The sequence below is a fragment of the Pseudomonas sp. GW456-12-1-14-TSB6 genome (assembly GCF_059424205.1).
In genome coordinates this window covers 228,229-282,377 of sequence record NZ_JBWKZE010000002.1, presented here as the reverse complement: position 1 = coordinate 282,377, position 54,149 = coordinate 228,229, and the positions used below count along the sequence as shown (strand labels likewise).

The 54,149-nt window shown below is 62.7% G+C and carries 58 protein-coding genes (2 of these 58 only partly in view); 27 read left to right on the top strand and 31 right to left on the bottom strand.

The genetic code is table 11. The features are described 5' to 3' along the window. The 3 genes in view from AC07Y2_RS02840 to AC07Y2_RS02830 are tightly spaced (at most 42 nt apart) and all read right to left on the bottom strand, a layout consistent with a single transcriptional unit that may run on beyond the window. On the bottom strand, window positions 1–864 hold the 5' portion of the coding sequence (locus tag AC07Y2_RS02840; protein WP_103385333.1) for a GMC family oxidoreductase. 732 nt of this gene lie to the left of the window's left edge; 864 of the gene's 1,596 nt are visible here — the first part of the coding sequence; its start codon is at window positions 862–864; its stop codon lies beyond the left edge, outside the window. Window positions 865–906: 42 nt separating this feature from the next. Beyond that, window positions 907–1,452 (bottom strand): twin-arginine translocation pathway signal protein, encoded by a 546-nt coding sequence (locus AC07Y2_RS02835; RefSeq protein ID WP_103385334.1) that lies wholly within the window; start codon window positions 1,450–1,452, stop codon window positions 907–909. A gap of 24 nt (window positions 1,453–1,476) precedes the next feature. Then, window positions 1,477–2,907 (bottom strand): coniferyl aldehyde dehydrogenase, encoded by a 1,431-nt coding sequence (locus AC07Y2_RS02830; RefSeq protein ID WP_103385335.1) that lies wholly within the window; start codon window positions 2,905–2,907, stop codon window positions 1,477–1,479. A 146-nt stretch (window positions 2,908–3,053) separates the two neighbouring features. On the opposite strand from AC07Y2_RS02830, the gene AC07Y2_RS02825 reads away from it, so the two are divergent. Continuing rightward, window positions 3,054–3,725 (top strand): TetR/AcrR family transcriptional regulator, encoded by a 672-nt coding sequence (locus AC07Y2_RS02825; RefSeq protein ID WP_039767914.1) that lies wholly within the window; start codon window positions 3,054–3,056, stop codon window positions 3,723–3,725. 28 nt (window positions 3,726–3,753) lie between these two features. Next, the gene (locus AC07Y2_RS02820; RefSeq protein ID WP_103385336.1) at window positions 3,754–4,608 is read left to right on the top strand and encodes a sulfurtransferase; all 855 of its coding nucleotides are present in this window, start codon (window positions 3,754–3,756) and stop codon (window positions 4,606–4,608) included. Window positions 4,609–4,612: 4 nt separating this feature from the next. Here the strand turns inward: AC07Y2_RS02820 and AC07Y2_RS02815 are convergent, their stop codons facing one another. The 8 genes from AC07Y2_RS02815 to AC07Y2_RS02780 form a co-directional block, all read right to left on the bottom strand. Further along, window positions 4,613–5,443, bottom strand: coding sequence for an AraC family transcriptional regulator (locus tag AC07Y2_RS02815; protein ID WP_011336391.1), 831 nt, complete (start codon window positions 5,441–5,443; stop codon window positions 4,613–4,615). A 4-nt stretch (window positions 5,444–5,447) separates the two neighbouring features. Beyond that, window positions 5,448–6,485, bottom strand: coding sequence for a hydrolase (locus AC07Y2_RS02810; protein ID WP_052266540.1), 1,038 nt, complete (start codon window positions 6,483–6,485; stop codon window positions 5,448–5,450). 45 nt (window positions 6,486–6,530) lie between these two features. After that, window positions 6,531–8,024, bottom strand: coding sequence for a M16 family metallopeptidase (locus AC07Y2_RS02805; RefSeq protein WP_256586955.1), 1,494 nt, complete (start codon window positions 8,022–8,024; stop codon window positions 6,531–6,533). Further along, window positions 8,017–9,360, bottom strand: coding sequence for a M16 family metallopeptidase (locus tag AC07Y2_RS02800; RefSeq protein WP_039767918.1), 1,344 nt, complete (start codon window positions 9,358–9,360; stop codon window positions 8,017–8,019). Before AC07Y2_RS02800 ends, AC07Y2_RS02805 begins: the two co-directional genes overlap by 8 nt. A gap of 116 nt (window positions 9,361–9,476) precedes the next feature. Beyond that, window positions 9,477–10,082: a 16S rRNA (guanine(966)-N(2))-methyltransferase RsmD gene (rsmD, locus tag AC07Y2_RS02795; RefSeq protein ID WP_039767919.1), complete on the bottom strand. Its 606-nt coding sequence runs from the start codon at window positions 10,080–10,082 to the stop codon at window positions 9,477–9,479. Next, window positions 10,082–11,569: a M16 family metallopeptidase gene (locus AC07Y2_RS02790; RefSeq protein ID WP_103385338.1), complete on the bottom strand. Its 1,488-nt coding sequence runs from the start codon at window positions 11,567–11,569 to the stop codon at window positions 10,082–10,084. Before AC07Y2_RS02790 ends, rsmD begins: the two co-directional genes overlap by 1 nt. Further along, window positions 11,562–12,917: a M16 family metallopeptidase gene (locus AC07Y2_RS02785; RefSeq protein ID WP_085605895.1), complete on the bottom strand. Its 1,356-nt coding sequence runs from the start codon at window positions 12,915–12,917 to the stop codon at window positions 11,562–11,564. Before AC07Y2_RS02785 ends, AC07Y2_RS02790 begins: the two co-directional genes overlap by 8 nt. Before the next feature lie 151 nt (window positions 12,918–13,068). Further along, window positions 13,069–13,263: a hypothetical protein gene (locus AC07Y2_RS02780; RefSeq protein ID WP_039767922.1), complete on the bottom strand. Its 195-nt coding sequence runs from the start codon at window positions 13,261–13,263 to the stop codon at window positions 13,069–13,071. Between AC07Y2_RS02780 and ftsY the strand changes: the two genes are divergently transcribed. From ftsY to rpoH, 4 genes are all read left to right on the top strand, one after another. Further along, window positions 13,262–14,767: a signal recognition particle-docking protein FtsY gene (gene ftsY, locus AC07Y2_RS02775; protein WP_103385339.1), complete on the top strand. Its 1,506-nt coding sequence runs from the start codon at window positions 13,262–13,264 to the stop codon at window positions 14,765–14,767. The genes AC07Y2_RS02780 and ftsY overlap by 2 nt on opposite strands. Beyond that, window positions 14,764–15,435, top strand: a complete 672-nt coding sequence (gene ftsE, locus AC07Y2_RS02770) for a cell division ATP-binding protein FtsE (protein ID WP_007953396.1) — start codon at window positions 14,764–14,766, stop codon at window positions 15,433–15,435. The genes ftsY and ftsE overlap by 4 nt, the downstream gene beginning before the upstream one ends. Then, window positions 15,432–16,457 carry a permease-like cell division protein FtsX gene (gene ftsX, locus AC07Y2_RS02765; protein ID WP_007953395.1) on the top strand — a complete coding sequence of 342 codons (1,026 nt, stop codon included), beginning with the start codon at window positions 15,432–15,434 and terminating at the stop codon, window positions 16,455–16,457. Before ftsE ends, ftsX begins: the two co-directional genes overlap by 4 nt. A gap of 115 nt (window positions 16,458–16,572) precedes the next feature. Further along, window positions 16,573–17,427 (top strand): RNA polymerase sigma factor RpoH, encoded by an 855-nt coding sequence (gene rpoH, locus AC07Y2_RS02760; RefSeq protein ID WP_007953393.1) that lies wholly within the window; start codon window positions 16,573–16,575, stop codon window positions 17,425–17,427. A gap of 71 nt (window positions 17,428–17,498) precedes the next feature. Here rpoH and mtgA read toward each other — a convergent pair whose 3' ends face one another. After that, the gene (gene mtgA, locus AC07Y2_RS02755; RefSeq protein WP_103385340.1) at window positions 17,499–18,221 is read right to left on the bottom strand and encodes a monofunctional biosynthetic peptidoglycan transglycosylase; all 723 of its coding nucleotides are present in this window, start codon (window positions 18,219–18,221) and stop codon (window positions 17,499–17,501) included. Between the two features lie 74 nt (window positions 18,222–18,295). Here mtgA and AC07Y2_RS02750 point away from each other — a divergent pair, with 74 nt between their 5' ends. The 4 genes from AC07Y2_RS02750 (at window position 18,296) to trmB (ending at window position 20,539) form a co-directional block, all read left to right on the top strand. Next, on the top strand, window positions 18,296–18,676 hold the full coding sequence (locus AC07Y2_RS02750) for a DUF423 domain-containing protein (protein ID WP_103385341.1): 381 nt from the start codon (window positions 18,296–18,298) through the stop codon (window positions 18,674–18,676). Window positions 18,677–18,748: 72 nt separating this feature from the next. Beyond that, window positions 18,749–18,949, top strand: coding sequence for a sulfur carrier protein ThiS (thiS, locus tag AC07Y2_RS02745; protein WP_007953386.1), 201 nt, complete (start codon window positions 18,749–18,751; stop codon window positions 18,947–18,949). Window positions 18,950–19,009: 60 nt separating this feature from the next. Further along, entirely contained in the window at window positions 19,010–19,804 is a 795-nt protein-coding gene (locus tag AC07Y2_RS02740) for a thiazole synthase (protein WP_103385342.1), read from the top strand. A 9-nt stretch (window positions 19,805–19,813) separates the two neighbouring features. Beyond that, window positions 19,814–20,539, top strand: a complete 726-nt coding sequence (trmB, locus tag AC07Y2_RS02735) for a tRNA (guanosine(46)-N7)-methyltransferase TrmB (protein WP_103385343.1) — start codon at window positions 19,814–19,816, stop codon at window positions 20,537–20,539. 144 nt (window positions 20,540–20,683) lie between these two features. Here the strand turns inward: trmB and AC07Y2_RS02730 are convergent, their stop codons facing one another. The 10 genes from AC07Y2_RS02730 to AC07Y2_RS02685 form a co-directional block, all read right to left on the bottom strand. Beyond that, a complete protein-coding gene (locus AC07Y2_RS02730) occupies window positions 20,684–21,007 on the bottom strand; it encodes a DUF3392 domain-containing protein (protein ID WP_074690154.1) in 324 nt (107 codons plus the stop codon). A gap of 19 nt (window positions 21,008–21,026) precedes the next feature. Further along, window positions 21,027–22,232, bottom strand: a complete 1,206-nt coding sequence (gene hemW, locus AC07Y2_RS02725) for a radical SAM family heme chaperone HemW (RefSeq protein ID WP_103385344.1) — start codon at window positions 22,230–22,232, stop codon at window positions 21,027–21,029. Continuing rightward, window positions 22,229–22,825, bottom strand: a complete 597-nt coding sequence (gene rdgB / locus AC07Y2_RS02720) for an RdgB/HAM1 family non-canonical purine NTP pyrophosphatase (RefSeq protein ID WP_103385345.1) — start codon at window positions 22,823–22,825, stop codon at window positions 22,229–22,231. The genes hemW and rdgB overlap by 4 nt, the downstream gene beginning before the upstream one ends. Continuing rightward, on the bottom strand, window positions 22,822–23,256 hold the full coding sequence (locus AC07Y2_RS02715) for a DUF4426 domain-containing protein (RefSeq protein ID WP_011336378.1): 435 nt from the start codon (window positions 23,254–23,256) through the stop codon (window positions 22,822–22,824). Before AC07Y2_RS02715 ends, rdgB begins: the two co-directional genes overlap by 4 nt. A 26-nt stretch (window positions 23,257–23,282) precedes the next feature. Continuing rightward, window positions 23,283–23,903: a methionine biosynthesis protein MetW gene (metW, locus tag AC07Y2_RS02710; protein WP_011336377.1), complete on the bottom strand. Its 621-nt coding sequence runs from the start codon at window positions 23,901–23,903 to the stop codon at window positions 23,283–23,285. 7 nt (window positions 23,904–23,910) lie between these two features. Continuing rightward, complete coding sequence (gene metX, locus AC07Y2_RS02705; RefSeq protein WP_103385346.1) at window positions 23,911–25,050, bottom strand: homoserine O-succinyltransferase MetX; 1,140 nt, start codon at window positions 25,048–25,050, stop codon at window positions 23,911–23,913. Between the two features lie 194 nt (window positions 25,051–25,244). Then, window positions 25,245–25,532 carry a DUF167 domain-containing protein gene (locus AC07Y2_RS02700; RefSeq protein WP_039767931.1) on the bottom strand — a complete coding sequence of 96 codons (288 nt, stop codon included), beginning with the start codon at window positions 25,530–25,532 and terminating at the stop codon, window positions 25,245–25,247. After that, the gene (locus AC07Y2_RS02695) at window positions 25,529–26,119 is read right to left on the bottom strand and encodes a YggT family protein (protein ID WP_011336374.1); all 591 of its coding nucleotides are present in this window, start codon (window positions 26,117–26,119) and stop codon (window positions 25,529–25,531) included. Before AC07Y2_RS02695 ends, AC07Y2_RS02700 begins: the two co-directional genes overlap by 4 nt. A 10-nt stretch (window positions 26,120–26,129) precedes the next feature. Beyond that, a complete protein-coding gene (gene proC / locus AC07Y2_RS02690; protein ID WP_103385347.1) occupies window positions 26,130–26,948 on the bottom strand; it encodes a pyrroline-5-carboxylate reductase in 819 nt (272 codons plus the stop codon). 23 nt (window positions 26,949–26,971) lie between these two features. Continuing rightward, on the bottom strand, window positions 26,972–27,658 hold the full coding sequence (locus tag AC07Y2_RS02685) for a YggS family pyridoxal phosphate-dependent enzyme (protein ID WP_103385348.1): 687 nt from the start codon (window positions 27,656–27,658) through the stop codon (window positions 26,972–26,974). A gap of 56 nt (window positions 27,659–27,714) precedes the next feature. On the opposite strand from AC07Y2_RS02685, the gene AC07Y2_RS02680 reads away from it, so the two are divergent. Next, window positions 27,715–28,749: a type IV pilus twitching motility protein PilT gene (locus AC07Y2_RS02680; RefSeq protein WP_039767934.1), complete on the top strand. Its 1,035-nt coding sequence runs from the start codon at window positions 27,715–27,717 to the stop codon at window positions 28,747–28,749. A 125-nt stretch (window positions 28,750–28,874) separates the two neighbouring features. Here AC07Y2_RS02680 and AC07Y2_RS02675 read toward each other — a convergent pair whose 3' ends face one another. Then, on the bottom strand, window positions 28,875–29,492 hold the full coding sequence (locus AC07Y2_RS02675; protein ID WP_039767935.1) for a C40 family peptidase: 618 nt from the start codon (window positions 29,490–29,492) through the stop codon (window positions 28,875–28,877). Window positions 29,493–29,741: 249 nt separating this feature from the next. Between AC07Y2_RS02675 and AC07Y2_RS02670 the strand changes: the two genes are divergently transcribed. Then, on the top strand, window positions 29,742–30,176 hold the full coding sequence (locus AC07Y2_RS02670) for an NINE protein (protein ID WP_007953343.1): 435 nt from the start codon (window positions 29,742–29,744) through the stop codon (window positions 30,174–30,176). Window positions 30,177–30,211: 35 nt separating this feature from the next. Here AC07Y2_RS02670 and AC07Y2_RS02665 read toward each other — a convergent pair whose 3' ends face one another. From AC07Y2_RS02665 to gshB, 7 genes are all read right to left on the bottom strand, one after another. Then, window positions 30,212–31,483, bottom strand: coding sequence for a dihydroorotase (locus AC07Y2_RS02665; protein WP_085646970.1), 1,272 nt, complete (start codon window positions 31,481–31,483; stop codon window positions 30,212–30,214). Continuing rightward, on the bottom strand, window positions 31,480–32,484 hold the full coding sequence (locus AC07Y2_RS02660) for an aspartate carbamoyltransferase catalytic subunit (protein WP_007913665.1): 1,005 nt from the start codon (window positions 32,482–32,484) through the stop codon (window positions 31,480–31,482). Before AC07Y2_RS02660 ends, AC07Y2_RS02665 begins: the two co-directional genes overlap by 4 nt. Window positions 32,485–32,511: 27 nt before the next feature. After that, on the bottom strand, window positions 32,512–33,015 hold the full coding sequence (pyrR, locus tag AC07Y2_RS02655; RefSeq protein ID WP_039767937.1) for a bifunctional pyr operon transcriptional regulator/uracil phosphoribosyltransferase PyrR: 504 nt from the start codon (window positions 33,013–33,015) through the stop codon (window positions 32,512–32,514). A gap of 81 nt (window positions 33,016–33,096) precedes the next feature. Next, a complete protein-coding gene (gene ruvX / locus AC07Y2_RS02650) occupies window positions 33,097–33,534 on the bottom strand; it encodes a Holliday junction resolvase RuvX (RefSeq protein ID WP_007953334.1) in 438 nt (145 codons plus the stop codon). Beyond that, entirely contained in the window at window positions 33,534–34,106 is a 573-nt protein-coding gene (locus tag AC07Y2_RS02645; protein WP_039767938.1) for a YqgE/AlgH family protein, read from the bottom strand. The genes ruvX and AC07Y2_RS02645 overlap by 1 nt, the downstream gene beginning before the upstream one ends. 59 nt (window positions 34,107–34,165) lie before the next feature. Next, a complete protein-coding gene (locus AC07Y2_RS02640; RefSeq protein ID WP_039767939.1) occupies window positions 34,166–35,065 on the bottom strand; it encodes an energy transducer TonB in 900 nt (299 codons plus the stop codon). A 106-nt stretch (window positions 35,066–35,171) separates the two neighbouring features. Further along, a complete protein-coding gene (gene gshB, locus AC07Y2_RS02635) occupies window positions 35,172–36,143 on the bottom strand; it encodes a glutathione synthase (protein WP_103385349.1) in 972 nt (323 codons plus the stop codon). Window positions 36,144–36,367: 224 nt separating this feature from the next. Between gshB and pilG the strand changes: the two genes are divergently transcribed. The 15 genes from pilG to madM all read left to right on the top strand — a co-directional run bounded on the left by pilG (window position 36,368) and on the right by madM (window position 53,688). Continuing rightward, window positions 36,368–36,772: a twitching motility response regulator PilG gene (gene pilG, locus AC07Y2_RS02630; RefSeq protein WP_007953330.1), complete on the top strand. Its 405-nt coding sequence runs from the start codon at window positions 36,368–36,370 to the stop codon at window positions 36,770–36,772. 60 nt (window positions 36,773–36,832) lie between these two features. After that, on the top strand, window positions 36,833–37,198 hold the full coding sequence (pilH, locus tag AC07Y2_RS02625) for a twitching motility response regulator PilH (RefSeq protein WP_011336365.1): 366 nt from the start codon (window positions 36,833–36,835) through the stop codon (window positions 37,196–37,198). 10 nt (window positions 37,199–37,208) lie between these two features. Beyond that, window positions 37,209–37,748 (top strand): chemotaxis protein CheW, encoded by a 540-nt coding sequence (locus AC07Y2_RS02620; protein WP_039767942.1) that lies wholly within the window; start codon window positions 37,209–37,211, stop codon window positions 37,746–37,748. Between the two features lie 13 nt (window positions 37,749–37,761). Continuing rightward, the gene (locus AC07Y2_RS02615; protein WP_103385350.1) at window positions 37,762–39,822 is read left to right on the top strand and encodes a methyl-accepting chemotaxis protein; all 2,061 of its coding nucleotides are present in this window, start codon (window positions 37,762–37,764) and stop codon (window positions 39,820–39,822) included. A gap of 35 nt (window positions 39,823–39,857) precedes the next feature. Further along, window positions 39,858–45,773 carry an Hpt domain-containing protein gene (locus AC07Y2_RS02610; RefSeq protein WP_103385351.1) on the top strand — a complete coding sequence of 1,972 codons (5,916 nt, stop codon included), beginning with the start codon at window positions 39,858–39,860 and terminating at the stop codon, window positions 45,771–45,773. Further along, complete coding sequence (locus AC07Y2_RS02605) at window positions 45,766–46,236, top strand: chemotaxis protein CheW (protein WP_103385352.1); 471 nt, start codon at window positions 45,766–45,768, stop codon at window positions 46,234–46,236. The genes AC07Y2_RS02610 and AC07Y2_RS02605 overlap by 8 nt, the downstream gene beginning before the upstream one ends. Before the next feature lie 206 nt (window positions 46,237–46,442). Continuing rightward, window positions 46,443–48,113: a malonate decarboxylase subunit alpha gene (gene mdcA, locus AC07Y2_RS02600; RefSeq protein WP_103385353.1), complete on the top strand. Its 1,671-nt coding sequence runs from the start codon at window positions 46,443–46,445 to the stop codon at window positions 48,111–48,113. After that, window positions 48,113–48,985 (top strand): triphosphoribosyl-dephospho-CoA synthase, encoded by an 873-nt coding sequence (locus tag AC07Y2_RS02595; protein ID WP_103385354.1) that lies wholly within the window; start codon window positions 48,113–48,115, stop codon window positions 48,983–48,985. The genes mdcA and AC07Y2_RS02595 overlap by 1 nt, the downstream gene beginning before the upstream one ends. Further along, on the top strand, window positions 48,985–49,284 hold the full coding sequence (locus AC07Y2_RS02590) for a malonate decarboxylase subunit delta (RefSeq protein WP_039767948.1): 300 nt from the start codon (window positions 48,985–48,987) through the stop codon (window positions 49,282–49,284). Before AC07Y2_RS02595 ends, AC07Y2_RS02590 begins: the two co-directional genes overlap by 1 nt. Next, on the top strand, window positions 49,277–50,128 hold the full coding sequence (locus AC07Y2_RS02585) for a biotin-independent malonate decarboxylase subunit beta (RefSeq protein WP_074690176.1): 852 nt from the start codon (window positions 49,277–49,279) through the stop codon (window positions 50,126–50,128). Before AC07Y2_RS02590 ends, AC07Y2_RS02585 begins: the two co-directional genes overlap by 8 nt. Then, window positions 50,125–50,910, top strand: coding sequence for a biotin-independent malonate decarboxylase subunit gamma (gene mdcE, locus AC07Y2_RS02580; protein ID WP_103385355.1), 786 nt, complete (start codon window positions 50,125–50,127; stop codon window positions 50,908–50,910). The genes AC07Y2_RS02585 and mdcE overlap by 4 nt, the downstream gene beginning before the upstream one ends. Further along, window positions 50,904–51,524 carry a malonate decarboxylase holo-ACP synthase gene (locus AC07Y2_RS02575; protein ID WP_103385356.1) on the top strand — a complete coding sequence of 207 codons (621 nt, stop codon included), beginning with the start codon at window positions 50,904–50,906 and terminating at the stop codon, window positions 51,522–51,524. Before mdcE ends, AC07Y2_RS02575 begins: the two co-directional genes overlap by 7 nt. Then, complete coding sequence (gene mdcH, locus AC07Y2_RS02570) at window positions 51,521–52,441, top strand: malonate decarboxylase subunit epsilon (RefSeq protein ID WP_103385357.1); 921 nt, start codon at window positions 51,521–51,523, stop codon at window positions 52,439–52,441. The genes AC07Y2_RS02575 and mdcH overlap by 4 nt, the downstream gene beginning before the upstream one ends. 64 nt (window positions 52,442–52,505) lie before the next feature. Further along, window positions 52,506–52,922 (top strand): malonate transporter subunit MadL, encoded by a 417-nt coding sequence (madL, locus tag AC07Y2_RS02565; RefSeq protein WP_008063455.1) that lies wholly within the window; start codon window positions 52,506–52,508, stop codon window positions 52,920–52,922. Window position 52,923: 1 nt separating this feature from the next. Next, the gene (madM, locus tag AC07Y2_RS02560; RefSeq protein ID WP_007953314.1) at window positions 52,924–53,688 is read left to right on the top strand and encodes a malonate transporter subunit MadM; all 765 of its coding nucleotides are present in this window, start codon (window positions 52,924–52,926) and stop codon (window positions 53,686–53,688) included. Window positions 53,689–53,828: 140 nt separating this feature from the next. On the opposite strand, the gene AC07Y2_RS02555 is transcribed toward madM, so the two are convergent. Next, window positions 53,829–54,149 carry the end of a LysR family transcriptional regulator gene (locus AC07Y2_RS02555; RefSeq protein ID WP_074690186.1) on the bottom strand. 597 nt of this gene lie beyond the right edge of the window, so the window shows 321 of its 918 coding nt (coding positions 598–918); its start codon lies beyond the right edge, outside the window; its stop codon occupies window positions 53,829–53,831.

The following is a 54,149-nucleotide window of genomic DNA, read 5'->3' as shown; positions in this document are numbered from 1 at the left end:
CAGCCGTTGGTGCGGATCCGGTGCATCCGAGCGCATCAGCAGCGCCGGGCTGTTGATCCCGCCGCCGGCCAGGACGTAATGCCGCGCCTTGACGGTAATGTTGCGTCCAGTCGGCTCGACGCAGCGTTCGTCCATCGCCACGCATTGCAGGCCGGTGACCTTGTCGCCACTGATCAAAAGCTTTTCGGCCCGGGCCAGATAGAGCAGTTCGCCACCCTTTTCCAAAGTCGCCGGAATGGTCGTGACCATCATCGATTGCTTGGCGTTGGTCGGGCAGCCCATACCGCAGTAGCCGAGGTTCCAGCAGCCACGCACGTTGCGCGGGATCACGTGCCAGCTGTAGCCGAGTTGTTCGCAGCCTTTGCGGATCACGTCGTTGTTGGCGTTGGGCGGCACCATCCACGGGGCGACGCCGAGACGTTGCTCCATTTTTTCGAACCACGGCGCCATGTCGGCGGGGCTGTGGCCTTTGACGTCGTGTTCCCTGGCCCAGTGTTCGAGGGTCGGTTCGGGGGTGCGAAAACTCGATGTCCAGTTGATCAGCGTGGTGCCGCCGACCGCGCGGCCCTGAAGAATGGTGATCGCGCCGTCCTTGCTCATGCGGCCGATGCCTTCCTGATAGAGGCTGCTGTAGGCCTGGTCCTCCAGCAGTTTGAAATCGCTGCTGGTCTTGAGCGGGCCTTCTTCGATCAGCAGAACTTTATAGCCGGCGGCGCTGAGGATTTCCGCCGTGGTCCCGCCGCCGGCGCCGCTGCCGATGATGGCGACATCGGCTTCCAGAGTCAGGTCATCGGTGAGTTGCGCGCCGTTGTAGGTTTTCCAGCCACGGGCAAGGCCTTCGCGAAACGGGTCGGGTACGGGCATCGATCAGGTTCTCTTATTATTGTTATGCGTGGGTCGCCAGGCTCAAACGGCGGGCGGGCCGGGGTAACCGCAATGGGCCCAGGATTCGGCGCGGGTGTACCAGGCCATCATCACCATTTGCAGTAATGAGCTGTGGCCCATGCGCAGCAGGCTCAGGGAGCTGTTTTCCCAGCGCTCGAGGAAGTGGCGGATCGCCTCGGGGCTGGCGTTTTCCCAACTGCCCCAGATTCCGGTCAATGGCCCGCGCGTCACCGCCATGCCCAGCACGTCGAACAGTTGTCGCGTGAGCTTGAGCATTTCCGGCGACAGGTGATCGAGGCTGTAGTCCAGCGACTTAAGCGTTCCGTCGACAGCAGCGGGCATCTTTTCCACAGCAACGGCGCCATCCAGCATCACTGGAATCAACGCACGCAGAAACAGCAGATCAGCGCTGCGCAGCGTGGCGAACCCGTTGGCTGAAACGTTCGACGAACAGCCGCTGAGGCTGGCACCAAGGCCAGCGGTGGCGAGGAAAGCCGTGGCGCCGAGGCTGAATTTCAGCAGGCCACGGCGCGACAGGGCAGGTGTTTCGGTCAGGCTTGGGTGCATTATTGTTATTACCCGGCGGTGACGTTAGCGAATGAACAGTTTCTGGATCAGTTTCTGAATGGGTTTACCGTAAGGCGGGTAGATCAGCTTCGCCGCGTTGAAGCGTTGTTTGAACAGCACACCCTTGGCCTTGCTGAACGTCAGGAAACCTTCGTGTCCGTGGTAATGGCCCATGCCCGACGGGCCGATGCCGCCGAACGGCATGTCGTCCTGCGCCACATGCAGCAGCGTGTCGTTGAGGCAGACGCCACCGGAATGGGTTTCGCTGAGCACGCGCTTCTGTTCGTGCTTGTCGTAGCCGAAGTAGTAAAGAGCCAGAGGACGTGGCCGCTGATTGATGTAAGCAAATGCCTGATCCAGATCCTGATACGGCACGATCGGCAACAGCGGGCCGAAGATCTCGTCCTGCATCACCGTCATCTCGTCGCTGACATTCAGCAGCAGGCTGTGCGGCATGCGCCGGCCCTGGCCCTGGTCGAACAGCGGAATCAGCAGCGCGCCTTTGCTGGTGGCGTCGCTGAGGTAGCTGTTGAGCCGCGCCAGTTGGCGCTCGTTGATGATGGCGGTGTAGTCCGGGTTGTCGGCGAGTGTCGGATAAAACCCGCGCACGGCCTGGCGATAGGCTTCGACGAAGCCGCCGATGCGCTCTTCCGGGACCAGCACGTAGTCCGGGGCCACGCAGGTCTGGCCGGCGTTGAGGGTCTTGCCGAAAGCGATGCGCTCGGCGGCGTCCTTGAGCGGTACGTCGCGGGAGACGATGGCCGGGGATTTGCCGCCCAGTTCCAGGGTCACCGGCGTCAGGTTTTCCGCCGCTGCGCGCATCACGTGCCTGCCGACGCTGGTGGAGCCGGTGAACAGCAGGTGGTCGAAGCGCATCTTCGAAAACGCCACGCCGACATCGGCCTCGCCGAGCACCACGCACACCAGATCTTCGGGGAAGATCCGCGCCAGCAGTTCCTTGAGCAAAAGGCCCGTGGCCGGGGTCGATTCGCTGAGCTTGAGCATCACCCGATTGCCGGCCGCAAGGGCGCCGGTCAACGGGCCGATGGCCAGGAACAACGGGTAGTTCCACGGCACGATGACGCCCACCACGCCCAGCGGCTGGTACACGACTTTCGCCGATGCGGGCTGGAAGGCAACGCCGACTTTGCGTTTTGAAGGTTTCATCCACTGACTGATGTGCTGGCTGGCGTAGTGAATGCCGTGCAGGCTCGGCATCAGTTCGGCGAGCAGGGTTTCATCGGCGCTGCGGTGGCTGAAGTCGGAGCTGATGGCGTCGATCAGGGCCTGCCGCTCGCTGCTCAGCAAATCGCGCAGGGCTTTGAGCCATTGCTGGCGCTGGGCCGCAGGCGGCATCGGGTTGGCGGCGTAGGCGGCACGCTGCGCGTCAAACAGCCGGTTAAGCTCTTCCAGCGGCTGTTGCAGCGTTTGCAGGTAGGCAATATCGGCAGTCATCGGCGGCTCCGGAGTTGTTGTTGTGAGGAGCCTTTTAGAGTCTATGCTCTAGAAAGTCAAATGGCTTCCTTGCGCATCCTGGTTTTATCCCGTTCCGGTTAGGCCGTAAGATGCCCCCCAACGCACTCTGAATTAAAGCTCAAGCCATGGCCCCACGGATCAAAACCAGCGAGCGCATCGTGCAGAACAGCCTCGAGCTGTTCAATCAGCAGGGCGAGCGCAGCATCAGCACCAATCACATCGCCGCCCACATGGAGATTTCTCCGGGCAATCTGTACTACCACTTCCCCAACAAGCAGGCGATCATCGCCGTGCTGTTCAGTGAGTACGAAAGCCTGGTGGACAGCTTCCTGCGTCCGCCTCAGGGCCGTGCTGCGACGGTCGAAGACAAGCGCTTCTATCTCAAGGAGCTGCTGTCGGCAATGTGGCGCTACCGTTTCCTGCACCGCGATCTCGAGCATCTGCTCGACAGCGATCCTGAGCTGGCCGGGCGCTACCGGCGCTTCTCCCAGCGCTGCGTGATCCAGGGCGCGGCGATCTATGAAGGGTTCGTTGCCGCCGGCATCCTGAAAATGGATCGGGTGCAGATCGAATCCCTGACTCTCAACGCGTGGATCATTCTCACCTCGTGGGTGCGCTTCCTGTGCACGACCCGGGAAAATTCCAACTACCTCAGCGAACAGGCCATCAAACGTGGCGTGTATCAGGTGCTGGTGCTGGAAGCAGGGTTCGTCACCGAGCAGGCCCGCGATGAGGTCAACGCCTTGTTCGAAGAATTCTACGTGCCGCTGGCCCAGGCCCTCGAAGAAAGACCCTAATCCCATTTCCTCACTGGAGTCGTTCGCTATGCCGATTGCGCAACTGATCAGCCCGACCGCACTGGATGCCCGCAAGGCGCAACCGGGGCTGGTGATTCTCGATTGCCGTTTTGCCCTCGAAGACCCGGATTATGGCCAGCGCAGCTATGCCGAGGGGCACATCGCCGGGGCACATTTCGCTGATCTTGAGCGCGACCTCAGCGGCCCAGTGACCAAGGGTGTCACCGGACGCCATCCGCTGCCGGAGCCGGTGGCGCTGATCGAACGCCTGCAAGCGTTCGGCATCAACAATGACAGTGACGTGGTTCTGTATGACGACGGTCCCGGTGCCTATGCGGCACGGGCCTGGTGGTTGCTGGCGTGGCTGGGCAAACGCGACGGCGTGTTCATTCTCGATGGCGGGCTCAAGGCCTGGCATGCGGCTGGGCTGCCGTTGAGTCTCGATCCACCGTCAGCGGCCCGGGGCAACTTCAGCGGCCAGCCGGACATGAGCCTGCTGCTCAGCGCCGAGCAATTGCAACAGCGCCTCGGCCAGCCGGCCCTGACCCTGCTCGATGCCCGAGCGCTGCCGCGTTTCAAGGGCGAAGTGGAACCGATCGACCCGATCGCCGGGCACATCCCCAGCGCACAATGCGCGGCGTTTACCGACAACCTGGGCAGCGACGGGCGTTTCCTGCCGGCCGATCAGCTCAAGCAGCGTTTCGCCGCGAAACTCGGCGGGCGTTCGCCGAATGATCTGGTGGCTTACTGCGGCTCCGGGGTGACGGCGTGTCACAACCTGTTCGCCCTGTGCCTGGCGGGTTACCCGTTGGGTTCGCTGTATGCCGGATCGTGGAGCGAGTGGATCAACGATCCTGCGCGCGGTATCGCTACGGGCGAGTAATCGCTCAGCGATCCAGCCGCGCGCTGCGATAGGCCGCGGGGCCTACGCCGTAAACCTGTTTGAACTGCCGGCTCAGATGGCTCTGGTCGGCAAATCCCAGCTGCGTGGCGACTTCCACCGGCAGGCAGCCGCTCTGCAACAAGCCGCGCGCGCAGGCGATTCGCTGCTGCATGAGCCAGCTGTGCGGCGGCATGCCGGTGGCGCGGCGGAACACCCGGGCGAAGTGGAAGGGCGAGAGGTTCACCGCCGCCGCCAGTTCTTCCAGCGAGGGCGGCGCCGCCAGTTGCGCGTGCAGCAACTCCTTGGCCATTGCCACCGCGCGATGCTCCTTGCCGGGCTTGCCGTTGATCTGCACCGCCGCGTGACGCTGCAACAGCAACATCATCATCTCGCGCCACACCGTTTGCTGTTGCAGTGCGGTGGCGGGGCTTTCGAGCAAGCGGTGCAACTGACAGAACCCGTTGACCAGGTCCGGATCGCGATACAACGTCGCACCGAAGGCCGGCATCGGTGCGGTCGGCAGTTCCAGTTCATTCAACAGCGCGACGATCTGCCCGGTGTCGGGATAAAACGCCCGGTACAGCCAGCCGTCCTCGGTGCCCTTGTGGCCGTTATGCACTTCGTCCGGATTGATCAGCACCAGCGTGCCGCTGCCCGCCAGGTGTTCGGCGCCGCGATAACGGTAGCGCTGGGCGCCGGCCATGATCATGCCGATCACATAACCGTCGTGGACGTGCGGGGCGAAACGATGCTCGATGTAGCGGGCGGTCAACAGCTCGACCCCGGCCAGGGGCGCGGCTTGCCAGAAGCGGATCGACTCGCCCTGATCGCTCATGACCTCACCCGCGCCCCGCGTCGGCCAGCCACTGCGGAATCCGTCGTTCCAGGTAATAACCCGGCTGACGGAGCGTGCCGTCGACGAAACCTACATGCCCGCCCTTGTTCTGCAATTCGAACTGGGTCGTGGCCGACAATTCACTGGCCGAAGGCAGGCTGTGGGGAAACACGAACGGATCGTCCGCTGCCTGAATGATCAGGGTCGGTGTGCGGATCTCGCCGAGAAAATAGCGGCTCGACGCGCGGCGATAGTAATCCTCGGCATCGACGAAACCGTGCAGCGGCGCGGTCACCCGGCCATCGAAATCCCAGAAGGTGCGCATGTTTTCCAGTGAGCCGAGGGCGGCCAGTGCGGCGAGACCGTCCTCGCGTCCGTCGTGCTGGAACTGGCGCTGCTTGTTCTTGATGTAGGCGACCATCTCGCGCATGAAGTGCGCCTGATAGACCTTCGAGAAGCCCTGGCCGATACGGTCGGCACATTGATCGAGGCGAAACGGCACCGACACCGCCACCGCGCCGAGCACGCCGCTGGCGCTGCCGGTTTCCCCCAGATGCTTGAGCAACACATTGCCGCCGAGGGAATAGCCGACCGCATACAGCGGCGCCAATGGCCGCTTGGCTTTCAGATGGCGGATGGTTTCGGCGAGGTCTTCGCTGGCCCCGGAATGGTAGCTGCGGGGCAACAGATTCGGCTCGCCGGAGCAGCCGCGCCAGTTCAGCGCAACACTGGCCCAGCCTTGCGCGGCGAGGGCTGCCTGGATTCCGGCGACGTAAGGCGAATTGGAAGAACCGGTCAGCCCGTGCAGCACCAGCACTAGAGGCGCGTCGGCGCTGTGCGGGCCGTGCCAGTCGAGGTCGAGGAAGTCGCCGTCGTCCAGCCACAGCCGTTCGCGCTGGCGATCAAGGTGCACGGTTTTACGCCATAGCGGCCCCCACAAGGTTTGCAGGTGTGGATTGCCGAGGCCGAAGGCGGGTGTGAAGCGAAATCCGGGTTCTGAAGGAGAAAGAGGTGCGCGCACAGTAAATCTCGACGGTGTCATGCATGAAGTGGTCGCCACACAAAGGGCTGCCACTTCAAGGGAGATCTAACTTGCCACAAAGCCTGCATCAGCGCGACACGAATGCCCGGACGGCTCGACGGTCGGGACAGTGGCCGGTTGCGGCAGCGGCAGTTGGGGTACCGTCGGGCCCACGGTCACTACCCGCCACTGATCGTCAGGCAGATGTTTGTCCACTGCCATTCTGATCTGCTCCAGCGTCAGGCTCTGCACCTGTTGCGCGAAGAAATCCAGGTCGAGCGGCAAGTGATGACGGTTGATCTCGGTCAGGCGCGCGAGAATCTGCTCGTTGCTGGCACTGTCTGTGATGTTGGCGTTGGCCAGTCGGCGGTTGAAGTGATCGAGTTCCTCCTGCGAGGGGCCGTCACGCCGGAAATTGCTGAGCATCGATTTCACCAGTGCCACTGTTTCATTCGCGAATTGGGGGCTGGTCTGCAGAGCGATTGATGTCAGTCCGCCGCCTGCCCAGTCTTTGGTGCGAATGCTGACGCCGTATACCAGGCCTCGTTTGTTGCGCAGTTCTGTCATCAGGCGGGAGTTCGCACCACTGCCGAAAATCAGCGTCCCGGCATACAGCGCAATGAAATCCTCGTGTTGGCGCGACAGGCTGGGTTGCCCAAGCAATACGTGAGTCTGTTCTTGTGTGCGCTCGACATGGTGATGCATTTCAGTGCCGAACGCTTTGGGCGGTTCGACTGCGGGCAGTGCAACGATGGGCGCGGGTAGCGCGTTGGCGATTTGCAGGCTGATGGCCTGTGCCTGTTCGACGGAAAGGTCTCCCACCAACGTAATTTGTGTCTGTCTTGCCGAGTGGGTTTGTCGGTGGAACGTTTGAACGGCCTGACGGGTGATCGAGGTCATGTCGGTATCGGTTCCGTAGATCGAGCGGGCGTAGGGCGTGTCCGGAGCCAGCAGCTCCTGAAGGTGTTGCCTGGCAATGTCAGCAGGTTGTTGCTGTTGTGCCAGCTGCAAGCCACGAAGCTCGCTCTTGACCCTCAGCAGCGCTTCATCGGAAAGGGAGGGCTGCCCCAGCATTTGCGTAAACAGTTGCAGCGCCGGGGCGCTTTTGTCTGGATCGCTGAGGCTGCGCAACGTGAACGTGGCACGCTCCTGATCCAGAACCATACCGACTTTTGCACCCAGCCCGTCAAAGACTTCGGCGATCGCTGCATGGTCATTCTTGCCGCTCACCCCCTCGTTGAACAGGCTGAATGTCAACGCTGCCAGGCCGGGGTTGTCGCCATCGTGTGCACTGCCGGCGGCGAAACTGACGTGAACATCGAACATCGGCAACTCCGTCGTACGGATGAATAACGTTTTGATGTCCGTCGTGGTTTTCCAGCCCTTGATGGTCAATGGGCGTGGCGTCTGTCGGGACGTGTCTGTTTCCGACAGCGATTGCAATCGTGATTTGGGAAAACTGGCTGGCGCAGTATCGGCAGCAACCGGACTGGCAGACAGCCAGAGGATGAATGCAAAACCGGCCATGGCAGACCGAAAGAGGTGCGCAGATTTATCCATGTTTTTTCTCCGCAAGCACGTGGGCTGTGCTGAGGCGTTCGCGGATCAGGTACTTTTCAGCGACCTGGCGGAGGTCCTCGGGGGTCACTTTCTTGAGCTCGGCGATCTCCTGATCGAGCAATTGCCACGACAGGCCAGCGCTCTCGAGGGCGGCCAGATGTATGGCAGTGTTCATGATCGAATCCCGGGCAAAAACTCTCTGGGCGATCAGTTGGGTCCGTGCGCGTTCCAGTTCTTCGGGAGAGGGGGGCGTGGTGCGCAGTTCTTCGAGCAGATCCCAGACGCGTATTTGTGCGGTTTCCGGGCTTGTGGGTTGTGAGCTGTCGAGGCGGGTGCTCAATGTCAGAAGAGTATCGCCGCGACTGTAAAGGTCGTAGCTGGCGCTGACATGGCTGAATACATGTTCCTTGTGTTGCAGGTGTTTTTGCAGGCGAGCGCTCTGGGAGCCTGCCAGCAACATTTCCATCAGGCGCAGCGCGTGCGCAGTCCGGTATGTATCTGCCGTAGCCAGGCTGGGAACGTTGAACGCCATGATCAACTGCGAGGCGGGCACCGGTTGGTTGAGGATGAGGCGGCGTTCGCCTGGCTGCGGCAATTCGCGCGGTTTTACGGTTTGGGTGGGGGGGCGACTGGCGAGGCCGCCGAAGTAGCGTTGAGCCAGAGGTTGAACGTAATCGAGGGTGACGTCGCCGACGACAACCAATGTGGCATTGCCAGGGGCATAGCGTGACTCATACCAGTCGCGCAACTGAGCGGTGTTCAAGGTGCGCAGGTCGTTCATCCAGCCGATGACGGGGGTCCGATAGCTGCTGGAGGGATAGGCCAGGCTTTCCAGACGCTCCATTGCAGTGTCCAGGGGACTGTCTTCCACACTCAAGCGGCGCTCTTCTTGAATGACATTTATCTCGGAAGCGAAATCTTCAGGTTTGAGGTGAGCAGTCGACATCAGGTCGGCCATCAGTTCGAATGCGACCCCAAGATAAGGCTTGGGCAAAGTCTGGTGGTAGGCAGTGACGTCTTTGCCGGTAAAGGCATTTTCCGATGCCCCCAGGGATTCCAGTATGGCGGATGCCTCGCCCGGACAGGTCTTGCTGCTGCCCTTGTAAAGCATGTGTTCCAGCGCGTGTGACAGTCCGGTCTGGCCCGGTGCTTCGTCAGCCGATCCGACCTTGAACCACAGTTGGGAAGTGACCAGCGGGGCCCGGTGATCCTCGCGGACGATGACCTTCAGGCCGTTGTCCAGCAGAAACTCATGGGTGGTCGGTGGTGGGGCGGCCAGCGCCAACAGCGGGGCCAGGGCCAGGCAAGGCAGCATCCTGCTGCACAAAGTGTCCATAAATGATGGGTCCTCAATGGATTACTGAAATGGCGTAATCCACTGTGGAGATTTTGCGCGGGCGGCGTGCGGTAGTTATCTACCGCGCGCCAGATTCGGCGTTCGCCAGACGATTGTCAGAGAGAGGGCAGGCCCCGTTGCCATAACGCGTAGTATACCCGCCCGGATTTTTGCTCGCGGTGCAGGCGCCAGTTGCCCGGCAGGCCGAGGGTCGATGGCGCGGTTTCGCTTTCAGTGTAGATCCACGAATCGTCGGCCAGCCATTGGCGCTCTTCCAGCAGCGTGCACACGGCGGGCAGCAGGTTCTGATTGAACGGCGGGTCGAGGAACACCAGGTCGAACGCAGTGGCGGTCTGGGTTTCCAGATATCGCAGCGCATCGGCGGTCTGTACGTGACCGTTGGTGCAGCGCAGCGTGCCGAGGTGTTCTTTCAGGCTGGACACCGCGACATGGCTGGCATCCAGCGCCTGACCCATGGCCGCGCCACGGGACAGCGCTTCCAGAAACAGCGCGCCGCTGCCGGCGAACGGGTCGAGCACCTTGGCCCCGGCAACGTACGGCGCGAGCCAGTTGAACAGGGTTTCGCGCACCCGGTCCGGCGTCGGACGCAGGCCCGGCGCATCAGGAAAGCTCAGCTTTCGGCTGCGCCATTCGCCGCCGATGATGCGCAACTGGTTCACACCGTTGTGCAGTTTTTGTACAGGTTTCTTTGGACTGGCCATTAATGCTCCGGAACCCCGAGCGGCTGCTCGGCAGGTTTATCAGATGGGGCCGGTAACGGCTTTTGCGGCACGGTCGGGCCAGCGCTGACGATGACCAGTTTATCCGTGCTCAAGTGTTTGTTCAGAACGTCGCGAACCTGCTCGACTGTCAGGCTCTGGGACTGACGCATGAAGTCGTCCAGATAGCTCAGCGGCAGGTTGTAGAAACCCATGGCGCCGAGCTGACCGACGATATCGGCATTGCTCGCGGTGGACAGCGGGAAGCTGCCGGCCAGTTCGCGCTTGGCGTCGTCGAGTTCTTTCTGGGTCGGGCCGGTCTTGAGGTAGTCGGCGAGCACGTCCTGCACCAGTTTCAGGGTGCCTTCGCTCATCTCCGCGCGGGTCTGCAGGTTGATCATGAACGGACCCCGAGCCTGCATCGGGCTGAAGGCCGAATACACGCCGTAGGTCAGGCCGCGCTTCTCGCGCACTTCGCTCATCAGCCGGGTGCCGAAACCGCCACCGCCGAGGATCTGGTTGCCCATCGACAGCGCGGCGTAATCCGGGTCGTCACGGTCGATGCCCAGTTGCGCGATCATCAGGTTGGTCTGCTTCGACGGAAACTCGATGTGGCCGATGCCGGGTTTCGGCTCGGTCGGTTGCTCGACCTTCGCCAGCGCCGGGCCTTTTGGCAGCGCGGCGGACACCTGATTGGCAATCGCCACGGCTTCGCTACGGGACAGATCGCCCACCAGCGCGATCACCACGTTGCCGGCTGCATAGGCCTTGGCGTGGAACTCACGCAGTTGCGCCAGCGTGATCTTCGGCACGCTTTGCGCATTGCCGTCGCTGGCGTGGGCGTACGGGTGATCGCCGTAGAGGCGCTTCATCAGCTCCAGGCTGGCGAGTTTGCCGGGGTTCTGTTTCTGGTATTCGAAACCGGCGAGCATCTGGTTCTTGATGCGCGCGAAGGAGTCAGCCGGGAAGGTAGGTTTGCCCACTACTTCCGAGAACAGCTTCAGCGCTGGCTCGCGCTTGTCGGCGGCACTCAGACTGCGCAGCGACGCGATGGCCATGTCTTTATAGGCGCCGTTGCCGAAATCCGCGCCCAGGCCTTCAAAGCCCTGAGCGATGGCACCGACATCCTTGCCCGCCACGCCTTCGTTGAGCATGGCGTTGGTCAGCAGGGCCAGGCCCGGCGCGTTGCCGTCCTGACTGCTGCCGGCGGAAAAGATCAGGCGCATGTCGAACATCGGCAGTTCGCGGGCTTCGACGAACAGCACCTTGGCGCCTTCGGCGGTGTTCCAGGTCTGCACGTCGAGCTTGCGGCTGGCCGGGGCCTTGCCGTCTAGCTCGGCCAGCGATTGCAGTTTCTGGCTGGACTTGGCGTTATCCAGCGCTTCGCTGGCCTTGGTGTTGTCGCTCGGCACCAGGTAGAACGCAGCGGAGCCGATGATGGCCACGGCGATCAGGCCGAGCAGCAGGCGTGGGACTTTGCGCTCACTCATGAGTCGTCTCCAGTGGCAGGACGTGGGCGACGCTGAGACGTTCGCGGGTGAAATACAGCTTGGCGGCGTTCTGGATGTCTTGCGGGGTGACGCTTTCCAGATCGGCCAGTTCGGTGTCCATCAGCTTCCACGACAGACCGACGGTCTCCAGCTGGCCGATGGCGGTGGCCTGGCTGGTGATCGAATCACGCTCGAAAACCAGGCCGGCGATGACCTGCGCGCGTACGCGCTCCAGTTCTTCGGCGGACGGCGCGGTGGTTTTCAGCTGTTCCAGCAGTTTCCACAGACCGGCTTCAGCCTGGGCCATGGTTTTTTTCTTCTGGGTGTTCGGCGTGGCCGACAGGGTGAACAGGCTGTCACCGCGAGTGTAGGCGTCGTAGCTCGACGAACCGCCGGACACCAGCTCTTCACCGCGCTCCAGTTGGGTCGGGATGCGGCCGCTGTAGCCGCCGTCCAGCAACGCCGAGATCAGGCGCAAGGCGTTGACCGAACGTTTGTCTTCGGCGGTGGCGATGCTCGGGACGTTGAAACCGAGCATCAGGCTCGGCAGTTGGGTCTGCACGTGCAGGGTGATCTGGCGTTCACCGGGCTCGGCCAGTTCCAGCGGTTTTTTCGCCGGCGGCACGTCACGCTTCGCGATTGGCCCGAAGTAGCGCTGGGCGAGGGTCTTCACCTCGTCCGGGGTCACGTCGCCGACCACCACCAGAGTGGCGTTGTTCGGCACGTACCAGGACTGATACCAGTGACGCAGCTCTTCGACCTTCATCCGCTCAAGGTCAGCCATCCAGCCGATGGTCGGCGTGTGATAACCGCTGGCCGGGTAGGCCATGGCCTTGTAGCGCTCGAAGGCCTTGGCCATCGGCTTGTCGTCGGTGCGCAGGCGGCGCTCTTCCTTGATGACTTCGATTTCCTTGGCGAACTCGTCGGCCGGCAGGCGCAGGTTGGCCATGCGGTCGGCTTCCAGTTCGAAGGCCACGCCCAGACGGTCGCGGGCCAGCACCTGGTAATAAGCGGTGAAGTCGTCGCTGGTGAAGGCGTTCTCTTCGGCGCCGAGATCGCGCAGGATCAGCGAGGCTTCGCCGGGACCGACTTTCTCGCTGCCCTTGAACATCATGTGCTCGAGGGCGTGGGAGAGACCGGTCTGGCCCGGGGTTTCGTAGCTGGAACCGACCTTGTACCAGACCTGCGACACCACCACTGGCGCGCGATGGTCTTCGCGCACGACGACCTTCAAACCGTTGTCGAGAGTGAATTCATGGGTCGGTTGCGGATCGGCCGCCAGGGCCGAAAGGGGCAGGCAGACTGTGCTGAGCAGCAGGCCTGCGGCGCGGCGGGCTAGAGCATTCATTCGTTTTTAAACCTGTTGGGCTGCCCGCTTGGTCTTAGCGTCGGCGGGCGAGAGGGTGCTAGGATACTGATCCGTTTTACCGGCGACCACGCCTATCCGGTTTTGAAACCTGATCAGGTTGTATGGGTTTGCGGCAGAAGGCTTTGGTTTATCAGCTAAACTTCGCTTTTTCGCCGATTTTGCCGGCCAGTCCTTTATTAAAACGATTCTTTTGAGGTGCCGTTGGTGCCTCGACAAAATGTTGCGCGTGAACAAGCTGGGTGAAACACAGTCTGTTCTGCATCGAATATTTATTTGCCGGGGCGCCCCTGTGGCGCGTCGCTACCGTGAGATAGCCGTCCTCCATGTTTGGTTCCAACGACGACAAGAAGACCCCAGCTGCGGCTGGCGAGAAGAAAAGCCTGTTCGGATGGCTGCGCAAGAAACCGCAGGAACCCGTCGTCGAACAGCCGACTGCCATTCCTGAGCCAGCCCCTGCGCCCGCTCCCGTAATAGAAGAAGCGCCGGCGCCGGTTGTGCTGCCGATCGCCGAGCCGGTGCTGCAACCGGTGGTCGAGGCCGAGCCTGAAGCGCCGGCTGCCGCCGAATTGCCGCTGTCCCCGGCCAGCGAGCCGTGGCTGAGCTTACCGGTGGCGGAAGAGCCGGTGGCGCTGGTTGAAGAGGCTGCACCGCACGTTACGCCGCCGATTCCTGCGCCGGTTGCGTTCGCCCCCGAGCCGGTTCCTGCGCCGGTGGTGGAAGCTGCTCCGGTCATTCCAGAACCTGTGGTTGTTGCCCCGGTTGCTCCGGCTGCTCCGATTGTTGAAGCGCCCGAGCCTGCACCTGCACCTGCACCTGCACCGGTCGCCGTAGCGCCAGTCGCTCCTGTGGAAATCCAGGCTGAAACCCCGGTAGAAGCCCCGCGCACCGAAGAAACCAAGGCCGGCTTCTTCGCCCGCCTCAAGCAAGGCCTGTCCAAGACCAGCGCCAGCATCGGCGAGGGCATGGCCAGCCTGTTCCTCGGCAAGAAAGCCATCGATGACGATCTGCTCGACGATCTCGAAACCCGCCTGTTGACAGCCGACGTCGGCGTCGAGGCGACTTCGGTGATCATCCAGCGCCTGACCCAGAAGGTCGCGCGTAAAGAGCTGGCCGATTCCGACGCCCTGTACAAATCCCTGCAGGCCGAGTTGGCCGCAATGCTCAAACCGGTCGAGCAGCCGCTGAAGATCGCTTCCCAGAACAAGCCATTCGTGATTCTGGTGGTTGGCGTCAACGGCGCCGGCAAGACCACCACCATCGGCAAACTGGCGAAGAAACTGCAACTGGAAGGCAAGAAAGTCATGCTCGCTGCCGGTGACACCTTCCGTGCCGCGGCTGTCGAGCAGTTGCAGGTCTGGGGCGAGCGCAACAAGATTCCGGTGATCGCCCAGCACACGGGCGCGGACTCGGCTTCGGTGATCTTCGACGCCGTGCAGGCCGCCAAGGCCCGTGGCATTGATGTGCTGATCGCCGACACCGCCGGTCGTCTGCACACCAAAGACAACCTGATGGAAGAACTGAAAAAGGTTCGCCGGGTGATCGGCAAGCTCGACGCCGACGCGCCGCACGAAGTGCTGCTGGTGCTCGACGCCGGCACCGGCCAGAACGCCATCAACCAGGCCAAGCAATTCAACCAGACCGTCGAACTGACCGGCCTGGCGCTGACCAAGCTCGACGGCACCGCCAAGGGCGGGGTTATTTTCGCCCTGGCCAAGCAGTTCGGCCTGCCGATCCGCTATATCGGCGTCGGTGAAGGCATCGACGATCTGCGTACCTTTGAAGCCGAACCCTTTGTCCAGGCACTGTTTGCCGAGCGGGAGCGTTCATGATTCGTTTCGAACAGGTCGGTAAGCGCTACCCGAACGGTCACGTCGGCTTGCATGAGCTGAGCTTTCGAGTCCGTCGCGGCGAGTTCCTGTTTGTCACCGGCCACTCCGGTGCCGGTAAATCCACGTTGTTGCGCCTGCTGCTGGCGATGGAACGTCCGACCAGTGGCAAGCTGCTGTTGGCCGGGCAAGACCTGAGCACCATCAGCAATGCACAGATTCCGTTCCTGCGTCGGCAGATCGGCGTGGTGTTCCAGAACCATCAACTGCTGTTCGATCGCACGGTGTTCAACAACGTCGCGCTGCCGTTGCAGATTCTCGGGCTGTCCAAGGTCGAAATCGCCAAACGTGTCGATTCGGCGCTGGAGCGCGTGGCGCTGTCGGACAAGGCCGAGCTGTATCCGGGCGACCTGTCGACCGGTCAGCAACAGCGCGTCGGCATTGCCCGCGCCATCGTTCACCGTCCGGCCCTGCTGCTGGCGGACGAACCGACCGGTAACCTCGACCCGCGTCTGGCGGCCGAGATCATGGGCGTGTTCGAAGACATCAACCGTCTGGGCACCAGCGTGCTGATCGCCAGTCACGACCTGGCGCTGATCGCGCGCATGCGCCATCGCATGCTGACCCTGCAACGCGGCCGATTGATCGGCGACGGGGAGGCCGGCGTATGAGTGCGACACGTAGTCCGAAGGTTTCCGAGCGTGTGGCCCCGAAGGCCGCCGATCCGCAACCGCCAAAGAAGAAAAAGCACGACGATGACGACGGCCCGGACTTCGCCACGCTGTTCCGTGCCTGGATCGAAAGCCATCGCGCCAGCTGGATCGACAGCCTGCGCCGTCTCGGCAAGCAGCCGATCGGCAGCTTCTTCACCTGCATGGTGATGGCGGTTGCGCTGAGTCTGCCGATGGGTCTTTCGCTGTTGCTGAGCAATGTCGAGCGCCTGGGCGGTTCGTGGCAGCGTGCGGCGCAGATTTCGCTGTACCTGGAGCTTGAGGCGAGCCCGGCTCAGGGCGAAGCATTGCGCGACCAGATCAAAGGTATGCCGGGCGTAGCTGATGCTGAATATGTCGGCCGCGACCAGGCGCTGGAAGAGTTCCAGCAGCAGTCGGGACTGGGCGAAGCCCTGCGCGAACTGCCGGAAAACCCGCTGCCGGGTGTGGTGCTGGTGACGCCGAACGAGGTCGACAAGTCGACCCTGGAAGCATTAAGACAAAAACTTTCCGAGCTGCCCAAGGTACAACAGGCGCAACTTGATCTAGTCTGGGTCGAGCGTCTGGCCGCCATCCTCAAGCTCGGCGACCGTTTCGTGTTCGGTCTGACGGTGTTGCTGGTTTCCGCATTACTTTTGGTGATAGGCAATACCATTCGTCTTCATATTGAAAACCGCCGCACCGAGATAGAAGTGATTAAACTCGTCGGCGGCACCGACAGCTATGTGCGTCGTCCCTTCCTTTATATGGGCGCGTTGTATGGCTTCGGTGCGGGGCTGCTGTCCTGGGGTGTATTGGCGTTCGGCCTGAACTGGCTGAACGATGCGGTGGTCGGGCTGGCCGGCTTGTACGGCAGCGATTTCGCACTGGCCGGCGTGCCAGTTGCCGACGGTCTGTCGCTCTTGCTTGGCGCGGTGCTGTTGGGTTATATCGGTGCATGGATTGCAGTCGCACGTCATCTCAGGGAGCTGGCGCCGAAGTAGAATCTTTTTTGCGCGTGATTGACCTTTCAGTGGTTAAGGAAACTTTCATTTGAGTTTCCGGTCAATTTTTCGCAATGCTGAAAAGCATGAGTATGTAAGTCGGAGGTTTTTCCGTATGTCCAATTCTTTGCAACCTGCGTATGCATTGGTTCCAGGCGCAAACCTGGAAGCCTACGTGCACACCGTCAACAGCATTCCATTGCTGACGCCGGAGCAGGAGCGTGAACTGGCCGAGAGTCTCTACTATGAGCAGGATCTGGGGGCGGCTCGGCAGATGGTGCTCGCCCACCTGCGGTTTGTCGTACACATCGCCCGTAGCTATTCCGGCTACGGTCTGGCTCAGGCTGACCTGATCCAGGAAGGTAACGTCGGCCTGATGAAGGCCGTGAAGCGTTTCAACCCGGAAATGGGCGTGCGTCTGGTGTCCTTCGCGGTGCACTGGATCAAGGCCGAGATTCACGAGTTCATCCTGCGCAACTGGCGGATCGTTAAAGTCGCGACCACCAAGGCCCAGCGCAAGCTGTTCTTCAACCTGCGCAGCCAGAAGAAACGTCTGGCCTGGCTGAACAACGAGGAAGTCCACCGTGTGGCGGAAAGCCTCGGTGTCGAGCCGCGTGAAGTGCGTGAGATGGAAAGTCGCCTGACCGGCCATGACATGGCCTTCGACCCGGCTGCTGAAGCCGACGACGACAGCGCTTTCCAGTCGCCGGCCAACTACCTGGAAGACCACCGGTACGACCCGGCGCGTCAACTGGAAGACGCCGACTGGAGCGACAACTCCAATCACAATCTGCACGAAGCGCTGGAAGTGCTGGACGAACGCAGCCGCGACATCCTCTACCAGCGCTGGCTGGCAGAAGAGAAAGCCACGCTGCACGACCTGGCGCAGAAGTACAACGTGTCGGCCGAGCGGATCCGTCAGCTCGAGAAGAGCGCGATGAACAAGCTCAAGTTGTCGATTGCCGCATAACCGGTAGTCCGGCAATAAAAAAACGCCCCGATCAGTGATGATCGGGGCGTTTTTGTTTGCCTGTCAGAACGTCATTGGGCCCAGGGCGCGCGGCGCGAATCATTCAGTGTCAGCAGGTAGCTGTCGCCACCCAGCTGGCTCATTTGCTGGCGAATCCAGCCGGCCCGGCGCGACACGTAAGCGGTCGGATGACTGGCGCTCCAGACCCGGGGATTCGGCAGCACAGCCGCCAGATAACTCGCCTGCTGCCGGGACAGCGACCTGGCGCCTACGCCAAAGTGATGCCTTGCCGCCGCTTCGGCGCCAAACACGCCGTCATCCCACTCGACGCTGTTCAGGTACACCTCAAGAATCCGTTGCTTGGGCCAGAACACTTCGATCAGCGCGGTAAACCACGCCTCCAGGCCCTTGCGCAGATAACTGCGGCCGGACCACAAAAACAGGTTCTTCGACACTTGCTGGCTCAAGGTGCTGGCACCACGGATCGAACCGCCGAGTTCGTTGTGGGCCAGTGCTGCCTTGATCGCACTCAGGTCAAAACCCCAATGCTCGGGGAATTTCTGGTCTTCGCCGGCAATCACCGCGACCTTCAGGTCATCGGAGATCTCGTCCCATGGCTTCCAGGTGCGTTGCAGATCGATCGGCTCGCCGTCGGCCCAGGACTCTATCTTGCGCTCGACCATCAGCGCCGTGAACGGTGGCGGCACAAAGCGAAACACCAACACCAGCAATACACTGCCGCCCGCGAACCAGAGCAGGGCCTTCGTGAAACGACGGAGAAATATACGCAGCATAGAGATGGCTTGGCCGAACCGGTTGAGCGGGCCATTATACAGACCCTGCCGATCGAGTCTGACTGGAGTTCTACATGCTGCGTAGCTTTCTGATGCTGGCTGCCTTCTTTGGTTTCACCGGTGTCGGCCTCGGCGCGTTCGCCGCCCATGGCTTGAAAAATCGCCTGACACCCGAATACCTGGCGATCTTCCACACCGGCGTTACCTATCAACTGGTGCATGCGCTGGCGCTGTTTGGCGTGGCACTGCTGGCCACGCAGCTACAGGGGCGGCTGGTCGCCTGGGCCGGCATCTCGTTCAGCGTCGGCATCCTGCTGTTTTCCGGCAGCCTGTACCTGCTGACCACCCTCGGCATCGGCAAGCTCGGCATCATCACCCCGTTGGGCGGTCTGGCATTCCTGATTGGCTGGATGTGCCTGGGGCTGGCCGCCTGGCGCCTGTATCCAACCGCTTGACGCTTGGTGCTGACCTTTAGGTCATGATCGGGCTAGAATGCCACCCCCTAAAAAGTGATGGCGGCGTTGCGCATGCGCATTCAGTTGAACGGTGAATCCTTTGAACTGCCCGACGGTGAAACCGTTGCGGCCCTGCTGACCCGTCTGGATCTGACCGGACGCCGCGTCGCGGTCGAACTCAATCTGGATATCGTCCCGCGCAGCCAGCATGCCGACACGACTTTGAACGACGGCGACAACGTCGAAGTCGTGCACGCCATCGGCGGCGGCTGATCGCCAGGCCTGCATGGGCCGAGAATTCTGCAAGACCCTCACCCCAACAGAGGATTCCCCATGAGCATCGTTCGTAGCGACAAGCCTTTCGTTCTGGCCGGTCGTACTTACCAGTCGCGTTTGCTGGTCGGTACCGGCAAGTACCGTGACATGGAAGAAACCCGCCTGGCCATCGAAGCCTCGGGTGCCGAGATCGTCACCTTCGCCGTGCGCCGCACCAACCTGGGCCAGATCGAAGGCGAGCCGAACCTGCTCGAAGTGCTGTCGCCGGATCGCTACACCTTCCTGCCGAACACCGCGGGCTGCTACGACGCGATCGAAGCCGTGCGCACCTGCCGCCTGGCCCGTGAGCTGCTCGACGGCCACAACCTGGTGAAGCTGGAAGTGCTGGCCGACCAGAAAACCCTGTTCCCCAACGTGATCGAAACCCTCAAGGCCGCCGAAGTGCTGGTCAAGGAAGGCTTCGACGTGATGGTTTACACCAGTGATGACCCGATCATCGCCCGGCAACTGGCGGAAATCGGCTGCATCGCGGTCATGCCGCTGGCCGGTCTGATCGGTTCGGGCCTGGGGATCTGCAATCCGTACAACCTGCAGATCATCCTCGAAGAAGCCAAGATCCCGGTGCTGGTGGATGCCGGTGTCGGCACCGCTTCCGACGCTACCATCTCGATGGAGCTGGGCTGTGACGCGGTGCTGATGAACTCGGCCATCGCCCACGCCCAGCAGCCGATCATGATGGCCGAAGCCATGAAACACGCGATCGTCGCGGGCCGTCTGGCCTACCTCGCCGGCCGCATGCCGAAAAAACTCTATGCCAGCGCCTCTTCGCCGCTGGATGGTCTGATCAAGTAAGAGCTATTGATGACTGAATCGAACGACACGCCAATCCAGACGGAAGAAGGCGACGAGCGCCAACACCGCCGCATCAAGAGTTTCGTGATGCGCGCCGGGCGCATGACCGAAGGCCAGCAGCGCGGCCTGGATCAGGGCGCGCCGCAGTTCGTCCTGCCGCTGGCCGATGCGCCGGTGGATTACGACCAGGTGTTCGGCCGTTCCGCGCCGCGTTCGCTGGAGATCGGTTTCGGCATGGGTCACTCGCTGCTGGAAATGGCCGCGGCTGCGCCGGAGCAGGATTTCATTGGTGTCGAGGTTCACCGTCCGGGTGTCGGCGCACTGCTCAACGGCGTGCTGACTCAGGGCCTGACCAACCTGCGGGTCTATGATTGCGACGCGATCGAAGTGCTCAACCGCTGCATCGCCGACAACAGCCTCGATCGCCTGATGCTGTTCTTCCCGGATCCGTGGCACAAGAGCCGTCACCACAAGCGCCGCATCGTTCAGGCGTCCTTCGCTGAGCTGGTGCGCAGCAAGCTGAAGGTTGGCGGCATTCTGCACATGGCCACCGACTGGGAACCGTACGCCGAATACATGCTGGAAGTGATGAACGTCGCCCCGGGCTATCGCAACCTCGCCGAAGACGGCAAGTGCGTGCCACGCCCGGCCGAACGCCCGATCACCAAGTTCGAACGCCGCGGCGAACGTCTTGGGCATGGCGTGTGGGATCTGAAGTTCGAAAAGCAGTCGTAAGTACTGCGCAGTGATCGTTCCCACGTCGAGGCGTCGAACCGTCTGCGTGGGAATGCCTCGATGGACGCTCCGCGTCCGCTTCAGGGACGCAGAGCGTCCCGGGCTGCATTCCCACGCGGAGCGTGGGAACGAGCACGTTGGAGATCAGCGGCGGTCAGCGACCACGCCAATCAACACCAGCACCACCAACAACACCGGCGCCAGGCTGTAGTTGTTGAACTGGCTCAAGCCCTTCACCACCCAGGGTGTGGCGTAGATCAGCGCCGCGCCGCTGCCGATCAGACACAGCAGGGCCATCAGCGGCACGCGCAGGGCGCCGGCGATGCTGCCGAGGCGTTGCTCGACCCAGCCCTTGAAGTCAGCGCCGAACAGCACCAGCAGACAGCCCACCAGGGCCAGAGCGATTTCCGAGAGGTTGCTGCGGCTCCAGCGGGACACGGTGGCGAGCAAGTCGAGTATCAAATCCATGCGGTTTCCTTAAGAGCGATCAGCTCAGAAATTTCTGCAGCAAGTCGTTGAGGAACAGTTGTCCGCGCTCGGTGGCCGCCAGACGTGACGGTTCGACCTGCAACAGACCGCTTTGTTCGGCCTCGCGCCGGTGTTCGTCGAGGCTCTCCAGCGGCAGGCCGGTGCGCTCCGGGTACAGGCGCGATTCGACGCCGGCGGTCAGGCGCAGGGCGTTCATCAGGAATTCGAACGGCATCTCGTCGTTGGTCAGGGCTTTCTCGCCGGCTTGGAAACTTTTGGCCGGGTTGAGGTAGTCCTTCGGCAGGCGCGTCTTCCAGGTGCGCACGATGCGCCCGTCCGGATGGCTGAGCTTACCGTGAGCGCCGGCGCCGATGCCGATGAAGTCGCCGAAGCTCCAGTAATTGAGGTTATGCCGCGCCGGGCGACCGGGTTGCGCGTAGGCCGAAACTTCGTACTGCGCGTAACCGTGCTCGGCCAGCAGCGCCTGCCCGGCCTCTTGAATGTCCCACAGCGTGTCGTCTTCCGGCAGCACCGGCGGCTGGTTCCAGAACACGGTGTTCGGCTCCAGTGTCAGCTGATACCAGGAAATGTGCGTCGGCTTCAGGGCGATGGCCTGGCGCAGGTCGCTCAGAGCATCGTCCAGCGACTGGTCCGGCAAACCGTGCATCAAGTCGAGGTTGAAGTTATCGAACCCGGCCTGGCGCGCCATGCCGGCGGCGCGTACCGCTTCGTCGCCGTTGTGGATACGGCCGAGGGCCTTGAGCTTTTCCTGCTGGAAGCTCTGGACGCCGATCGACAGGCGATTGATCCCCAGTTTGCGGTAGGCGACGAACTTCTCTTGTTCGAAGGTCCCGGGGTTGGCTTCCAGGGTGATTTCGATGTCATCGGCAAACGCAATGCGTTGTTTCACGCCTTCCAGCAAGCGACCAAGGGCTTCGGCACTGAACAGGCTCGGCGTGCCGCCGCCAAAGAAGATCGAACTCAACTCACGGCCATACACTGCGTGCAGATCCTGATCGAGGTCGGCGAGCAGCGCGTCGACGTATTCCTGCTCCGGCAGCACCGGGCTGGCGGTGTGGGAGTTGAAGTCGCAATACGGACATTTGCGCACACACCACGGGATGTGGATGTACAGCGCCAGGGGCGGCAGCGTCGGCAACGGCGCCCGAGGCGAGGAGGCGGCGCCGCCGATAATCAGCGACGACGCGGAGGAACTATCGGTCATTTCAAGCCCAGACGCTGGCGCAGCAGATCCATTGCACGGGCGCGGTGGCTGATCTGGTTCTTGTCGCTCGGGCTCAGCTCGGCGCTGGACACGTTGCGCTCCGGCACCCAGAACAGTGGGTCGTAGCCGAAACCGTGCTCACCGCTGGCGGCGGTCAGAATGCGCCCGTGCCACAGACCTTCACAGAGGATCGGCAGCGGATCATCGGCATGACGCACCAGTGCCAGTACGCAGACGAACTGCGCGCCGCGCTCGGTTTCAGGCACATCCTTCAAGGCGTCTAGCAGTTTGGCGTTGTTCGCCGCGTCACCCTTGCCGTCGGCGTAGCGCGCCGAGTAGATGCCCGGCGCACCGCCGAGGAAATCCACCACCAGGCCCGAATCGTCGGCCAGCGCCGGCAGCCCGGAAATGCGCGCAGCATTGCGGGCCTTGAGGATCGCGTTCTCGACGAACGACAGACCGGTTTCTTCCGGCTCCACGCTGCTGAATTCGCCGATCGAGCGCAATTGCACCGATTCGCCGAGCATGGCCTGGAGTTCCTTGAGTTTGCCGGCGTTATGGCTGGCCAGTACGAGTTGCGTGAGATTGATCATTGGCCAGGGAAAAGCTCTTGGTTGAAATTGAGGGTGTTGATCTTGTCGCCGGTCTGCACCTTGATTTCAAAGGTGCGGGTTTCCTGCTGCTCCACCGGGTACTGGGCGATGTAGTAGATCGCGCCCTGTTCGGTGATCTGGCGGAAGGTCAGCGGCACACTCTGGCTGGTCAGGTCCTTGACGGTGCCGGTGACCTGGGCGATCAGCGGTTTGCCGTCCTTGATCACCGAGACATTGATCACGCCCTGATTCTTGCTGCGGATCAGCTCGGCAGCCTTGGCGATGTCCGGCGTCAGGAAGGTCGAGTTGAAGGTGTTGTAATGCACGGTGACATCACCGAACACTTCCTTGCGTTCGCCCTTGATGGCATCGGCAGCCACGGCCGACAGGCTCAGGCAGGCGGCCAATAGCGCGGTAATCAAGCGTCCCATGTTCGTTCTCCTCGCAATGTCGTGGTTCAGACCGCGATCCTGTGATCCGCAAGCCCCGGGCTGCTGACGCGGTAGATACCGATCTCACCTAACAGATTAGGCCATAGCTTACTGGCCCACCCGTGGCGGTGCTGTTGATCCACGGCAAGCCGATCAATGACCTTCGCCTCACGTTCGCGACAAAGTTCTTCAAAGTCTTCGAAGGTGCAGAAGTGGATGTTCGGCGTGTTGTACCAGGTGTACGGCAGGAATTCCGACACCGGCATCCGGCCCTTGCTCGCCAGGTACCAGCGGCAGCGCCAGTGACCGAAGTTGGGGAAGGTGATGATGCACTGGCGACCGACCCGCAGCATTTCGTCGAGGATCTTGTCCGGGTAATGCACGGCTTGCAGGGCCTGGGTCATCACCACGATGTCGAAGCTGTTGCTGGCGAAGTTGCCCAGGCCCTTGTCCAGGTCCTGCTCGATGACGTTGATGCCCTTGGCCACGCACTCGGCGATGTTGTCCGGGTCGTTTTCCAGGCCATAGCCGGTGACCTGCTTGTGGTCGCGCAGCCAGGTCAGCAACTCGCCGTCACCGCAACCGAGGTCGAGCACGCGGCTGCCGGCGGGGATCCATTCCTGGATGATTTCCAGATCAGCTCTCATGGCTTTCTCACAACGTAATGCGGTTCATGTAATTGCCGAACGCCTGCAAATAACGCGGGATCGGAATCAGGAAGGCGTCGTGGCCCTGGGGTGCGTCGATTTCCAGGTAACTGACGTCCTTGCGCGCGGCCATTAGCGCATCCACCAGTTCCCGCGAGCGGGCCGGGGAGAAGCGCCAGTCGGTGGTGAACGACATCACGCAGAACTTGGCTTTTGCACCTTCGAAGGTTTTCGCCAGGTTATCGTTGAAGTTCGCCGCCGGATCGAAGTAGTCCAGCGCCTTGGTCATCAACAGATAGGTGTTGGCATCGAAGCGCCCGGAGAACTCTTCGCCCTGATAGCGCAGGTAGCTTTCGACCTGGAACTCGACGCTGTGGAAGTCGTAGTTGAGCTTTTCGCTCTTCAGGCCACGGCCGAATTTCTCGCCCATGGAGTCGTCGGACAGATACGTGATGTGTCCGACCATCCGCGCCAGCATCAGGCCGCGCTTGGGGATCACGCCGTGTTCCTGGAACGAGCCGCCGTGGAACTCCGGGTCGGTGAGGATCGCCTGGCGCGCCACTTCGTTGAAGGCGATGTTCTGCGCCGACAGCTTGGGGGCCGAGGCGATGGCCAGGCAGTGGCGAACGCGATCCGGATACGTGATGGTCCATTGCAGCGCCTGCATGCCGCCGAGGCTGCCACCGATCACCGCGGCCCATTGGCCGATGCCGAGCAGGTCGGCCAGACGTGCCTGGCTGTGCACCCAGTCTTCCACGGTCAGCACCGGGAAGTCGGCGCCGAACGGCTTGCCGGTTTCCGGGTTGAGGCTGCTCGGGCCGGTGGAACCGTTGCAACCGCCGAGGTTGTTCAGGCTGACCACGAAGAATTTGTTGGTGTCGATCGGTTTGCCGGGGCCGATGCAGCTGTCCCACCAACCGGGCTTGCGGTCGTCGATGCTGTGGTAACCCGCAGCGTGGTGGTGGCCGGACAAGGCGTGGCAGATCAGTACGGCATTGCTCGCTTGCGCGTTCAGCGTGCCGTAGGTTTCGTAGATCAGGTCATAATCGGCCAGCGAACGGCCGCAGGCCAGGGCCAGCGGTTCGCTGAAGTGCGCCGTTTGCGGCGTCACCAGACCAACAGAATCGGGGGGAAAGGCAGCTGGCATCGACCCTGCTCTCGTTGAAATGAGGCGTAAGTCTAAAGACCGGTGGGGTTAGCGGCAAGCAACTACCTGCGCTCGTTCCCACGCTCCGCGTGGGAACGCCTCATTGGACGCTCCGCGTCCGCTTCGGCGGGGGACGCGGAGCGTCCCGGGATGCATTCCCACGCGGACGGTTCGACGCCTCGACGTGGGAACGATCAGCTGACTAGTCCGGGCAGATCCGGCAACTTCTTCGGCGAGCAGATCTTCACCCGCTTCTGCCGGTTCAACTCACCGCTGAGCAAACTGACCTGGCTTTTGGAGACCCCAAAGGCCTTGGCCAGAAACCCCATCAGATAGGCATTGGCCTTGCCCTCGACCGGCGGCGCGGTCAGGCGGATCTTCAGGCGATCACCGTGCAGCCCGCAGAAGTCGTCGCTGCGGGCGGCCGGTTGCAGGTGACACTCCAGAATCAGGTCGTCACCGTCCCAGCGAAACCAGCTCACATCAGCAGGCGCAGGATTTCCGGCATCATCGTCATCGCCGCGAGGTTGTTGATCACCAGCATGTCGATCAGCTTCAGCACGAGGAAGGCGAAGATCGGCGACAGGTCCAGACCGCCGAGGTTCGGCAGGATGCGGCGGAACGGCGCAAGGGCCGGCTCACAGATCTGGTTCACCAGCTCGGCGCCCGGATTGTGGCTGCCCGGTGCGACCCAGGACAGGATGATGCTGATGATCATGGCCCAGAAGAAAATCTTCAGGAACAGCGCCGTCACGCCGATCAGGGACCAGATCAGCAGTTGCAGCGGGTTGCCGGTGGTGCCGTAGGTCAGCAGCAGGGTCAGCGCCATCAGCGCCAGTTGCACGAGGATCGCCAGTACCAGCGACGACATGTCGAGGCCGAACAGGCTCGGGATGATCCGGCGCAGTGGCTTGAGCAGCGGCTGAGTGGCCTTGACCACGAACTGGCACAGCGGGTTGTAGAAGTTCGCCCGCACCAGTTGCAGGACGAAGCGCAGCAGCACGATCAGCAGGTACAGGCTGCCGAGGGTTTGCAGCACGTAGACCGCTGCGGTATTCAATCCAATCATGTAAGGCTCCTTATTTGCCCAGTTGTTCGGCCATTTCGGCCGAGCGGTGCGCGGCGGCGCCGAGTGCTTTTTCCACCAGGGCTTCGAAGCCGCCGGCCTGGAACGATTTGATTGCAGCTTCCGTGGTGCCGGCCGGCGAGGTCACGCGGCGGCGCAGTTCGGCGGCGTCGACGTCGCTGGACACCGCCATGTGCGCGGCGCCCAGCGCGGTCTGCAAGGTCAGTTGCTCGGCGGTTTCCTTCGGCAGGCCGAGTTTGACGCCGGCGGCGGTCATGGCTTCGATCAGCAGGAAGAAGTACGCCGGGCCGGAACCGGAAACGGCGGTGACCGCGTCCAGTTGCTGCTCTTCGTTCAGCCACAGGGCGATGCCCACGGCGGACAGCAGTTCTTCAGCCTGTTGGCGTTGTTCGGTGCTCACTGCGCCGGTGGCGTACAGGCCGCTCACGCCCTGACGCAGCAGTGCCGGGGTGTTCGGCATGCAGCGCACGATCGGCTGCTCACCCAGCCAGGCCGTCATGCTGGCGCAGGTGATGCCGGCGGCGATCGAGACCACCAGTTGATTCGGTTTCAGGCTCGGGCGAATCGCTTCGCACACAAGCTTCATGGCTTGTGGCTTGACCGCCAGCACGACAACGTCAGCGCCGTCGATGGCCTGGGCGTTGTCGGCGAAGGTTTCGATGCCGTGTTCGGCGCTGACTTTGGCGCGGGTTTCTTCGCCCGGATCGCTGGCGCGAATGTGTGCAGCTTCCAGACCCTTGGCCCGCAGGCCGCCGATCAGGCTGGCGGCCATGTTGCCGGCACCGATAAAGGCAATACGTGTGTTGCTCATGTCAGGTCCTTATCTGGAAATGGTCAAGATTGGGAATAGTCGCGGGCGCCGAACAGGGCCGTACCGATACGGACCCAGGTCGCGCCCTGGGCAATGGCCGACTCGAGGTCGTGGCTCATGCCCATGGAAAGTGTGTCGAGCGGCAGATCGAGGCTGGCCTGCAATCTCTGAACGGCAGCGAATGCAGCGTCTTGCTCGGCGCGATCTTCGGTCGGCTCGGGAATTGCCATCAACCCGCGCAGCTTCAGGCGCGGCAGGGCGCTGATGGCCTGGGCCAGGGCTGGCAGGTCTTGCGGGGTGCAGCCGGACTTGCTGGCTTCACCGCTGACGTTGACCTGAATGCAGATGTTCAGTGGCGGCAGATCCGCCGGGCGTTGTTCGGACAGGCGTTGGGCGATTTTCAAGCGATCCACGGAGTGCACCCAGGCGAAATGCTCGGCAATCGAGCGGGTCTTGTTCGACTGAATGGGGCCGATGAAGTGCCAGATCAAGGGCAGGTCGGCCAGTTCGAGCTGCTTGCCCAAGGCCTCTTGCAGGTAGTTCTCGCCGAAGTCGCGCAGGCCGGCGGCGTGCGCTTCGCGCAGGGCTTCGGCCGGTTTGGTCTTGCTCACGGCCAGCAGCTGGACGCTGTTTTCATCGCGTCCGGCGGCAGCGGTGGCGGCATGAATACGCGAACTAACCTGGAGAATGTTGTCTGCTATCGTGGACATCAAGAGGCGCCAGCGGTCTGAAGGTTCGCGGCATTCTACTGGAATTGAGGGACGCTATGGATATCACTGAACTGCTGGCCTTCAGCGCCAAACAGGGCGCTTCCGACCTGCACCTGTCGGCCGGTCTGCCGCCGATGATTCGCGTGGATGGCGATGTACGGCGGATCAATCTGCCGGCGCTGGATCACAAGCAGGTGCACGAGCTGATCTACGACATCATGAACGACACCCAGCGGGTGGACTTCGAGAAACATCTGGAAACCGACTTTTCCTTCGAAGTCCCCGGCGTGGCGCGCTTCCGGGTCAATGCCTTCAACCAGAACCGGGGCGCCGGGGCGGTTTTCCGGACCATCCCGTCAAAAGTGCTGACCATGGAAGACCTGGCCATGGGCGACGTCTTTCGCAAGATCACCGATGCGCCGCGCGGGCTGGTGCTGGTGACCGGACCGACCGGCTCCGGCAAGTCCACGACCCTGGCGGCTATGATCGATTACCTCAACACCCATCGTCATCACCACATCCTGACCATCGAAGATCCGATCGAATTCGTTCACGAATCGCGCAAATGCCTGATCAATCAGCGCGAAGTCCATCGCGATACCCGCAGTTTCGCCACCGCATTGCGCTCAGCGCTGCGTGAGGATCCGGACGTGATCCTGGTGGGCGAGATGCGCGATCTGGAAACCATCCGCTTGGCGCTTACCGCGGCCGAGACCGGGCACCTGGTGTTCGGTACCTTGCACACCACGTCGGCAGCCAAGACCATCGACCGGGTGGTGGATGTGTTCCCCGGGGACGAAAAATCCATGGTGCGCTCGATGCTGTCGGAGTCGTTGCTGGCGGTAGTCTCGCAGACGCTGATCAAGAAGATCGGTGGCGGTCGGGTGGCGGCGCACGAGATCATGCTGGGTACGTCGGCGATCCGTAACCTGATCCGCGAGGACAAGGTGGCGCAGATGTATTCGGCGATACAGACCGGTGGCTCGCTGGGAATGCAGACACTCGACATGTGCCTGAAGGATCTAGTGACCAAGGGCTTGATCAGCCGCGAACATGCGCGGGAGAAAGCGCGCACGCCAGATAACTTCTAGGCAAAAAAAATCGCAGCCCGTGGGCTGCGATTTTTCGTTCTGATCGTTCCCACGCTCTGCGTGGGAATGCAGCCCGGGACGCTCCGCGTCCCAAAGCGGACGCAGAGCGTGCGGACAAGCTAGCTTCAGCGCTGAACGACGCGCATTTGCCCCTGTTCCTTCGGCAATACGCGTTTGGCCACTACGTAATGCTTTTCCCAGTACGGCTTGTTCAGTGTGTCGATGCTCACCGCTTTGCCGCGCCGTGGTGCATGGATGAAACGGTCGTTGCCCAGGTAGATGGCAACGTGATTGACCCGACGGCTCTTGATGTTGAAGAAAATCAGGTCGCCCGGCTTCAGGTCCTTGCGTTCGACTTTCTCGCCGTGACCGCTGGCCATGGCGTTCGAGGTGCGTGGCAGGTCGAACGTGGCGTCGTTGAACGCGTATTTCACCAGACCGCTGCAGTCGAAGCCTTTACTCGGGCTGCTGCCGCCCCAACGGTAAGGCGTACCGAGGACGTTTACCGCGCGACTGAGGACATTGCTGCTTTCCTTGGTCGCCATCGGTGGCACCAGCTTGCTGCGGCCGGTGCTGCTCAGCGTGGTGTGTTTGACCTGTTTGCCTTTGTTCGAAGGAGCAGAGGCATGGGATTTAGGGGTGAAACCGTTAACGTTGGGAAGACGTTGCTCACGATTGGTGGCGTGGGCGGCCAGTGGCATTAATAGGCAAATAGTTAGCCATGTCTTGAAAAATGGACGCATTAGGCAGGGCTCTTGATGTGTTAGCGCGCAACTTTATAACAGCTTTTTTGTCACTTCCGAGGCCGTTGGTCGATTCAATCCGATGCCAACGGAACCAAATAAGCGGCAAAAAGACGCAATTGTCGGACAGAAGTCCGGTGCTATAAGGCTTTGACGGGACACACGGTAGCATTTGCCATACGTCGGCTACCTGTAAAAAAGTCACAAAGAATTAAAGAATATTTATCTATCGCGTGTATCGAGGTCTTAATGAACGGCTATCAACTGCCCCGTGTGAAGGAAAAAGACACCCACAGCAAGGTGATCGGTTACCTGTTGTGGATTTTCGGTTTCACAGGCTCCCACCGCTTCTATTACGGCAAGCCGGTGACCGGCACGATCTGGTTTTTCACTTTCGGGTTGCTGGGGATCGGCTGGCTGATCGACGTGTTCCTGATCCCGGCGATGGATCGCGAAGCCGACCTGCGTTTCGCCGCGGGTCCTATCGAGTACAACGTGGCGTGGATTCTGCTGACCTTCCTCGGCGCGCTCGGCGTGCACCGGATGTATCAGGGCAAGTGGATCAGCGGGGTGGTGTACCTGCTGACCGGCGGGTTGTTCTTTCTTGGGGTGCTGTATGACTTCTGGACGCTGAACGATCAGGTGTCGGTGCGTAATGCCGAAGGGCGGGGCGCATTTCAGTAAGTGATGGCGAGGGAGCTGGCTCCCTCGCCATTTTTTTACGCCTGGTGACTGATCCGGCCATCCACCAAGGTGTAACGCACCACACCCGGCAGGCTATGGCCGAGGAACGGGCAGTTCTCGCCTTTCGACAGCCAGGTTTCGCCGGCAACGGTCGAGGCCTTCGGATCGAACAGCACGATATCCGCCGCACCCCCCACCGCCAGTTTGCCCGCCGGCAGGCGCAGGGCCTCGGCCGGGCCGGCGCTCAGGCGGGCCAGCAGGGTCGGCAGGTCCAGCAGACCATCCTCGACCAGGGTCATCGCCAGCGGCAGCAACAGCTCGACGCTGCTGATGCCCGGTTCGGTCGCGCCGAACGGTGCCAGTTTGGCATCGCGTTCATGGGGCTGGTGATGGCTGGAAATGGCCGAGACCACGCCCGACTTCACCGCTTCACGCAGACCATCGCGGTCGGCGCGGGTGCGCAGCGGCGGTTGCACGTGATACAGGCTGCTGAAGTCGATCAGCGCTTCGTCCGTCAGGATCAGCTGATACAGGGCGACATCCGCCGTGACTTTCAGACCACGGGCCTGGGCCTGAGCGATCAGGGCCACGCCGCGAGCACTGGTCAGCTGGCTGAAGTGCGCACGCACGCCGGTCTGCTCGACCAGCAGCAGATCCCGGGCCAAAGCCACGGTTTCAGCGGTTTCCGGGATGCCTGGCAGGCCGAGGAAGCTGGCGGTGGCACCTTCGTGGGCCAGGCCGCCGTCGGCGAGGTCGTGATCCTGCGAGTTGAAGATCACCGTCAGGTCGAAGGTCGCCGCGTAATCCAGCGCCCGGCACAGGGTGCGGGTGTTGCGGAAGCTTTCCAGGCCGTTGCCGAACGCCACGCAACCGGCGTCACGCAGGGCAACCAGTTCTGCGAGCTGTTCGCCATCCAGACCTTTGCTCAGCGCGCCGATCGGGAACACCTTGGTGTTGCCGGCCTCGCGGGCGCGGTCGAGGATCAGTTCGGCCACGGCGGAGGTGTCGAGTACCGGTTTGGTTTTCGGCGGGCAGCACAGGCTGGTTACGCCACCGGCCGCCGCAGCGCGGGTTTCGCTGGCGATGGTGCCTTTGCGACTGTAGCCCGGCTCGCGCAGGGCGACGTTGAGGTCTACGAGACCTGGAGCGGCAACAAGGCCTCGGGCATCGATGGTTTCGACGGCAGTGAAACCGGCCGGTGCAGCGCCGAGGGCGACGATCTTGCAGGCTTCAACATGAATATCGGTGATTTGATCCAGGCCGCTGCTTGGATCGATGACGCGGGCGCCGAGAATGCTGAGCTTCACTGGGCGTTCTCCTGCTCGAATTGACGTTGCGCCGTTTGCCCGCTCATGGCCATGGACAGCACGGCCATACGGATTGCGATGCCGTAGGTGACTTGATTGAGGATCACCGAGTGCGGGCCGTCGGCCACCGCCGACTCGATCTCCACGCCACGGTTGATCGGCCCCGGGTGCATGACGATGCAATCGGGTTTGGCGCCGGCCAGGCGCGCGGTGGTCAGGCCGAAGAGGCGGTAGAACTCGCCTTCGCTCGGCAGCAGGCCGCCGGTCATGCGCTCACGCTGCAGACGCAGCATGATCACCACGTCGACGTCTTTCAGGCCTTCGGTCATGTCGGTGTAGACCTTCACGCCGTACTGCTCGATGCCGATCGGCAGCAGGGTTTTCGGCGCGATCACGCGGATGTCCGGGCAGCCGAGAGTCTTCAGGGCGAGCATGTTCGAGCGTGCCACCCGCGAGTGCAGGATGTCGCCGACGATGGCCACCGAGAGGTTCTCGAAGCCGCCCTTGTGGCGGCGGATGGTCAGCATGTCGAGCATGCCCTGGGTCGGGTGGGCGTGCCGGCCGTCGCCGCCGTTGATGATCGCCACTTGCGGGCAGACATGTTCGGCGATGAAGTGCGCAGCGCCGGAGTCACCGTGGCGCACGACGAACATGTCGGCGGCCATGGCCTCAAGGTTGCGCAGGGTATCGAGCAGGGTTTCGCCCTTGCTGGCCGACGAGGTCGACACGTTCAGGGTGATCACGTCCGCCGACAGCCGCTGGGCCGCGAGTTCGAAGGTGGTGCGGGTGCGGGTCGAGTTTTCGAAGAACACGTTGCACACGGTCTTGCCGCGCAACAACGGAACCTTTTTCACGGCCCGGGCACCGACTTCGAGGAACGAGTCGGCGGTGTCGAGGATTTCCGTCAGCAACTCGCGGCGCAGGCCGTCGAGCGAGAGGAAGTGGCGCAGCTGGCCCTGATCATTGAGCTGCAGCGGGCGCTTGGTATCTAGAGGCGTCATCGCGAGGGGGACTCTCAATAGGGCGGATTAAAGGGCAAGGTCTTGCAGTTCGAGGGCCAGCTCCGGCCCGGACAGCTTGACCCGCTCGTGGGCGGCCAGCGACAGGGTCGCGCCGACCACGTTCGGGCGGATCGGCAGTTCGCCGGCGTCCAGGTCCAGCAGGCAGACCAGCGTCACGCTGGCCGGGCGGCCGTAGTCGAACAGTTCGTTCATGGCGGCGCGGATGGTCCGGCCGCTCATCAGTACGTCGTCGATCAGCACCAGATGCTGGCCTTCGATCTCGAAGGGCAGGGCGGACGGGCGCACCTGCGGGTGCAGGCCGTTCTGGCTGAAGTCGTCGCGATAGAAGGAAACATCCAGCGTGCCCAATGGCGCGTCGCTGCCCAGCTCTTTGAGCAGGGCCTGGGCGACCCAGACGCCGCCGGTGCGGATGCCGATGTAACGCGGTTCGCTGATATCACGCTGGGCAAGGTGCGCCTTGAGGCGGGTCGCCATCTGGCTGATCAGATCGGCGGGATTGGGCAGGCTCATGGTTGCTCCTTCTCGGGGTCGAGCCGGTTCTCGCGAACCGGGGCTCGGGTTGTAACCAAAAGAAAAGCGCCGTAGCGCTTGTCAGGATTCAAATAGTGCGGTGTTTTCGTCGAGCCAGCCTTGCAGCAGCAGGGCGGCGGCGATGGCGTCCACCGGGTTGTCGCGGTAGCTGCCTTTCTGTCCGCCGCGCACCAGTCGCTCGCCCTTGGCTTCGAAGGTGGTCAGACGTTCATCGTGGGTATAGAAAGGCAGGTTGAAGCGGCCATTGAGGCGGCGGGCGAATTTCTCGGCGCGGGCGCACATTTCGCTGGGCGTGCCGTCCATGTTCAGCGGCAGGCCGACCACCACGGCGTCGGGTTTCCATTCCTTTATCAGGGCTTCGACCTGATTCCAGTCCGGCACACCGTTTTGCGCCTTCAAGGTGCACAGTTCGCGGGCCTGGCCGGTAATCACCTGGCCGACCGCCACGCCGATCTGTTTGGTGCCGTAGTCGAAGCCGAGGATCAGGCGCAGGGCCATCAGGCGTGTCCTGCCTGGCTGGTCAACAGGCTGAGGTTGATCCCCAAGTGCTTGGCCGCTGCTTCCAGGCGCAGTTCACTGCTGGTGTTGAACAGGATGTCGGCGTCGTACGGGCAGGTCAGCCAGGCATTGTCGGCCAACTCGGCCTCCAGCTGACCGGCTTCCCAGCCGGCATAACCGAGGGTGATCACGCTTTTGGCCGGGCCCACGCCGTCGGCGATGGCGAACAGCACGTCCTGCGAGGTGGACAGGGCCAGATCGCCTTCCAGCTCGACAGTCGCCTGGAACGTCTTGCCCGCCGGGTGCAGGACAAAACCGCGATCGGTCTGCACCGGGCCGCCGATGAAGATCGGCACATGCTGGCACAGCGCTGGCGGATCGATGTCCGGGCGCAGTTGTTCGAGGATGTCGGCCAGATTCAGCTCTTGCGGTCGGTTGACCACCAGCCCCATGGCGCCATTGGCCGTGTGCTCGACGATGTAGGTCAAGGTGTGGGCAAAGTTCGGGTCGGCCATGTGTGGCATGGCGATCAGGAAGTGATGCTTGAGGTAGCTGGGGCTGACGTTTTTCATGTGCGCTAGTGTGGCGTTCGGGGGGCGAACTGACAAGCTGGAGCGGGCAAAAGATCGACTCAGTTACTGGACAGCCGGTCACCCCGGGCGAATTTCCAGGTGCGGATGATTTCCAGCCGGTCGATGTCCGACAGGTCCCCGGTAAACGGTGCAAACGGTGCCGCCAGGCGCACGATGCGCTGTGCTGCCTGATCCAGCAGCGGCTGGCCGGAAGACTCCAGCACCAGCACTTCGTACAGCGAGCCATCGCGGTTGATCGACACCATCAGGCGCAGATTGCCGTAGATCTGCTTGCGCCGGGCTTCGTCGGGGTAATTGAGGTTGCCGATGCGCTCGACCTTCTTGCGCCACTCGTCCTTGTACCAGGCGCCCTTGTCGCGCATGGTCGACGCGGCGCTGAGGCGGTGGATGCGCGGACGCTTGGCGTACAGCTGTTGTTCGTTGGCCAGTTCGGCTTCGAGGCTGGCGATGTCGCTGGAGAGCTGCGAGCTGTCGAAGGTCGGGGCGTCGACCGTCGGTTTGGTCTCGGTCCTGGCTTCTTCTTTCTTGGTCGGCGCCTTTTTCGGTTTCGGCGCGACGGTGGTCACCGCCGCTTTCGGTGCGGCTTCCTGCACCTCCGGCTTGGCGGCCGGTGGCGGGGTGACTTTCTTGACTTCGTTTGCCTGGAACGGCGCGACCTCGGTGGTCTTGGGGATCGCCTTCTTGTCGAGGGTGCCGCTGCCTTCCTGGTTTTCCTGGGCGAGGAAATCAGCCTTCGCCGGCTTCTTTTCGCTCTTGAAGGTAGCGAGGGTGATTTCCAGGGTTTTGCTGATCTGCTTGGGCTCGACCATGGTGAAACCCACGCCGAGCAACAGCGCCAGATGGATCAGCGCCGCGAGAAACAGGGTAAATCCGAGGCGATCGACCGGGCGCACGCCTTTATGGGCGAGTTCAGCGGGCAGATCGGACGGAAGTGTCATTCGAGAAAAACCAACATCGCGTTTTTACGGGCTCGGCATGATAACGCAATGTTGGTTTTTAGCTGCAAGCTTGAAGTCTCAAGCGACAAGCTGCACACCACTGGCTTTAAGCTTGCGGCTTGCGGCTCGACGCTTGCAGCTTGCCTTCGATCGCATCCATCAGCATCCCGCCGATGTCGGTGCCGAAGGCATTGTCGATTTCGCGGATGCAGGTCGGGCTGGTGACGTTGATTTCGGTCAGGTGCTCGCCGATCACGTCCAGGCCGACGAACAGCAGGCCTTTTTCGCGCAAGGTCGGGCCGACCTGGGCCGCGATCCAGCGATCCTTGTCGGTCAGCGGACGGGCTTCGCCACGACCGCCGGCCGCGAGGTTGCCACGGGTTTCGCCTTGGGCCGGAATCCGCGCCAGGCAGTAATCCACCGGCTCGCCGTCGATCATCAGGATGCGCTTGTCGCCGTCCTTGATCGCCGGCAGGTAGGCCTGGCCCATGATCTGCTGGGCGCCGAGGGCGGTCAGGGTTTCCAGGATCACCGACAGGTTCGGGTCGCCGGCACGGTGACGGAAAATCGAGGTGCCGCCCATGCCGTCCAGCGGCTTGAGGATCACGTCGCCATGTTTGGCGGCGAATTCACGCAGCACGTCGGCGCGACGGCTGACCACGGTCGGCGGCGTGCACTGCGGGAACAGGGTGGCGAACAGTTTTTCGTTGCAGTCGCGCAGGCTCTGCGGCTTGTTGACCACCAGCACCCCGGCGGCTTCGGCCTGTTCCAGCAGGTAGGTGGAGTAGACGAACTCCATGTCGAACGGCGGATCCTTGCGCATCAGGATCACGTTCAGGTCGCTGAGCAGCGAATCCTGTTCGGCGCCCAGTTCGAACCATTTTTCCGGGTTGGCGAAGACTTTCAGCGGCTTCATCCGCGCCCGTGCCTGGCCTTCACCCTGGTAAAGGTCTTTCTGTTCCATATAGAACAGTTCCCAGCCGCGCTTCTGCGCCGCCAGCAGCATGGCCAGCGAGCTATCCTTTTTATAGGAAATGCTGGCGATTGGGTCCATGACAATCCCGACGCGAACGCTCATTGGGTTTTCCTCGAAAATTGGCTACCGGATCGGTATGAAAAAAGTGCCGCCAGAGTGGCGCCGGGCGGGTTTTCGGTCAAGGAAAAACCCGTCGATAGATTGCGTCTGGAGACTGTGCTAAAAAGGCTCCCAGCCGCGCTGGCCCTTGAGCATCAAGGGTTTCCAGCCATCAGTCATCGCAAAACGGACAAATTGATTCGCAAAGGCGACGGTAGAGCCCCCTTATGGAACAGCAGTCCAGCGCCTTGAAGGTCATGGTGATCGACGACTCGAAAACGATTCGTCGCACCGCCGAGACCCTGTTGAAAAATGCAGGGTGCGAAGTCATCACCGCGATCGACGGTTTTGACGCCCTGGCGAAGATCGCCGACCACCATCCCGGGATCATCTTTGTCGACATCATGATGCCGCGTCTGGATGGTTATCAGACCTGCGCTTTAATCAAGAACAACAATGCGTTCAAGGGCACGCCGGTGATCATGCTGTCGTCCCGGGACGGGCTGTTCGACAAGGCCAAGGGGCGGATTGTCGGTTCCGATCAATTTTTGACCAAGCCTTTCAGCAAGGAAGAACTGCTCGACGCGATTTCGGCCCATGTTCCGGGCTTCGCTGCCGCTTTGCCGCAGTAAGACAAGCACAGAGACGCTCGGCCAGCGGGCCCGGTGTCGACAAGAAAAATGGGGAAGACCATGGCACGTATCCTGATCGTCGATGACTCGCCGACCGAAATGTACAAACTCACCGGCATGCTGGAAAAGCACGGGCACGAAGTGCTCAAAGCCGAAAACGGCGCCGACGGCGTGGCCCTGGCCCGCCAGGAAAAACCCGACGCGGTGCTGATGGACATCGTCATGCCCGGCCTCAACGGCTTTCAGGCTACCCGCCAGTTGACCAAGGATGCGGAAACCAGCCACATCCCGGTGATCATCATCACCACCAAGGATCAGGAGACCGACAAGGTCTGGGGCACCCGCCAGGGCGCCAGGGACTACCTGACCAAACCGGTCGACGAAGACACGCTGATCAAGACCCTGAACAACGTGCTGGCCGGTTGATCGCGCCGTCATGAGCGAATCGCTGACCGCGTTCGAACTGTTGTGGCAGATCGACCAGCGCTGTCGCCTGCTGGCGGCGGACCTGCCGTCGCAACCGGCGCGCCAGGATCGCTGGAGCGGCATCGGCTTTCGTCTGGGCGAGCACTGGTACGTCACGCCGATGGGCGAAGTCAGCGAAGTGCTGCCCGAACTGCGTGTCACGCAGTTGCCGGGCGTCAAAACGTGGGTCAAGGGCGTGGCCAACCTGCGCGGACGGCTGCTGCCGGTCATGGACCTGTGCGGCTTTTTCGGCCATGAACTGTCACCGATGCGCAAGCAGCGGCGGGTATTGGTGGTAGAGCATCAGGACGTGTTTGCCGGGTTGCTGGTCGATGAAGTCTTCGGCCTGCAGCACTTCGAGCAGGACAGTTTCGAATCCGTCTCGATCAGTAAGCGGCAAGGCTCCAAGGGCGAGTTCATCAAGGGTTATTTCCGGCGCGAGCAGAACTGGCGGGTGTTCAGCCTGTTTGCGCTGGCGCAGTCACCGAGTTTCATGCACGTCGCGGTTTAACAGGCGAGGACCGATGATCAAAGCAAAAACAGGCAAGCCCGCAGAAGGCTCGCGCAGCCGCTCGCAGATCATCGTGCTGTTCATCGCGCTGATCGTGTTCATCATGCTGCTGTTCGCCAACTTCGCTTACCTCAACACCCAGGCCAACTACGACAAGCAGTACATCGGCCACGCCGGCGAGCTGCGGGTGCTGTCGCAGCGGATCGCCAAGAACGCCACCGAAGCCGCCGCCGGCAAGGCCGCCGCGTTCAAGCTGCTCAGCGATGCGCGCAACGATTTTGCCCAACGCTGGGGTTACCTCAAGAAGGGCGACCCGAGCACCGGCCTGCCGCCGGCGCCATCCGTCGTGCGCCCGGAAATGCGCGCCGTGCAGCTGGACTGGGAACGCCTGCTGAAAAACACCGACGCGATTCTCTCCAGCGAGCAGACCGTGCTGTCCCTGCATCAAGTGGCCGCGACTCTGGCCGAAACCGTGCCGCAGTTGCAGATCGAATACGAGAAGGTCGTGGAAATCCTCCTGCAACGGGGTGCGCCGGCGGCGCAGGTGGCGATGGCCCAGCGTCAGTCGCTGCTGGCCGAACGGATTCTCGGTGCGGTGAACACCGTACTCTCGGGCGATGAAAACTCCCAGCAGGCTGCCGACGCGTTCGGTCGCGATGCCGCACGCTTCGGCCAGGTGCTCAACGGCATGTTGCAAGGCAACCCGGCGCTGAAAGTCAGCCAGGTCGAAGACCGCGATGCCCGCGCTCGCTTGAGCGAGATTTCCGAGCTGTTCCAGTTCGTCTCGGGTTCCGTGGATGAAATCCTCGAAACCTCGCCGGAGCTGTTCAAGGTCCGTGAGTCGGCCACCAATATCTTCAGCCTGTCGCAGACCCTGCTCGACGAAGCCTCGCACCTGGCCAGCCGTTTCGAAAACCTGGCAGGCGGGCGCAGCACCGACACCATCGGCGGTTATGTGCTGGGCCTGCTGGCGCTGGCCTCGATCATTCTGATCGGCCTGGTCATGGTCCGGGAAACCAACCGCCAGTTGCGCGAGACCGCAGAAAAGAACGAACGCAACCAGAACGCGATCATGCGCCTGCTCGACGAGATCGAAGACCTCGCCGACGGCGACCTGACCGTGACCGCCTCGGTGACCGAAGACTTCACCGGGACCATCGCCGATTCGATCAACTATTCCGTCGACCAGTTGCGCGATCTGGTCGCCACCATCAACCTCACCGCCGGCCAGGTCGCCGCTGCGGTGCAGGAAACCCAGGCCACCGCCATGCATCTGGCTCAGGCCTCGGAGCATCAGGCCCAGCAGATTTCCGAAGCCTCGACCGCGATCAGCGACATGGCCCAGTCCATCGATCAGGTATCGGCCAACGCCGCCGAATCCTCGGCGGTGGCCGAGCGTTCGGTGGAGATCGCCAACAAGGGCAACGAAGTGGTGCACAACACCATCCACGGCATGGACAACATCCGCGAACAGATCCAGGACACCGCCAAGCGCATCAAGCGCCTGGGCGAGTCGTCCCAGGAAATCGGCGACATCGTCAGCCTGATCGATGACATTGCCGACCAGACCAACATCCTCGCCCTCAACGCGGCGATTCAGGCGTCGATGGCCGGTGATGCCGGGCGCGGTTTTGCCGTGGTGGCCGACGAAGTGCAGCGGCTGGCCGAGCGCTCGTCCGCCGCGACCCGGCAGATCGAGACGCTGGTGCGGGCGATCCAGACCGACACCAACGAAGCCGTGATTTCCATGGAGCAGACCACCACCGAAGTGGTGCGCGGCGCGCGGCTGGCGCAGGATGCCGGTGTGGCTCTGGAAGAAATCGAAGGCGTGTCCAAGACCCTCGCGGCGCTGATCCAGAGCATTTCCAACGCGGCGCAGCAGCAGACGTCTTCGGCCGGGCAGATTTCCCTGACGATGAACGTGATCCAGCAGATCACCTCGCAGACCTCGTCCGGTTCCACGGCCACCGCCGAGAGCATCGGCAACCTGGCGAAAATGGCCAGCCAGTTGCGCCGCTCGGTGTCCGGGTTCACCTTGCCGGCGGCGCCAGCGCCCGTCTCGGACAAGGCGTGAGGCCTGCGGGCGAGGCAATGTCGAGCGGAGTGGTTATGGGTGACCGGCACGATTACGTGGCCCTCGAATGGGTCAAGGGTGAAATCGCCGAGACGCTGAGGCAGGCGCATCAGGCCATCGAAGCCGTGCTCGACGATCCGCAGTCCGTGCCCGGGCTGGACGAATGCCTGGCCTGCATCCATCAGGTACACGGCAGCCTGCAGATGGTCGAGTTCTACGGTGCGGCGCTGCTGGCCGAAGAGATGGAACATCTGGTCGAATCATTGCAGAACGACCGCGTCAGCCACCGCGACGAAGCGCTGCACTTGCTGTTGCAGGCGCTGGGTCAATTGCCGACCTACCTCGACCGCGTGCAGGGCGCCCGCCGTGACCTGCCGCTGGTGGTGCTGCCGCTGATTAACGACTTGCGCAGCGCCCGGGGCGAAAGCCTGTTGTCGGAAACCAGCCTGTTCAGCCCGCAGTTGCCTGAACTTGCGTCTTTGGGCGAGGAAACCCTGGCGCTGCTGGAGCCGGCAGAGCTGCCGAATGTGTTGCGCAAATTGCGTCAGATGCTGCAAATGGCGCTGGTCGGATTGCTCCGCGAACAGGATGACCAGACGCACCTCGGTTATCTGGCCAAGGTCTTCACCCGCCTCGAAGCGTTGAGCGGTAACTCGCCGCTGAGCCCGTTGTGGCAGGTCGCGTCGGCGCTGGTCGAGGGCATGCGTGAGGGGCGGATCGCCAACAGTCCGGCCCTGCGCAGCCTGTTCAAGGACGCCGACAAGGAACTCAAGCGTCTGCTCGAACAAGGCATGCCCGGCCTCAACCAGCCGCCACCGCCTGAACTGCTGAAAAGCCTGCTGATTTATATCGCCAAAGCCGAACATCCCACCGGGCAGATGCTGACCATGAAAGATCGCTACTCCCTGGACGACGCGCTGCCCGACAGCGCGATGGTCGACGAAGAACGCGCCCGCCTGGCCGGCCCCGACCGCGATGCCATGCGCTCGGTGCTCGCGGCGCTGTGCGAAGAGCTGGTGCGGGTCAAGGAACGCCTCGACCTATTCGTGCGCAGCGACCGCCAGCACGCCTCGGACCTGGACAGCCTGCTGGCACCGCTGCGGCAGATCGCCGACACCCTGGCGGTGCTCGGTTTCGGCCAGCCGCGCAAGGTGATCATCGATCAACTGGCGGTGGTGCTCAGCCTCGCCCAGGGTCAGCGCGAACCGAACGACGCCACGCTGATGGACGTCGCCGGCGCCTTGCTCTACGTCGAAGCGACCCTGGCCGGGATGGTCGGCACCGTCGAGCCGGAGAGCCCGGAAGACTCGCGGCTGCCGACCACCGACCTGACGCAGATTCATCAGATCGTGATCAAGGAAGCGCGCATCTGTCTGCAACAGGCCAAGGACATGATCGTCGACTACATCGACGCCGACTGGGATCGCCAGCAACTGCAAAGCCTGCCGGCGCTGCTGACCCAGGTGCGCGGCGCGCTGGCGATGATTCCGCTGGCACGTGCGGCCAGCCTGCTCGAAGCCTGCAACGGATTTATCCGCGAGCACCTGTTGCTCGACCCGCACGAGCCGGGGTGGCAGCAACTCGACAGCCTCGCCGACGCCATCACCAGCCTCGAGTACTACCTCGAGCGCCTGAGCGACGACCCGCAGGCACCCAGCGAGCACTTGCTGGATATCGCGCAGAAAAGCCTCGCCAGTCTCGGTTTCTTTCCTGACGAACAGCCCGGCGAGCCACATGTACCGGTGCTCGACGATGTGCTCAGCCCCAGCGAAGCGCTGGTGATGCAGGATTTGCAGGAGCTGGACGACCCGCAGATCGTGCAATCCCTGGCCGAAGTGCTCGCCAGCCCGGTGTCGGCGGTCAACCCGCCAGCGCTGACCACCCCGGGCAGCCTGCTGCCGCCACCGGCCGATGAAGAACCGGTGGACGACGAGCTGCGCGAAGTGTTCCTCGAAGAGACCGGTGAAGTGCTCGAGGTGCTGAGCGAATACCTGCCGCGCTGGTCTGCCGCGCCCGATGACCGCGCCGCCCTCAGTGAACTGCGCCGCGGTTTCCATACGCTGAAGGGCAGCGGCCGGATGGTGCGCGCGCTGGTCCTCGGCGAGCTGGCCTGGGCAGTGGAAAACCTGCTCAACCGCGTGCTGGAACACAGCGTCGAACCCGGCCCGGCGGTGCGCCAGTTGCTGGCCGACACGCTGCTGCTGTTGCCGGACCTGATCGGCGAATTCGCCACCAACGGCCAGCGCCAACGCCACGATGTCGATCAACTGGCGGCCCGCGCCCATGCGCTGGCCAAGGGCGACACGCCGCTGCCCGCCGAAGATGTGGAAGACGTCGCGGCCCTCGATCCGCTGTTGCTGGAGATCTTCCGCAACGAAGCCGAAACCCACCTCGCCAGCCTCAATCGTTTTCTCGATCAGGCTGCCGAGCATGTGCCGTTGCAGGCCAGCGACGAGTTGCAGCGCGCGCTGCACACCCTCAAGGGCAGCGCCTCGATGGCGGGGGTGTCACCGATTGCCGAACTGGCGGCACCGCTCGACAAGCTCGCCCGGGAATTCAAGGCCCATCAGCTGGCGCTGGACCTCGACGAACTGGAACTGCTGCTCGAAGCCGAGGGCCTGTTCCGCGTCGGTCTGCGTCAGCTCAAACACGATCCACTGGCGCCGATTGTCGGTGCGCAGTCACTGATCAAACGCACCGAAACCCTGCTCGGCGAGCGCCTGGAATCGATCCTCAATGCCCCGAGCAGTGCGGTGCGGGTCAAGCGCGATCCGCAACTGATCAACAACTTCCTGGCCCAGGGCATGGATATCCTGCTCGACGCCGAAAGCCTCTTGCAGCGCTGGCAGCAGCACCCCGGCGAACGTCAGGAACTCAGCGCGCTGCTCGATGAGCTGACCACCCTGGGCGAGGGCGCGCACCTGGCGGATCTGCTGCCGGTGGATGTGCTGTGTGAAGCCTTGCTCGATCTGTACGGCGCTGTCGAAGAAAGCAGCCTGGCGGTCAGCGAGCGGTTTTTCCATGAGGCGCAGCAAGCTCATGAAGCGCTGATCAACATGCTCGACGAACTGGCCGCCGGCCAGGAAATCACCCCGCAACCGCAGCGCATCCGCGCCTTGCACGAACTGCTCGACGAGAGCCTCGATCCGTCGGCCATGGGGCTGATCCGCAGCGACGGCAGCCGCACCCTGAGCATCCGTGAACTGGGCAGCGCCACCGCCGAACTGCAGCAACACAGCATCGACAGCGGGGCGGACGACGAGATCGTCGAGATCTTCCTCGAAGAGGCGGTGGACATTCTCGACAGCGCCGGCCAAGCCTTGCAGCGCTGGCTGAAGGATCCGGAAAACGGCGCACCGCTGTCGTCGCTGCAACGGGATTTGCACACGCTCAAGGGCGGCGCGCGGATGGCCGAGGTGGCGGCCGTCGGTGATCTGGCCCATGAACTGGAAGGCCTTTACCAAGGGCTGGTGGATCGTCGGTACAGCCACAGCGAAGCTCTGGATCGATTGCTGCGCCAGAGCCACGAGCGCCTGGCGCTGTTCCTCGAACAGTTGCACCGGCACCAGCCGCTGGATCCGGCGCAGGACCTGATCGAGGCGATCCGCCGCTTTCGCCAGGGCCCGAGCGCCAGTCCTGAGACGCCGACCGCTTCCGCCACACAGGACGGCCCCGGGCACGATCCGGAGCTGCTGGAGATCTTCCTCGAGGAAGGTTTCGACATCATCGAAAACTCCGGCGCCGCGTTGCTGCGCTGGCAGGCCGAACCCGGCAATCGCCAGGAAGTGGAAACTCTGCTGCGCGATCTGCACACCCTCAAGGGCGGCGCGCGGATGGTGGAAATCGGCCCGATCGGCGACCTCGCTCATGAGCTGGAAAACCTCTACGAAAGCCTGTCTGCCGGCACCCTGCAGGGCAGCGCCGAACTGTTCGCGCTGTTGCAGCGCGGCCATGACCGCTTGGCGCAGATGCTCGACGCGGTGCGCGCCGGTCAGCCGTGTCCGCCGGCGGACCGGCTGATCAGCGCGATCCAGAATTTCAGCCATCCCGTGTTGGTGCAAACCCCGGCGCCCGTGCCGCCGGTTGCGGTCAAGGCCGAGCCTGTGGCCCCGGCGCCCGAGACCGGTGCGGACATGGTCAAGGTCTCCGCCGAACTGCTCGACGAGCTGGTCAACCTCGCTGGCGAAACCTCGATTTTCCGTGGGCGCATCGAGCAGCAAGTCAACGATGCGCAGACCGCCCTGCACGAGATGGAAACCACCATCGAGCGTATGCGCGACCAGTTGCGCCGGCTCGACACCGAAACCCAGGGGCGGATCCTCAGTCGTCAGCAAGTGGATGCCGAACGCCTCGGCTACGAAGATTTCGACCCGCTGGAAATGGACCGCCATTCGCAGTTGCAGCAGCTGTCTCGGGCGCTGTTCGAATCCGCTTCCGACTTGCTGGATTTGAAGGAAACCCTCGACCGGCGCACCCACGACGCCGAGAACCTGTTGCAGCAGCAGGGCCGGATCAACACCGAGTTGCAGGAAGGCCTGATGCGCACGCGCATGGTGCCGTTCGAGCGCATGTTGCCGCGTCTGAAACGCATCGTCCGACAGGTCGCCGAAGAGTTGGGCAAGGACGTGGCGTTCAGCGTCGGCAACGCCGAAGGCGAGATGGACCGCAATGTCCTCGAACGCATGGCGGCGCCGCTGGAACACATGCTGCGCAATGCCGTCGACCATGGTCTGGAGTCCGCCGACGTCCGACTGGCGGCGGGCAAACCGGCGCAAGGGCAGATCAGCCTCGACCTGTCCCGCGAGGGCGGCGACATCGTGTTCGACATCCGCGACGATGGCGCCGGTGTGCCGCTGGATGCCGTGCGGCGCAAGGCGATCAAGCGCGGTCTGCTGGCGCCGGACGCCGACATCAGCGACCGCGAAGTGTTGCAGTTCATCCTCCAGCCAGGCTTTTCCACGGCCGAGAAAATCACCCAGATTTCCGGGCGCGGCGTGGGCATGGACGTGGTGCACGAAGAAGTCCGGCAACTTGGCGGCACCATGAGCATCGATTCGGTGCCGGGGCAGGGCGTGCATTTTCGCATTCGCCTGCCGTTCACCGTATCGGTCAACCGTGCGCTGATGGTGCAGTGTGGCGAGGATCAATACGCGATTCCGCTGAACACCATCGACGGCATCGTCCGCGTGCTGCCGAATGAACTGGACGGGCATTTCCGCCTCGATCCGCCGACTTATCAGTACGGCGGCCAGCGTTATGAGCTGTGCTACCTGGGCGAGCTACTGAAAACCGCGCCACGGCCGAAGCTGTCCGGCCAGAGCCTGCCGGTGCCGGTGTTGCTGGTACAGTGCGGCGACCGGCACATCGCCGTGCAGGTCGACACGATGGCCGGCACCCGCGAGATCGTGGTCAAGAGCCTCGGCCCGCAGTTCGCATCGGTGCAGAGCGTGTCCGGGGCGACGATTCTCGGCGATGGCCGGGTGGTGCTGATTCTCGACCTGCTGGCACCGATCCGCGCGATGCAGGCGCGATTGCCGCAGCGTCCGGCCGGCCATGAAATGGAGAGCGAACCGCACAAGCCGTTGCTGGTGATGGTGGTCGACGACTCGGTGACGGTGCGCAAGGTTACCAGCCGTCTGCTCGAACGCCACGGCATGAACGTGCTGACCGCCAAGGACGGGGTCGATGCGATGTTGCTGCTGGAAGAACACATGCCGGACCTGATGCTGCTAGACATCGAAATGCCGCGCATGGACGGCTTCGAAGTGGCGACTCAGGTGCGCCAGGACGAGCGCCTGCAACACCTGCCGATCATCATGATCACCTCGCGCACCGGCCAGAAACACCGCGACCGCGCGATGGCCATCGGCGTCAACGACTACCTCGGCAAGCCGTACCAGGAATCGGTGCTGCTCGAAAGCATCGCCCTGTGGAGCAAAAAACATGCATGAGCGCCAGCACAATCAACGCGCCAGTCAGCTCACCGGGCTGCTGCTGCCGCTGGCGGATCGCAACCTGATCCTGCCCAACGTCGCCGTCGCCGAGCTGATCGACTACCAGTCGAGCGCCTTCGATCTCGACACACCGCCGTGGTATCTCGGTCGGGTGACCTGGCGCGAGCGGCAGATTCCGCTGCTGAGTTTCGAGTCGGCGTGCGGCAACAAGATCGTCATCGGCGAACGGGCACGGATCGTCATCCTCAATGCCCTCGGCGGGCGGGCTGAGTTGAAGTTCATCGCGCTGCTGGTGCAGGGGATTCCGCGTTCGTACAAGCTCGACAGCCAGTTGAGTTATGTCGATGTTCCGCTGTGTGCGCTGGAGCAGGCGGCGGTGCAGGTGGGGGAGCAGGTGGCGAAGGTGCCGGATTTGTTGGCGTTGGAGAAATTGTTGGTGGATGCGGGGCTCGTTCACTGATCATGAGTCTGCAGTGTTCGGGTTGGCCCCATCGCGAGCAGGCTCGCTCCCACATTTGAAATGCGTTCCCCCTGTGGGAGCGAGCCTGCTCGCGATAGCGATCGCAACCATTACGCTGAGCGTAATGATTCATCACCGCGCTTGATTGATGCCCCCACCCGACACTCCTAAGGTAGCTCCACGACAGCGAACCCCGTGGAGTGAGCATGACAACAACCAATTCCCCCGACTCGCGCTGGACGCGGCGGCGTGACGAGAAGCAGCGGCGCCTCGACAAGGTGCGCGGGCTGGCCGACGGTGCGGTGTTGCCCACCGACAGAATCGTCGCGGCGCTTGAGGCGCTGATCCTGCCCGGCGACCGTGTGGTGCTGGAGGGCAACAACCAGAAGCAGGCGGATTTCCTCTCGCGCTCTCTGGCCAAGGCCGATCCTGAAAAGCTCCACGACCTGCACATGATCATGCCCAGTGTCGGTCGCTCCGAGCATCTGGACCTGTTCGAGCGCGGTATCGCCCGCAAGCTGGATTTCTCCTTCGCCGGCACCCAGAGCCTGCGCATCAGCCAGTTGCTTGAAGACGGTCTGCTGGAAATCGGCGCGATCCACACCTACATCGAACTCTACGCCCGGCTGGTGGTGGACCTGATTCCCAATGTCGTGCTCTCGGCCGGGTTCATGGCCGACCGTGCCGGCAACATCTACACCGGCCCAAGCACCGAAGACACTCCGGCGCTGATCGAACCGGCAGCGTTCAGCGACGGCATCGTCATCGTCCAGGTCAATCAACTGGTGGACGACGTCAGCGAACTGCCTCGTGTGGACATCCCCGCATCGTGGGTCGATTTCGTGGTGGTGGCGGACAAGCCGTTCTACATCGAACCGCTGTTCACCCGCGACCCTCGGCACATCAAGCCTGTGCACGTGCTGATGGCGATGATGGCGATCCGCGGGATCTACGAAAAACACAACGTGCAGTCGCTGAACCACGGCATCGGTTTCAACACCGCGGCCATTGAACTGATCCTGCCGACCTACGGCGAATCCCTCGGCCTCAAGGGCAAGATCTGCCGCAACTGGACCCTCAACCCGCACCCAACCCTGATCCCGGCCATCGAAAGCGGTTGGGTCGAAAGCGTGCATTGCTTCGGCACCGAACTGGGCATGGAAAACTACATCGCCGCTCGCCCCGACGTGTTCTTCACCGGTCGCGACGGCTCGCTGCGTTCCAACCGGATGTTCTGCCAACTGGCCGGGCAGTACGCGGTGGACCTGTTCATCGGCGCGACCCTGCAAGTCGATGGCGATGGCCATTCCTCCACTGTCACCCGAGGCCGTCTCGCCGGTTTCGGTGGCGCACCGAACATGGGCCACGACCCGCGCGGCCGCCGTCACGGCACCCCGGCGTGGCTCGATATGCGCCATGACGATTCGCAGCAGCCGATGCTCGAGCGCGGCAAGAAACTCGTGGTGCAGATGGTCGAGACGTTCCAGGAGGGCGGCAAACCGACCTTCGTCGAAACCCTCGACGCGGTGGAGGTCGCGAAAAAAAGCGGCATGCCGCTGGTGCCGATCATGATCTACGGCGACGACGTCACCCACCTGCTGACCGAAGAGGGCATCGCCTACCTGTACAAGGCGCGTTCGCTGGAAGAGCGTCAGGCGATGATTGCAGCGGTGGCCGGCGTCACCGCCATCGGCCTGCGGCACAACCCGAAAGACACCGAACGCATGCGCCGCGAAGGCCTGATTGCCTTGCCCGAAGACCTCGGCATCCGTCGTACCGACGCCACCCGCGAATTGCTGGCGGCGAAAAGCGTGGCCGATCTGGTCGAGTGGTCCGGCGGCCTCTACAACCCGCCCGCCAAGTTCAGGAGTTGGTAATGCACGCACTCAACCTGCAACCCAAAACCATCACCCTCGCGGAACGGCTGGCGGACCTGGCCGTGGACGCGCTGATCGACGAAGCCGACCTGTCGCCGAAACCGGCGCTGGTCGACCGTCGCGGCAACGGTGCCCACACCGATCTGCACCTGGGATTGATGCATGCCTCGGCATTGGCGCTGTGGCCGGCGTTCAAGGAAATGGCCGAAGCGGCACTTGAGTTCGGCGAGATCGGCTTTCCCCTGCGCGAAGCCATTGGCCGCATCGGCCGGGAAGGCGAGCAAGCGATGCTCGCCACCACCAATGGCGTGAACACCCATCGCGGGGCGATCTGGGCGCTGGGCCTGCTGGTCACGGCTGCTGCGCTGGACACGAAATCCACCAGCGCCAGCGCCGTGACTCTGCGCGCTGCGCGTCTGGCATTGCTCGATGACCGTTATGCGCCGCGTCCGCTGAGTCATGGCGCGCAAGTCGCCCAGCGCTACGGCGCTCGCGGTGCCCGGGAAGAAGCGCAACTCGGCTTCCCGTCCGTAGTGCAGCGTGGCCTGCCGCAGCTCAAACGCAGCCGCGCCGCCGGCCATGGCGAACAGAACGCCCGGCTCGATGCCTTGCTCGCAATCATGACTGAGCTGGCCGACACCTGCGTCCTCTATCGCGCTGGCGAACCGGGCCTGCACGCCATGCAGCACGGCGCCCAGGCAGTGCTCGACGCCGGTGGCAGCGCCAGCCTCACCGGTCGCCGTCGCCTGCACGAACTGGATCAACAACTCATCGCATTGAATGCCTCGCCCGGTGGCGCCGCCGACTTGCTCGCCGCCACTCTGCTGCTTGATCGAATCGAGCGCGACGGCATCCTTCAGGGAGCGTTTTGATGGAAACCTTATCCTTTGAATTCCCCGCCGGGCAGCCGCCGCGCGGTCGGGCGCTGGTCGGTTGTGTCGGTTCGGGCGATCTGGAAGTGCTGATCGAACCGGGCCTGGCCGGCAAGCTGACGATCAACGTGCAGACTTCGGTCAACGGTGCCGAGCAGCGCTGGCAGCATCTGTTCGCACGGATGTTCGACGGCACCACACCACCGGCGATGGCCATTGATATCCACGACTTCGGTGCGACCCCGGGCGTGGTGCGCCTGCGGCTGGAACAAGGCTTCGAGGAGATCGGCCATGACTGACACCTCAGCGCTTCTACACAAACATTCGTTCGTCGAACTCGGCGCCCGACAGCGGGCGAAAGCCTTGCTCGACAACGGCACTTTCCGCGAATTGCTCGACCCGTTTCAGCGCGTCATGTCGCCATGGCTGGAACGCCAGGGCGTGGTGCCGCAGGCCGATGACGGCGTGGTGATCGCCAAGGGCAGCCTCGACGGTTTGCCGGTGGTGATCGCGGCGATTGAAGGCGCGTTTCAGGGCGGCAGCCTCGGTGAAGTCGGCGGCGCAAAAATCGCCGGCGCGCTGGAGCTGGCCGCCGAAGACAACCGCAAAGGCATTCCGACCCGCGCCATCCTGCTGCTGGAAACCGGCGGCGTGCGCCTGCAGGAAGCCAACCTTGGCTTGGCGGCGATTGCCGACATCCACGCGGCGATTGTCGATCTGCAGCAATACCAACCGGTGGTTGGCGTGGTGGCCGGCAGCGTCGGTTGCTTTGGCGGGATGTCGATTGCCGCTGCGCTGTGCAGCTATTTGCTGGTGACCCAGGAAGCACGCCTAGGCCTGAACGGCCCGCAGGTGATCGAGCAGGAAGCCGGAATCGAGGAATACGACTCCCGCGACCGGCCCTTCATCTGGAGCCTGACCGGTGGCGAGCAACGTTTCGCCAGTGGCTTGGTGGACCGCTATGTCGCCGATGACGTGGCGCAGATTCGCGGGCAGGTCGGCGAGTTGCTGCAACAAGGCTTGCCGGCGCAACCGCGCAGTCAACGGGCCGAGTGGTTCCTGCAACGCCTGACGAGCCTGGACACTGACAAGCAAATCGAGCCTTCGGTGGTTCGCGATCTGTATCAAGGAGAGCGCTCATGAGTGGTTATTCCGTGCGCGGTTTGAACTGGTTCAACGCCTTGAGCGCTGGCGCGAATGCGGTTGAAGGTTTGCCGCCCTCGCTGAAGGTCGCTGACGGGCCACTCGGGCGCTTCATCGCGGTGGTCGCCGATCCGCAAAACCGTTTCCCTCGCGCTCGCAACGGCGAAGTCGGTTTGCTCGAAGGCTGGGGTCTGGCCAAGGCTGTGGATGAAGCGATCACCGCCGACCAGGACAAATCGCAAAAACGGCCCCTGATCGCCATCGTCGATGTGCCGAGCCAGGCCTACGGTCGCCGCGAAGAAGCCCTCGGCATTCATCAGGCCCTGGCCGGCGCGGCAGACGCTTATGCCCGCGCGCGTCTGGCCGGGCATCCGGTGATTGCGCTGCTGGTGGGTAAGGCCATGTCCGGGGCGTTTCTCGCTCACGGATATCAGGCCAATCGCTTGATCGCCCTGCGTGATCCGGGGGTGATGGTGCACGCGATGGGCAAGGCTTCGGCGGCGCGGGTGACGTTGCGCAGCGTTGAAGAACTGGAAGCCCTGGCGTCCAGCGTGCCGCCGATGGCCTATGACATCGACAGCTACGCCAGCCTCGGATTGCTTTGGGAAACCTTGTCGGTGCAGCAGATCGAACAGCCGACGGCGGAGGATCTGGCGCGGGTCGGCGAATGCCTGAAGCAAGCCATCGAAGATATTGGCGCGACTGATTTGAGCAATCGTCTCGGCGCGAAAAACCGCGAAGCCTCCAGCCGCGTACGTGAACTGCTGAGGGCGCAGTGGTGAACAGCGTTCTCGCCCACGACTTGCTGTGGGGCATGACGCCGGCGCAGTTGCCGGCGGATGCGCCGCAGTGGGCGATTGATTCGCTGGCTGGCGGGCAACCGGTGGTGGTGCGGCGGGCGTTGAGTGAGGAAGGACTTGTGGCAGTGGGCGTGCGCGGTCGGTTGCGCGAGCAGCGATTGGCGACGTTCATGGCGATCGATTCGATTGCCTGTCGGGTCAGCCCGGAAGCGCTTTGTCATGTAGAGAGCGCGCGTGATCTGCCGGTCATGCAGGCGCTGCGGCAACTGCGGCCGGTGCTCGATGATTGCGGTTGGATCTGGGGTGTCAGTGGCAGTGTCGGGTTTGAGCTGGCCAGTGGATTTACGGCAATGCACGAGCGCAGCGATCTCGACTTGATTCTGCGTACACCGCAACTCATTACCCGCAACCAGGCGCGCAAACTGGTGGCGCATTTCGATCAGGCGATCTGCCGGGTCGACCTGCAATTGCAGACGCCGTTCGGTGCCGTCGCCTTGCGCGAATGGGCCGGGAATGCTTCACGGGTGCTTTTGAAAAACGCCCATGAAGCCTGTCTGGTGTCTGATCCGTGGAACCCGCAGGAGCAGGCAGCGTGAGCAGCCTGCTGGTGTTTCCCGGCCAGGGCGCGCAGCAGCCCGGCATGATCCAGCGTTTGCCTCGGGAAACGCTGATCGAGGCCAGCGACGAGCTCGGTGAGGATGTCTTGCGGCTGGATTCCAGCGAAGCGCTGCGCAACACCCGAGCGGTTCAGCTCTGTCTGCTGATCGCCGGAGTTGCAGCTTCGCGGCAATTGTTGCGGGACGGACTCACCGCAGATTACGTCGCCGGCCTGTCCATCGGTGCGTATCCGGCAGCGGTGGTCGCCGGAGCGTTGAGCTTCAGCGATGCGCTGCATCTGGTCAGCCTGCGCGGCGAGTTGATGCAGCAGGCTTATCCACAGGGCTTCGGCATGACCGCGATCATCGGTCTGCAATTATCCACAGTCGAAATGCTGCTGGCGCAGGTGCACGGCGCAGAAACACCGGTGTACCTGGCCAACATCAATGCCGATAACCAGGTGGTGATTGCCGGCAGTGACAAGGCGATGCAAGCGGTCGCCGAGCTGGCGCGCAGTCGTGGCGCCGGTCTGGCAAAACGTCTGGCGGTCAGCGTGCCGTCGCACTGCCCGTTGCTGGATGAGCCTGCGCAAACCCTCGCCGAGGCGTTCAAAAAGGTTGAACTGAAAACACCGAAAATCGCTTACCTGAGCGGCAGTCGCGCAAGGCCTGTGACCCAGGTAGAAGCGCTGCGCGACGACCTCGCCTTCAACATGTGCCGCGTAGTGGACTGGCGCGGCACCGTGCAAAGCGCCTACGAGCGCGGCGTACGTCTACAGATCGAACTGCCGCCTGGAGCGGTGCTGACCGGGCTGGCGCGCCGGGTGTTCGAACAGGGGACTGTCGCTGCCTTCGACAGTGCCCGCCTCGACACCTTGCAGGCGCTGTTGCGTGAGGAGGGTAGCCGCCGACTCTAGACCGCCGCGACTCAGGCTTCGAACAACAAAAACAATTCGACGATGCACTTTGAGGACTACAACAATGATTATTTACGGTGTGGCGCTGCTGGCGATCTGTACGCTGGCAGGGGTGATCATGGGTGACATGCTCGGTGTTCTTCTGGGCGTCAAATCCAACGTCGGCGGGGTCGGCATCGCCATGATCCTGTTGATCTGCGCGCGGTTGTGGATGCAGAAACGCGGCGGCATGACCAAGGATTGCGAGATGGGCGTTGGCTTCTGGGGCGCCATGTACATTCCGGTGGTGGTGGCGATGGCCGCGCAACAGAACGTCGTCACCGCCCTGCACGGCGGCCCGGTGGCGGTGCTGGCGGCGATTGGCTCGGTGGTGGTCTGTGGCTGCACCATTGCTTTGATCAGCCGCACCCATAAAGGCGAGCCTTTGCCCGACGAGCCGGCGGAAATCTCCCCGGTCGGCACACCGGTAGGAGGTCGCTGACATGTGGGATCTCATTGAAAAGGGTCTGGAACACAACGGTCTGATCACCGCGTTCGCCTTCGTCGGCGTGATCATGTGGGTCTCGGTGATCCTCTCCAAACGCCTGACGTTCGGACGGATTCACGGCTCGGCGATTGCCATCGTCATCGGCCTGGTGCTGGCCTGGGTCGGCGGCACCATGACCGGCGGGCAGAAGGGCCTGGCGGACCTGACGCTGTTCTCCGGCATCGGCCTGATGGGCGGCGCGATGCTGCGGGATTTCGCCATCGTTGCCACGGCGTTTGAAGTGCAGGCGACCGAAGCGAAGAAGGCCGGGATGATCGGGGTGATTGCGCTGCTGCTGGGCACGATCCTGCCGTTCATTGTCGGCGCGTGCATGGCTTACGCGTTCGGTTATCGCGATGCGGTGAGCATGACCACCATCGGCGCGGGTGCGGTGACTTACATTGTTGGCCCGGTGACCGGTGCGGCGATTGGCGCGACGTCGGATGTGATGGCGCTGTCGATTGCCACCGGGTTGATCAAGGCGATTCTGGTGATGGTCGGCACGCCGGTGGCGGCGCGCTGGATGGGCCTGGATAACCCGCGCTCGGCGATGGTGTTTGGCGGGCTGGCCGGGACGGTGAGTGGCGTGACGGCGGGGCTGGCGGCGACGGATCGGCGGTTGGTGCCTTATGGGGCGTTGACGGCTACGTTCCACACCGGTCTTGGCTGCCTGCTGGGGCCTTCGCTGCTGTTCTTCATTGTTCGCGGAATCGTTGGCTGAACGTCAAAAGCGCCCTCATGATCGTTCCCACGCTCCGCGTGGGAATGCCTCATTGGACGCTCTGCGTCCGCTTTTGGGACGCGGAGCGTCCCGGGCTGCATTCCCACGCGGAGCGTGGGAACGATCATCAGCCGCGATCATTAGGTGGTCTGGCGATTCGCATACATCCGACACTCCGCCAGCAACGCCAGCAGATTCGGATCGCGCTCTTTAGCCTTCAAAAACACCACCCCAATGTGCTGCTGCAACCGGTACTTCTCCTGCAGCGGAATCAGCTTCACCCGGTTCTCGTACACCGCCGCAATCCTCCCCGGCAGCAACGCGTAACCGACCCCGGAACTGACCATGCTCAGCAGGGTGAAGATGTCGTTGACCTGCATCGCCACCTTCGGCTCGAACCCCGCCTGCCGAAACACTCGGATGCCGTCCTGGTGGGTGGCGAAGCCTTGGGTGAGGGTGAT

What these genes read in the sequence shown, in the direction of transcription:
- AC07Y2_RS02835 (WP_103385334.1), bottom strand. Translation starts at nt 1,452, where the DNA reads ATGCACCCAAGCCTGACCGAAACACCTGCCCTGTCGCGCCGTGGCCTG.
- AC07Y2_RS02830 (WP_103385335.1), bottom strand. Translation starts at nt 2,907, where the DNA reads ATGACTGCCGATATTGCCTACCTGCAAACGCTGCAACAGCCGCTGGAA.
- AC07Y2_RS02825 (WP_039767914.1), top strand. Translation starts at nt 3,054, where the DNA reads ATGGCCCCACGGATCAAAACCAGCGAGCGCATCGTGCAGAACAGCCTC.
- AC07Y2_RS02820 (WP_103385336.1), top strand. Translation starts at nt 3,754, where the DNA reads ATGCCGATTGCGCAACTGATCAGCCCGACCGCACTGGATGCCCGCAAG.
- AC07Y2_RS02815 (WP_011336391.1), bottom strand. Translation starts at nt 5,443, where the DNA reads ATGAGCGATCAGGGCGAGTCGATCCGCTTCTGGCAAGCCGCGCCCCTG.
- AC07Y2_RS02810 (WP_052266540.1), bottom strand. Translation starts at nt 6,485, where the DNA reads ATGACACCGTCGAGATTTACTGTGCGCGCACCTCTTTCTCCTTCAGAA.
- AC07Y2_RS02805 (WP_256586955.1), bottom strand. Translation starts at nt 8,024, where the DNA reads ATGGATAAATCTGCGCACCTCTTTCGGTCTGCCATGGCCGGTTTTGCA.
- AC07Y2_RS02800 (WP_039767918.1), bottom strand. Translation starts at nt 9,360, where the DNA reads ATGGACACTTTGTGCAGCAGGATGCTGCCTTGCCTGGCCCTGGCCCCG.
- rsmD (WP_039767919.1), bottom strand. Translation starts at nt 10,082, where the DNA reads ATGGCCAGTCCAAAGAAACCTGTACAAAAACTGCACAACGGTGTGAAC.
- AC07Y2_RS02790 (WP_103385338.1), bottom strand. Translation starts at nt 11,569, where the DNA reads ATGAGTGAGCGCAAAGTCCCACGCCTGCTGCTCGGCCTGATCGCCGTG.
- AC07Y2_RS02785 (WP_085605895.1), bottom strand. Translation starts at nt 12,917, where the DNA reads ATGAATGCTCTAGCCCGCCGCGCCGCAGGCCTGCTGCTCAGCACAGTC.
- ftsY (WP_103385339.1), top strand. Translation starts at nt 13,262, where the DNA reads ATGTTTGGTTCCAACGACGACAAGAAGACCCCAGCTGCGGCTGGCGAG.
- AC07Y2_RS02780 (WP_039767922.1), bottom strand. Translation starts at nt 13,263, where the DNA reads ATGGAGGACGGCTATCTCACGGTAGCGACGCGCCACAGGGGCGCCCCG.
- ftsE (WP_007953396.1), top strand. Translation starts at nt 14,764, where the DNA reads ATGATTCGTTTCGAACAGGTCGGTAAGCGCTACCCGAACGGTCACGTC.
- ftsX (WP_007953395.1), top strand. Translation starts at nt 15,432, where the DNA reads ATGAGTGCGACACGTAGTCCGAAGGTTTCCGAGCGTGTGGCCCCGAAG.
- rpoH (WP_007953393.1), top strand. Translation starts at nt 16,573, where the DNA reads ATGTCCAATTCTTTGCAACCTGCGTATGCATTGGTTCCAGGCGCAAAC.
- mtgA (WP_103385340.1), bottom strand. Translation starts at nt 18,221, where the DNA reads ATGCTGCGTATATTTCTCCGTCGTTTCACGAAGGCCCTGCTCTGGTTC.
- AC07Y2_RS02750 (WP_103385341.1), top strand. Translation starts at nt 18,296, where the DNA reads ATGCTGCGTAGCTTTCTGATGCTGGCTGCCTTCTTTGGTTTCACCGGT.
- thiS (WP_007953386.1), top strand. Translation starts at nt 18,749, where the DNA reads ATGCGCATTCAGTTGAACGGTGAATCCTTTGAACTGCCCGACGGTGAA.
- AC07Y2_RS02740 (WP_103385342.1), top strand. Translation starts at nt 19,010, where the DNA reads ATGAGCATCGTTCGTAGCGACAAGCCTTTCGTTCTGGCCGGTCGTACT.
- trmB (WP_103385343.1), top strand. Translation starts at nt 19,814, where the DNA reads ATGACTGAATCGAACGACACGCCAATCCAGACGGAAGAAGGCGACGAG.
- AC07Y2_RS02730 (WP_074690154.1), bottom strand. Translation starts at nt 21,007, where the DNA reads ATGGATTTGATACTCGACTTGCTCGCCACCGTGTCCCGCTGGAGCCGC.
- hemW (WP_103385344.1), bottom strand. Translation starts at nt 22,232, where the DNA reads ATGACCGATAGTTCCTCCGCGTCGTCGCTGATTATCGGCGGCGCCGCC.
- rdgB (WP_103385345.1), bottom strand. Translation starts at nt 22,825, where the DNA reads ATGATCAATCTCACGCAACTCGTACTGGCCAGCCATAACGCCGGCAAA.
- AC07Y2_RS02715 (WP_011336378.1), bottom strand. Translation starts at nt 23,256, where the DNA reads ATGGGACGCTTGATTACCGCGCTATTGGCCGCCTGCCTGAGCCTGTCG.
- metW (WP_011336377.1), bottom strand. Translation starts at nt 23,903, where the DNA reads ATGAGAGCTGATCTGGAAATCATCCAGGAATGGATCCCCGCCGGCAGC.
- metX (WP_103385346.1), bottom strand. Translation starts at nt 25,050, where the DNA reads ATGCCAGCTGCCTTTCCCCCCGATTCTGTTGGTCTGGTGACGCCGCAA.
- AC07Y2_RS02695 (WP_011336374.1), bottom strand. Translation starts at nt 26,119, where the DNA reads ATGATTGGATTGAATACCGCAGCGGTCTACGTGCTGCAAACCCTCGGC.
- proC (WP_103385347.1), bottom strand. Translation starts at nt 26,948, where the DNA reads ATGAGCAACACACGTATTGCCTTTATCGGTGCCGGCAACATGGCCGCC.
- AC07Y2_RS02685 (WP_103385348.1), bottom strand. Translation starts at nt 27,658, where the DNA reads ATGTCCACGATAGCAGACAACATTCTCCAGGTTAGTTCGCGTATTCAT.
- AC07Y2_RS02680 (WP_039767934.1), top strand. Translation starts at nt 27,715, where the DNA reads ATGGATATCACTGAACTGCTGGCCTTCAGCGCCAAACAGGGCGCTTCC.
- AC07Y2_RS02675 (WP_039767935.1), bottom strand. Translation starts at nt 29,492, where the DNA reads ATGCGTCCATTTTTCAAGACATGGCTAACTATTTGCCTATTAATGCCA.
- AC07Y2_RS02670 (WP_007953343.1), top strand. Translation starts at nt 29,742, where the DNA reads ATGAACGGCTATCAACTGCCCCGTGTGAAGGAAAAAGACACCCACAGC.
- AC07Y2_RS02660 (WP_007913665.1), bottom strand. Translation starts at nt 32,484, where the DNA reads ATGACGCCTCTAGATACCAAGCGCCCGCTGCAGCTCAATGATCAGGGC.
- pyrR (WP_039767937.1), bottom strand. Translation starts at nt 33,015, where the DNA reads ATGAGCCTGCCCAATCCCGCCGATCTGATCAGCCAGATGGCGACCCGC.
- ruvX (WP_007953334.1), bottom strand. Translation starts at nt 33,534, where the DNA reads ATGGCCCTGCGCCTGATCCTCGGCTTCGACTACGGCACCAAACAGATC.
- AC07Y2_RS02645 (WP_039767938.1), bottom strand. Translation starts at nt 34,106, where the DNA reads ATGAAAAACGTCAGCCCCAGCTACCTCAAGCATCACTTCCTGATCGCC.
- AC07Y2_RS02640 (WP_039767939.1), bottom strand. Translation starts at nt 35,065, where the DNA reads ATGACACTTCCGTCCGATCTGCCCGCTGAACTCGCCCATAAAGGCGTG.
- gshB (WP_103385349.1), bottom strand. Translation starts at nt 36,143, where the DNA reads ATGAGCGTTCGCGTCGGGATTGTCATGGACCCAATCGCCAGCATTTCC.
- pilG (WP_007953330.1), top strand. Translation starts at nt 36,368, where the DNA reads ATGGAACAGCAGTCCAGCGCCTTGAAGGTCATGGTGATCGACGACTCG.
- pilH (WP_011336365.1), top strand. Translation starts at nt 36,833, where the DNA reads ATGGCACGTATCCTGATCGTCGATGACTCGCCGACCGAAATGTACAAA.
- AC07Y2_RS02620 (WP_039767942.1), top strand. Translation starts at nt 37,209, where the DNA reads ATGAGCGAATCGCTGACCGCGTTCGAACTGTTGTGGCAGATCGACCAG.
- AC07Y2_RS02615 (WP_103385350.1), top strand. Translation starts at nt 37,762, where the DNA reads ATGATCAAAGCAAAAACAGGCAAGCCCGCAGAAGGCTCGCGCAGCCGC.
- AC07Y2_RS02610 (WP_103385351.1), top strand. Translation starts at nt 39,858, where the DNA reads ATGGGTGACCGGCACGATTACGTGGCCCTCGAATGGGTCAAGGGTGAA.
- AC07Y2_RS02605 (WP_103385352.1), top strand. Translation starts at nt 45,766, where the DNA reads ATGCATGAGCGCCAGCACAATCAACGCGCCAGTCAGCTCACCGGGCTG.
- mdcA (WP_103385353.1), top strand. Translation starts at nt 46,443, where the DNA reads ATGACAACAACCAATTCCCCCGACTCGCGCTGGACGCGGCGGCGTGAC.
- AC07Y2_RS02595 (WP_103385354.1), top strand. Translation starts at nt 48,113, where the DNA reads ATGCACGCACTCAACCTGCAACCCAAAACCATCACCCTCGCGGAACGG.
- AC07Y2_RS02590 (WP_039767948.1), top strand. Translation starts at nt 48,985, where the DNA reads ATGGAAACCTTATCCTTTGAATTCCCCGCCGGGCAGCCGCCGCGCGGT.
- AC07Y2_RS02585 (WP_074690176.1), top strand. Translation starts at nt 49,277, where the DNA reads ATGACTGACACCTCAGCGCTTCTACACAAACATTCGTTCGTCGAACTC.
- mdcE (WP_103385355.1), top strand. Translation starts at nt 50,125, where the DNA reads ATGAGTGGTTATTCCGTGCGCGGTTTGAACTGGTTCAACGCCTTGAGC.
- madL (WP_008063455.1), top strand. Translation starts at nt 52,506, where the DNA reads ATGATTATTTACGGTGTGGCGCTGCTGGCGATCTGTACGCTGGCAGGG.
- madM (WP_007953314.1), top strand. Translation starts at nt 52,924, where the DNA reads ATGTGGGATCTCATTGAAAAGGGTCTGGAACACAACGGTCTGATCACC.